51 protein-coding genes and 1 pseudogene (2 of these 52 cut by a window edge) are annotated in these 56,563 nt (G+C 61.9%); 27 read left to right on the forward strand and 25 right to left on the reverse strand.

The window, feature by feature from the left end:
* The 6 genes from ade to SJY08_RS04035 form a co-directional block, all read right to left on the reverse strand.
* Positions 1-941 carry the 5' portion of an adenine deaminase gene (ade, locus tag SJY08_RS04010; RefSeq protein WP_377274769.1) on the reverse strand. Its footprint begins 754 nt before the window's first position, so 941 of the gene's 1,695 nt are visible here — the first part of the coding sequence; its start codon is at positions 939-941; its stop codon lies off the left edge, out of view.
* Positions 942-1,031: 90 nt separating this feature from the next.
* Positions 1,032-1,448 carry a carboxymuconolactone decarboxylase family protein gene (locus SJY08_RS04015; protein WP_377274770.1) on the reverse strand — a complete coding sequence of 139 codons (417 nt, stop codon included), beginning with the start codon at positions 1,446-1,448 and terminating at the stop codon, positions 1,032-1,034.
* 10 nt (positions 1,449-1,458) lie between these two features.
* Positions 1,459-2,271, reverse strand: coding sequence for a cyclase family protein (locus tag SJY08_RS04020; RefSeq protein WP_377274771.1), 813 nt, complete (start codon positions 2,269-2,271; stop codon positions 1,459-1,461).
* Positions 2,272-2,445: 174 nt separating this feature from the next.
* Positions 2,446-3,312, reverse strand: a complete 867-nt coding sequence (locus tag SJY08_RS04025; protein ID WP_377274772.1) for an aldose 1-epimerase family protein — start codon at positions 3,310-3,312, stop codon at positions 2,446-2,448.
* A gap of 132 nt (positions 3,313-3,444) precedes the next feature.
* Positions 3,445-3,744, reverse strand: a complete 300-nt coding sequence (locus SJY08_RS04030) for a hypothetical protein (RefSeq protein ID WP_377274773.1) — start codon at positions 3,742-3,744, stop codon at positions 3,445-3,447.
* 199 nt (positions 3,745-3,943) lie between these two features.
* Entirely contained in the window at positions 3,944-4,345 is a 402-nt protein-coding gene (locus SJY08_RS04035) for a rhodanese-like domain-containing protein (RefSeq protein ID WP_300889308.1), read from the reverse strand.
* A 127-nt stretch (positions 4,346-4,472) separates the two neighbouring features.
* Between SJY08_RS04035 and SJY08_RS04040 the strand changes: the two genes are divergently transcribed.
* The gene (locus tag SJY08_RS04040; protein ID WP_377278473.1) at positions 4,473-4,892 is read left to right on the forward strand and encodes a thiol-disulfide oxidoreductase DCC family protein; all 420 of its coding nucleotides are present in this window, start codon (positions 4,473-4,475) and stop codon (positions 4,890-4,892) included.
* Between the two features lie 52 nt (positions 4,893-4,944).
* Positions 4,945-5,622 carry an SDR family NAD(P)-dependent oxidoreductase gene (locus tag SJY08_RS04045; RefSeq protein WP_377274774.1) on the forward strand — a complete coding sequence of 226 codons (678 nt, stop codon included), beginning with the start codon at positions 4,945-4,947 and terminating at the stop codon, positions 5,620-5,622.
* A gap of 201 nt (positions 5,623-5,823) precedes the next feature.
* Here the strand turns inward: SJY08_RS04045 and SJY08_RS04050 are convergent, their stop codons facing one another.
* From SJY08_RS04050 to SJY08_RS04085, 8 genes are all read right to left on the reverse strand, one after another.
* Positions 5,824-6,930, reverse strand: coding sequence for a branched-chain amino acid ABC transporter substrate-binding protein (locus tag SJY08_RS04050; RefSeq protein ID WP_069043616.1), 1,107 nt, complete (start codon positions 6,928-6,930; stop codon positions 5,824-5,826).
* Positions 6,931-7,111: 181 nt separating this feature from the next.
* The gene (locus tag SJY08_RS04055) at positions 7,112-7,381 is read right to left on the reverse strand and encodes a hypothetical protein (protein WP_377274775.1); all 270 of its coding nucleotides are present in this window, start codon (positions 7,379-7,381) and stop codon (positions 7,112-7,114) included.
* A 254-nt stretch (positions 7,382-7,635) separates the two neighbouring features.
* Positions 7,636-8,964 carry an aspartate aminotransferase family protein gene (locus SJY08_RS04060; protein WP_054148537.1) on the reverse strand — a complete coding sequence of 443 codons (1,329 nt, stop codon included), beginning with the start codon at positions 8,962-8,964 and terminating at the stop codon, positions 7,636-7,638.
* Between the two features lie 350 nt (positions 8,965-9,314).
* Positions 9,315-9,632, reverse strand: coding sequence for an ArsR/SmtB family transcription factor (locus SJY08_RS04065; RefSeq protein WP_377274776.1), 318 nt, complete (start codon positions 9,630-9,632; stop codon positions 9,315-9,317).
* Between the two features lie 116 nt (positions 9,633-9,748).
* Positions 9,749-10,495, reverse strand: coding sequence for a pyridoxamine 5'-phosphate oxidase family protein (locus SJY08_RS04070; protein ID WP_300889312.1), 747 nt, complete (start codon positions 10,493-10,495; stop codon positions 9,749-9,751).
* Positions 10,496-10,540: 45 nt separating this feature from the next.
* Positions 10,541-11,584 (reverse strand): choline ABC transporter ATP-binding protein, encoded by a 1,044-nt coding sequence (gene choV / locus SJY08_RS04075; protein ID WP_377274777.1) that lies wholly within the window; start codon positions 11,582-11,584, stop codon positions 10,541-10,543.
* The gene (gene choW / locus SJY08_RS04080; RefSeq protein ID WP_054148472.1) at positions 11,581-12,450 is read right to left on the reverse strand and encodes a choline ABC transporter permease subunit; all 870 of its coding nucleotides are present in this window, start codon (positions 12,448-12,450) and stop codon (positions 11,581-11,583) included. The genes choV and choW overlap by 4 nt, the downstream gene beginning before the upstream one ends.
* Positions 12,451-12,544: 94 nt before the next feature.
* Positions 12,545-13,435 carry a choline ABC transporter substrate-binding protein gene (locus tag SJY08_RS04085; protein ID WP_371418488.1) on the reverse strand — a complete coding sequence of 297 codons (891 nt, stop codon included), beginning with the start codon at positions 13,433-13,435 and terminating at the stop codon, positions 12,545-12,547.
* Between the two features lie 323 nt (positions 13,436-13,758).
* On the opposite strand from SJY08_RS04085, the gene SJY08_RS04090 reads away from it, so the two are divergent.
* The 7 genes from SJY08_RS04090 to SJY08_RS04120 all read left to right on the forward strand — a co-directional run bounded on the left by SJY08_RS04090 (position 13,759) and on the right by SJY08_RS04120 (position 21,549).
* Positions 13,759-14,145: a cytochrome c family protein gene (locus SJY08_RS04090; RefSeq protein WP_054148474.1), complete on the forward strand. Its 387-nt coding sequence runs from the start codon at positions 13,759-13,761 to the stop codon at positions 14,143-14,145.
* A gap of 204 nt (positions 14,146-14,349) precedes the next feature.
* Entirely contained in the window at positions 14,350-15,438 is a 1,089-nt protein-coding gene (locus tag SJY08_RS04095; RefSeq protein ID WP_069043620.1) for a hypothetical protein, read from the forward strand.
* Positions 15,439-15,517: 79 nt separating this feature from the next.
* A complete protein-coding gene (locus SJY08_RS04100) occupies positions 15,518-16,669 on the forward strand; it encodes a hypothetical protein (RefSeq protein WP_054148538.1) in 1,152 nt (383 codons plus the stop codon).
* A gap of 2 nt (positions 16,670-16,671) precedes the next feature.
* Positions 16,672-18,585: an AAA family ATPase gene (locus SJY08_RS04105; RefSeq protein ID WP_377274778.1), complete on the forward strand. Its 1,914-nt coding sequence runs from the start codon at positions 16,672-16,674 to the stop codon at positions 18,583-18,585.
* Between the two features lie 165 nt (positions 18,586-18,750).
* A complete protein-coding gene (locus SJY08_RS04110; RefSeq protein WP_377274779.1) occupies positions 18,751-19,155 on the forward strand; it encodes an endonuclease domain-containing protein in 405 nt (134 codons plus the stop codon).
* Entirely contained in the window at positions 19,152-20,447 is a 1,296-nt protein-coding gene (locus SJY08_RS04115; protein ID WP_377274780.1) for a DUF6638 family protein, read from the forward strand. The genes SJY08_RS04110 and SJY08_RS04115 overlap by 4 nt, the downstream gene beginning before the upstream one ends.
* Positions 20,440-21,549, forward strand: coding sequence for a DUF2333 family protein (locus SJY08_RS04120; RefSeq protein ID WP_377274781.1), 1,110 nt, complete (start codon positions 20,440-20,442; stop codon positions 21,547-21,549). Before SJY08_RS04115 ends, SJY08_RS04120 begins: the two co-directional genes overlap by 8 nt.
* 85 nt (positions 21,550-21,634) lie before the next feature.
* Here the strand turns inward: SJY08_RS04120 and SJY08_RS04125 are convergent, their stop codons facing one another.
* Positions 21,635-22,351 (reverse strand): LuxR C-terminal-related transcriptional regulator, encoded by a 717-nt coding sequence (locus SJY08_RS04125; protein WP_377274782.1) that lies wholly within the window; start codon positions 22,349-22,351, stop codon positions 21,635-21,637.
* Between the two features lie 155 nt (positions 22,352-22,506).
* Positions 22,507-22,971: an Lrp/AsnC ligand binding domain-containing protein gene (locus SJY08_RS04130; protein ID WP_054148481.1), complete on the reverse strand. Its 465-nt coding sequence runs from the start codon at positions 22,969-22,971 to the stop codon at positions 22,507-22,509.
* A gap of 107 nt (positions 22,972-23,078) precedes the next feature.
* Between SJY08_RS04130 and putA the strand changes: the two genes are divergently transcribed.
* The 3 genes from putA to SJY08_RS04145 all read left to right on the forward strand — a co-directional run bounded on the left by putA (position 23,079) and on the right by SJY08_RS04145 (position 30,702).
* Positions 23,079-26,198: a bifunctional proline dehydrogenase/L-glutamate gamma-semialdehyde dehydrogenase PutA gene (gene putA / locus SJY08_RS04135; protein WP_377274783.1), complete on the forward strand. Its 3,120-nt coding sequence runs from the start codon at positions 23,079-23,081 to the stop codon at positions 26,196-26,198.
* Positions 26,199-26,537: 339 nt separating this feature from the next.
* On the forward strand, positions 26,538-28,211 hold the full coding sequence (locus SJY08_RS04140; protein WP_377274784.1) for a formate--tetrahydrofolate ligase: 1,674 nt from the start codon (positions 26,538-26,540) through the stop codon (positions 28,209-28,211).
* A 238-nt stretch (positions 28,212-28,449) separates the two neighbouring features.
* Entirely contained in the window at positions 28,450-30,702 is a 2,253-nt protein-coding gene (locus tag SJY08_RS04145; RefSeq protein ID WP_377274785.1) for a TonB-dependent hemoglobin/transferrin/lactoferrin family receptor, read from the forward strand.
* Positions 30,703-30,758: 56 nt separating this feature from the next.
* On the opposite strand, the gene SJY08_RS04150 is transcribed toward SJY08_RS04145, so the two are convergent.
* Complete coding sequence (locus tag SJY08_RS04150) at positions 30,759-31,676, reverse strand: extensin family protein (protein WP_377274786.1); 918 nt, start codon at positions 31,674-31,676, stop codon at positions 30,759-30,761.
* Between the two features lie 286 nt (positions 31,677-31,962).
* On the opposite strand from SJY08_RS04150, the gene SJY08_RS04155 reads away from it, so the two are divergent.
* The 8 genes and pseudogenes from SJY08_RS04155 (at position 31,963) to SJY08_RS04190 (ending at position 39,803) form a co-directional block, all read left to right on the forward strand.
* Positions 31,963-34,152 (forward strand): anthranilate synthase, encoded by a 2,190-nt coding sequence (locus SJY08_RS04155; RefSeq protein ID WP_377274787.1) that lies wholly within the window; start codon positions 31,963-31,965, stop codon positions 34,150-34,152.
* Positions 34,153-34,323: 171 nt separating this feature from the next.
* Positions 34,324-34,584: a CopG family ribbon-helix-helix protein gene (locus tag SJY08_RS04160; protein WP_377274788.1), complete on the forward strand. Its 261-nt coding sequence runs from the start codon at positions 34,324-34,326 to the stop codon at positions 34,582-34,584.
* Between the two features lie 50 nt (positions 34,585-34,634).
* Positions 34,635-34,964, forward strand: a complete 330-nt coding sequence (locus SJY08_RS04165) for a hypothetical protein (protein WP_150127511.1) — start codon at positions 34,635-34,637, stop codon at positions 34,962-34,964.
* 275 nt (positions 34,965-35,239) lie between these two features.
* Positions 35,240-37,501: pseudogene (locus SJY08_RS04170) on the forward strand (TonB-dependent receptor).
* Between the two features lie 205 nt (positions 37,502-37,706).
* Positions 37,707-38,615, forward strand: a complete 909-nt coding sequence (locus SJY08_RS04175) for a cation diffusion facilitator family transporter (RefSeq protein ID WP_054148489.1) — start codon at positions 37,707-37,709, stop codon at positions 38,613-38,615.
* A gap of 18 nt (positions 38,616-38,633) precedes the next feature.
* Positions 38,634-39,098 (forward strand): preQ(1) synthase, encoded by a 465-nt coding sequence (queF, locus tag SJY08_RS04180; protein WP_377274789.1) that lies wholly within the window; start codon positions 38,634-38,636, stop codon positions 39,096-39,098.
* A gap of 76 nt (positions 39,099-39,174) precedes the next feature.
* The gene (locus SJY08_RS04185; RefSeq protein ID WP_377274790.1) at positions 39,175-39,525 is read left to right on the forward strand and encodes a hypothetical protein; all 351 of its coding nucleotides are present in this window, start codon (positions 39,175-39,177) and stop codon (positions 39,523-39,525) included.
* Complete coding sequence (locus SJY08_RS04190; RefSeq protein ID WP_377274791.1) at positions 39,522-39,803, forward strand: hypothetical protein; 282 nt, start codon at positions 39,522-39,524, stop codon at positions 39,801-39,803. Before SJY08_RS04185 ends, SJY08_RS04190 begins: the two co-directional genes overlap by 4 nt.
* Before the next feature lie 124 nt (positions 39,804-39,927).
* Here the strand turns inward: SJY08_RS04190 and SJY08_RS04195 are convergent, their stop codons facing one another.
* Entirely contained in the window at positions 39,928-40,431 is a 504-nt protein-coding gene (locus SJY08_RS04195) for a hypothetical protein (protein WP_377274792.1), read from the reverse strand.
* 482 nt (positions 40,432-40,913) lie between these two features.
* Here SJY08_RS04195 and SJY08_RS04200 point away from each other — a divergent pair, with 482 nt between their 5' ends.
* A complete protein-coding gene (locus tag SJY08_RS04200; protein WP_377274793.1) occupies positions 40,914-42,377 on the forward strand; it encodes a YdiU family protein in 1,464 nt (487 codons plus the stop codon).
* 91 nt (positions 42,378-42,468) lie between these two features.
* Here the strand turns inward: SJY08_RS04200 and SJY08_RS04205 are convergent, their stop codons facing one another.
* Entirely contained in the window at positions 42,469-43,002 is a 534-nt protein-coding gene (locus tag SJY08_RS04205) for a DUF992 domain-containing protein (protein WP_377274794.1), read from the reverse strand.
* A gap of 238 nt (positions 43,003-43,240) precedes the next feature.
* On the opposite strand from SJY08_RS04205, the gene SJY08_RS04210 reads away from it, so the two are divergent.
* From SJY08_RS04210 to SJY08_RS04220, 3 genes are all read left to right on the forward strand, one after another.
* Complete coding sequence (locus SJY08_RS04210; RefSeq protein WP_377274795.1) at positions 43,241-43,672, forward strand: pyridoxamine 5'-phosphate oxidase family protein; 432 nt, start codon at positions 43,241-43,243, stop codon at positions 43,670-43,672.
* Positions 43,673-43,900: 228 nt separating this feature from the next.
* A complete protein-coding gene (locus tag SJY08_RS04215; RefSeq protein WP_377274796.1) occupies positions 43,901-46,462 on the forward strand; it encodes an FAD-dependent oxidoreductase in 2,562 nt (853 codons plus the stop codon).
* A gap of 171 nt (positions 46,463-46,633) precedes the next feature.
* Entirely contained in the window at positions 46,634-48,073 is a 1,440-nt protein-coding gene (locus SJY08_RS04220) for a coniferyl aldehyde dehydrogenase (protein WP_377274797.1), read from the forward strand.
* A 17-nt stretch (positions 48,074-48,090) separates the two neighbouring features.
* On the opposite strand, the gene SJY08_RS04225 is transcribed toward SJY08_RS04220, so the two are convergent.
* Positions 48,091-49,467, reverse strand: coding sequence for a putative bifunctional diguanylate cyclase/phosphodiesterase (locus tag SJY08_RS04225; protein WP_377274798.1), 1,377 nt, complete (start codon positions 49,465-49,467; stop codon positions 48,091-48,093).
* 251 nt (positions 49,468-49,718) lie between these two features.
* The gene (locus SJY08_RS04230; protein WP_377274799.1) at positions 49,719-50,822 is read right to left on the reverse strand and encodes a saccharopine dehydrogenase C-terminal domain-containing protein; all 1,104 of its coding nucleotides are present in this window, start codon (positions 50,820-50,822) and stop codon (positions 49,719-49,721) included.
* 146 nt (positions 50,823-50,968) lie between these two features.
* Here SJY08_RS04230 and SJY08_RS04235 point away from each other — a divergent pair, with 146 nt between their 5' ends.
* Together SJY08_RS04235 and SJY08_RS04240 are read left to right on the forward strand one after the other, a co-directional pair.
* Positions 50,969-51,400 (forward strand): Lrp/AsnC family transcriptional regulator, encoded by a 432-nt coding sequence (locus SJY08_RS04235; protein WP_377274800.1) that lies wholly within the window; start codon positions 50,969-50,971, stop codon positions 51,398-51,400.
* 80 nt (positions 51,401-51,480) lie between these two features.
* Positions 51,481-51,978, forward strand: coding sequence for a hypothetical protein (locus SJY08_RS04240; protein WP_377274801.1), 498 nt, complete (start codon positions 51,481-51,483; stop codon positions 51,976-51,978).
* An 11-nt stretch (positions 51,979-51,989) separates the two neighbouring features.
* On the opposite strand, the gene SJY08_RS04245 is transcribed toward SJY08_RS04240, so the two are convergent.
* Entirely contained in the window at positions 51,990-53,333 is a 1,344-nt protein-coding gene (locus tag SJY08_RS04245; RefSeq protein ID WP_069043653.1) for an HD-GYP domain-containing protein, read from the reverse strand.
* A gap of 172 nt (positions 53,334-53,505) precedes the next feature.
* The gene (locus SJY08_RS04250) at positions 53,506-54,852 is read right to left on the reverse strand and encodes an HD-GYP domain-containing protein (RefSeq protein ID WP_377274802.1); all 1,347 of its coding nucleotides are present in this window, start codon (positions 54,850-54,852) and stop codon (positions 53,506-53,508) included.
* A gap of 196 nt (positions 54,853-55,048) precedes the next feature.
* Between SJY08_RS04250 and SJY08_RS04255 the strand changes: the two genes are divergently transcribed.
* Positions 55,049-55,633, forward strand: coding sequence for an ATP-dependent Clp protease proteolytic subunit (locus tag SJY08_RS04255; RefSeq protein ID WP_054151449.1), 585 nt, complete (start codon positions 55,049-55,051; stop codon positions 55,631-55,633).
* Positions 55,634-55,705: 72 nt separating this feature from the next.
* On the opposite strand, the gene SJY08_RS04260 is transcribed toward SJY08_RS04255, so the two are convergent.
* Positions 55,706-56,050, reverse strand: coding sequence for a hypothetical protein (locus SJY08_RS04260; RefSeq protein ID WP_377274803.1), 345 nt, complete (start codon positions 56,048-56,050; stop codon positions 55,706-55,708).
* Between the two features lie 82 nt (positions 56,051-56,132).
* Positions 56,133-56,563: the 3' portion of a hypothetical protein gene (locus tag SJY08_RS04265; protein ID WP_377274804.1), read on the reverse strand. The gene runs 73 nt beyond the window's last position; only the last 431 of its 504 coding nucleotides appear in the window; the start codon falls outside the window, past its right edge; the stop codon is at positions 56,133-56,135.

Genomic DNA, 56,563 nt, shown 5'->3' on the forward strand with positions numbered 1-56,563 from the left:
CTATCGCGAAGTCCGAAAGCGCGGGCGGCCGAAATCGAGGCGGCGCGGTAGACGGCGATGGGATCCACGCCGTGTCTGATTGCCTCGCGGATGAGATAGTCGAGATGGCCCTGCTCGGCGATATCGAGCGGGTTGCGGTCGTCGGTGCAGAGCGCCAGGAAGGGCGACAGCCGCTCGGTGAGGATCGGCATCAGCGCGTGCAGGTCTTTCGAGACCGAGCCCTCGCGCACAAGGATATGCATGCCCTTGCGGATCTTCTCCATGGCTTCCGCAGCACTCGTGCATTCGTGGTCGGTGCGGATGCGGGCAGAGAGATAGCCGTTCAGGTCGCGGCCCGACAAGAGCGGCGAATGACCGTCGATATGGCCGTCCTGGAAGGCTTCGAGCTTCGCCATGCAGATCGGATCCTTGTGGATCACGCCCGGAAAATTCATGAATTCCGCAAGCCCGATCACCTTCGGATGATCGCGGAAGGGCAGGAGCCTTTCGATCGGCAGGTCGGCACCCGACGTTTCCAGATGTGTCGCCGGTACGCAGGACGAAAGCTGGACGCGGATGTCCATGATCGTCTGCTCTGCGGAATCCAGGAAGAACTGGATGCCCTCGGTGCCCAGCACATTGGCGATTTCGTGCGGGTCGCAGATCACGGTCGTCACGCCATAGGGCAGTACGCAACGGTCGAATTCATGCGGTGTGACCAGCGAGCTTTCGATATGCAGATGGGTATCGATGAAACCGGGCACGACGATCTTGCCGGTGATGTCTATGACCTCGCGGCCTTCATAAACCTCGACGGTTCCGACAATTGTCTCGCCTGATATCGCGATGTCGGAGGCAACCAGTTCGCCGGTGACCAGATCGAAGAAGCGCCCACCCTTCAACACGAGATCCGCCGGCTGGCGGCCGGTCCCCTGATCGATGCGGCGTTCGAGGTCGGTCATGCAGCGTCTCCGATTCTGTTGTTCCCGGCACTGTAGCGACTGGGACGGGTAGAGGGAAAGGGCCGCGATCTCGATCTGCGACGCTGATCCTCAATCACCCTTGCTGGCGGGATGAGCCTCAAACCGCTCATCCACCGGCACGCCGAGCGCCACTGCCAGAGCATTGGTGCGGCTTGCCATGGCAACTACCTGCAGGAGTTCGGCATGCATCTCGGGCGTCATGCCCTTGGACTTGGCGGAGGCGGTGTGGCTATGAACGCAATAGGCGCAGCCATTGGTCGCCGACACCGCTATGTAGATCAGTTCCTTGACCAGCGGGTCGAGGGCGCCGGGTGCCATCACTGTCTGCAGCCGGTCCCAGACGGATTTGAGTTCGTCCGGATCATGGGCGAGCGCCCGCCAGAAGTTGTTGACGTAATCGGTGCCGCGTTTTGTTCTGATATCGTTGAAGACGGCGAGCGCTTCCGCGCTCGCCTGCTCGTCGCTGAGGAGAGGGAGGACAGCCATGTTGTCGTCCTCAAATCAGCGCGAGGACGCGGGCCGGCCCACCGGTGCCGCGCTTGTGCTTCGGCGCGCCGACCATGATCGTCGCTCCGGTGACCGGAAGCTCCTCCAGATTGTTCAGGCATTCAATGCCGTAGCGCCCGCCCGGCAGCCAGCTGTTATGCACGGCGAAGTCGGCCGAATTGCCCGGATCGAGCGAGAGCGTATCCACGCCGATTGCGGCCACGTCGAGGGTCGCCAACAGGTCGGTCGCCGACTTGCCGAAACCGGGGAAAGCGAACTTGCCTTCACCGTCATTGCGGAAGGCGGGTTCACTCACCTTCTTCGCCCAGCCGGAGCGAAGTGCCACGATCGCGCCCTGAGGGATCTCGCCATTGGCGCTGATCCAGGCCTCGACGTCTGCCGCCTCGACAGTCGCATTGGCGTCTTCTTTGGCGCGGTCTGTGATGTCGATGATCGCGAGTGGGGCCACAAGTTGTTGTGGTTCGATCTGGTCGACGCTCTTGCCGTCGGCGCTGAAATGGAAGGGGGCGTCGATATGGGTGCCCGTGTGCTCGAAGATCGTCAGCTTGTGAAGCTGGTAGCCGTTACCCTCAAATTCGACCGCCCATTCATATTCGATGCCCGGGTTGCCGTCGAAGGTCGGGAAGGTCTCGTCATAGGCGTGGGTCAGGTCCACCACCTTGCTCGGGCTCTGCTGCGCCAGAACCGGCCTGGAAACTCCGCCGGCGGCGACGGCCGCGCCCGCAAAGGCCATGCCCTTGAACAGCGAGCGCCGCGACAGCATGTTCTGCTTCACATTCTCGATCACGCAATGATTGCACATTGGGGTTGCCCTCTCCACGGTTGGTAACCCGTGGAGAGTAGCCGAAGGATGGCAGCGAGCAAGAGGTGTCTCGGGCGCTGGTCTCGAAGCGCAGTCAAGGGAATTTCCCGGAGAGGACCGCCGCGAGGGATGAAAAGGCGCGCTTTTGATCCGGGTCGCATGGGACCTTTTTCCTTACCCCCTGATCTCCACCGAAAAACCGAAGCGCATGACATCCCCTGCCGGCAGCGCCACCGTATAGGGCCGCTCGACCAGTTCTGCGGTCCCACCCGCATGGGCGGCCATGCCGTGCCAGGGTTCGACGCAGAGGAAGGGGGCGCCGGGCTTCTGCCAAAGGGCGATATTGGGCAGGTTCTCGAAGGTGAAATGCATCGAGGGCCCATTTTCTGCGGCATAGGTCAACCCGGTGCCCGCATCTTCGGGGAAGACCAGTGCATCATTGGCAAAGAGCGCATGGTTCAGATCGAGCCTCCCGGCCGTGAAGGGAGAGGGCAGGCGCTTGCCGATCAGGCCGGCTTCGAGCTGCACGACCGCAGGTTCGGCGCCATTGTCGAGCTGAACATGATGCGGCTTGTCCTCGGCTCCCGGCAAAGGCCAGAGAAAGGCCGGATGAAAACCGAGGCCGAAGGGCAATAGCCCGTCGCCGGTGTTCTCGACCGTCGCCGTCACCGATAGGCTGCGTCCGTCGAGGCGGTGCTCCAGCGTCAGGCGAAAATCGAAGGGATAGATCTTGCGCGTTTCTTCACTCGAGACGAGTTCATGGCGACAGGCTGTCGCCGTCTGCTCGACGATTGCAAATTCCCGCCGGCGGGCGATGCCGTGCTGCGCCATGCGATAGGTCTTGCCGTTGATCGCCAGCCGGTCGTCCGGCGCCTTGCCGACGATCGGGAAGAGGATCGGGGACCGCCCCGTCCACCAGGTGGCATCGCCGTCCCATAGGAAATCTCGGCCATCCGCTGTCTTCAGCGACTGCATTTCTGCGCCGAGCGTCGAGACCTCGACGGCAAGTTCCTGGTTGGCGATGCGAATTGTAAGGGGCATGAAGGGTCCTCGTCTGTTTGGCCGCACCCTAAAGGGATTGGCGGCAAAGTGCGACGCGGATGTGTCGAGCGTCCCTCCCGAGCTCTGCAGGGCTTCTCTTCGCTGGGGCTTCCTTTGAAGAGATGCTCCTGCTCAGACGATCGCGACACGCTCGCCGAACGGGGTGTTTTCATCGAAATTCTGGGTGCCGATGCGCTCGCTCTCGCCGGAGAAGCGCTTCTCCTCAACATCGCCGCCGTCTTCCACCGGTGAATCTTGACCGATCTTCTCTTCTGCATCTTGCTGATGCCGTTCTTCGAGGTCGTGATTGATCTTCGACTGGCGGGCCGCAACCCAGGCGTTTTGCGCGTCGGAACCGAGGCTCAGGGTTTGGCCGGATTCCGTCTGGCTGGAGGCTTCGCTGCTGGAGATGCGGCTGATGCGTTCGACCATGATCGTCTCCTCACGAGACTGGACCCTCACAACACCTGCCATGACCTCCTGTCACGGACAAGGCGAACGCGGGTCGTTGCGGAGCATCGACCCAGCCTCGTCGCCGTCATGCGCGAGGGTTGCGATCGTGCGGCTTTCACGCTTCAAGATAGAGCAATTGCCCTCGGTATTCAACGTACGGCCGGTCGCTGGTCGCCCGTCAGCCCTTCGTCTTCGCCATGACCGTCTCGACCGGCAGGCCCCGATCGCGCCAGGCGGAAAAGCCGCCTTCGAGATGGCAGACGTTTTCCAGTCCCATCTCAAGTGCCGTCCTCGTCGCCAGCGCCGAGCGCCAGCCGCTGGCGCAGAAGAAAAGGAAGAGTTTGCCCTCGGCAAAGACGGGTTTGTGGTAGGGGCTCTCCGGGTCGATCCAGAATTCCAGCATGCCGCGCGGGCAGGAGAAGGCCTCCGGGATCGTGCCTTCCCGTTCGCGCTCGCGCGGGTCGCGCAGATCGACGAAGACGACGTTGCTCGCCGAATGCAGACGCGCTGCCTCCGACGCATCCACCGCCTCCACCAGTGCCTCCGCCTCCGCCAGCAAGTCCTTGTAGCCCTTCTTCATGTCGATCCTCCCGACCTCTTCCCGCCTGTTGCCAGACGCCATCCTAACGCTGTCGCAGCGTCTGTCACGATCTGCGTTGCCGAGAATGACGGCTTGCCGCATTGTCGTTGCCCTGAGACGCGCCTAGATTGCCTCCCATGGACACCATACCCGCACCGGCCCAATCATCCTCTTCGATGCCGAATGCATCCTGTGTTCGGCGAATGCGCAATTCGTGCTTTCGCAAGATGGCAAGAAGCGGTTTCGTTTGGCCTCGATGCAGGGCGAGGTGGGCTCGGCGCTCTACCGCCGCTTCGGCATCGATCCTGGCAATCCGGACAGCATCATCGTGGTCGACGGCGAGCACATGCTGCGCGACAGCGATGCCGTGTTGTCGATTTATGCCGGCCTCGGCTGGCCCTGGAAGGTCCTGTCGGTCTTTCGGTTCGTCCCCCGGTTCATCCGCGACCCGCTCTACCTTCTGCTCGCGAGAAACCGCTACAGGCTCTTCGGCAAGCGCGAAAGCTGCTGGCTGCCGGCACCAGAGTATCGCGACCGGCTACTTTAACGCTGGCTGAACTCTAAGCGAAACTTTCCCCGTCAGTCGCCGTTGAGGCTTCATGAAACATGCAATCGTCACAGGCGGCGCCGGCCTTATCGGCGCAGAAGTTTGCACCGCTCTCCAGACCGCCGGTTATGAGGTGGCCTCCTTCGATCTGAAGGCGGGGCCGGCCGGCATCCGGTCGGTTCTCTGTGATGTCTCCGATGAGGCGGCAGTTTCGGCCGCTTTCGCCGAACTCGGTTGGACAAGCCTCGATCTGCTGGTCAACAATTCCGGGATTGCCAGTCCGGAACGGGGACCGATAGCCAGCCTCTCGCTCGACGATTGGCGCAAGGTCACGGACAGCCACCTGACGGCGGCCTTTCTGATGACACGTGCTGTCGTGCCCTTGATGGGTGAGGGGGCCTCCATCATCAACATGCTGTCGACGCGTGCCTTCATGTCGGAGAGGAATACGGAAGCCTATGCTGCCTCGAAAGGTGGTCTCTTCGGGTTGACCCACGCCCTTGCAGTCAGTCTCGGCCCGAAGATCAGGGTCAACGGCATTGCGCCCGGCTGGATCTCGGGAGACCACGACTTGCGGCCCGAAGACCATGCCCAACATCCCGCCGGCCGCGTCGGTCGACCGGAGGATGTCGCGAAAGCCGTGCTCTATTTCGCCGACGCCGGCTTCGTGACCGGATCGGTGCTGACGCTTGATGGTGGCATGACGCGGAAAATGATCTACGCCGAGTGAGGGGTACGCACTGTACCAACCTAAGGCGCTCGCTTCAAACAGGCTTCGAAGTTTACTGGTCCGGAGCTTACCAGCCGCCCTCGTCATTAGAGGGTTTCTTCGCGCCCGCCGCAGGATGCCGGCTGATCGTCTAATCCGGCTCTTCAATTAAAAAAGGCGACCCTCGTGGGCCGCCTTTTCAAGGTCAGATAGCGTGTCAGCTTACTCGGCAGCGACCGTCTTGCCAGCTTCCCACTTGTAGACCGCGAAGCTTTGAGAGGTCAGGTCGCCGGTCTCGCCGTAGGTCAGCTTGCCGATGGCGGTCGGGATTTCCGAGCCGTCCTTCAGTGCTGCGGCCACAGCTTCCGCGTCGTCGGTGCTTCCGGCCTTGGCGATGCCGGCGGCGATGACTTCGACGGCGGCATAGGTGTTCAGCGTGAAGGCTTCTGCGGGGATGTTCTTGGCGGCAAGCGCGTCGACGGCGGCCTTGCTGTCATCGTTCTTCAGCGCGTCGGCCGCATTGGTGAAGATCGTGCCTTCGGCAGCGTCGCCGCCGATGGTGACGAATTCGTTGTTCGACAGGCCATCACCGGCGATCAGCTGGGCAGAAAGACCGGCATCCTTCATCTGGCGGACCATCAGGCCGGCTTCCGGGTGGTAGCCGCCGAAGTAGATGACCTCGACGCCTTCGGCCTTCAGGCGGGTAATGAGCGCGCCGAAATCCTTTTCGCCTGCTGTCAGCGAATCCTTGAAGACTTCGGTGACGCCGCCGGCGTTCAGGGCTGCCTGGAAGGCATCGGCGAGACCTTTGCCGTACTGGCCCTTGTCATCGAGGATGGCAATCTTCTTGTCCTTGTAGGCGCCGAGAACGAGCTTGGCGGCGACGTCCGCCTGCTGGTCGTCACGGCCGCAGGTGCGAAGCACCGTGGTCAGGCCGCGGGCGGTCAGGTCAGGGGCGGTCGCGGTCGGGGTGACCATGAGCACACCGTTTTCGGCGAGAACGCTGGACGCGGGGACGGCGACACCCGAGGTGACCGGGCCGACGACGAAACGCACGCCTTCACCGACGAGCTGGTTTGCGGCGGAGACGCCCTGCTTCGGCTCACCTGCGTCGTCGGCGATTTTCAGGGTCACCTGTTCGCCGTTGATACCGCCCTTCTTGTTGATTTCCTCAACGGCGGTTTCGGCGCCATTCTTGATCTGCGCGCCGACGGCTGCCAGCGGGCCGGTCAGCGGCGCCATCAGGCCGAGCACGATTTCGGCACGGGCAGCGGGGGCGCTAGCGATCAGCGCGGCCAAGGCTGCGCCTGCGAAGAGTTGAAATTTCATGTCCTGCTCCTTGGGTCGGCGCGACCGATCTATGTCGGTTTCAGCGCCATTCGGGTTCTTTTGTTGCTCCCCGTGATCGCTTTAGACAAAAACGACGAGCAGCAAAAGACCCGATGCCGTGGTGTGCGATCACGCCACAGCTTTGTCGGGGCAGCCTATGGCCTGACGGTAAGGCCCGTCTTCAGACGGTCAGAATACGGCCGCCAACGCCGTCTTCGGCTTCGAAGCCGGCGTTGGCGGCGGCTGCGTCCTGTTCCTTGCGCAAGGCAAGTTCCGCCATGGCGATTTGCTGAAGTTCGAAGAGATCATTGCTGATCTGTGCTCGGCGAGCGGCAAGGCGGGCTTCGTCGGCGCGCGCTGCGGAGATCGCCTCGGGTTCCGGGGCTGCCCTTGCGGGTGAGTTTGCGAGGGAAACGTCTTTGCCGAACATACGCTTGAAGAGGTCAACCACGGATTTCCTCCAGGGACCAGATCCGCTTGCGCCCTTTGCGACGTGATGTCGGTGATGACGATTGCGGATGTGCTGAAGTCGTCGCCCGAGCCTTTCGCGATCATCTGCGCCAGGATCGAACGTGCGATTCTCGACAAGATACGGGATGGTGCGACAAGCGACAAGCGCGAGTGAAATCGATGGTCAGCTTCGCGCAAGCTACAAAAAAGCGGCCACGCGGGCCGCTTCCTTGCATCTGGTTCCGAGTGCAGGCCTCAGATGTTGTTCATCAGCACCTTGCGCAGCTTGTCGAACAGCTCGTCGATCTGCTCGTGGGTAATGATCAGCGGCGGCGACAGCGCGATGATGTCGCCGGTGGTGCGGATCAGGAGGCCGTCGTTATAGGCGTTGAGGAAGGCGTTGAAGGCGCGCTTCGTCGGCTCGCCATCGATCGGCTTCAGCTCGATCGCACCGATCAGGCCGAGATTGCGGATGTCGATGACGTTCGGGCAATCCCTCAGAGAGTGCAGCTTCTCTTCCCAATACGGGGCGATTTCCGAGGCGCGGGTCAGCAGACCCTCTTCCTTGTAGGTGTCGAGTGTGCCGAGCGCGGCTGCAGAGGCGATCGGGTTGCCGGAATAGGTATAGCCATGGAAGAACTCGATCATGTGCTCGGGTCCCTGCATGAAGGCGTCATGGATCTCGGCGGTGACGAAGACCGCGCCCATCGGGATGACGCCGTTGGTCAGGCCCTTGGCGGTGACCATGATATCGGGCTTCACGTCGAAATACTGGGCAGCAAACGGCGCGCCGAGGCGGCCGAAGCCGGTGATGACTTCATCGAAGATCAACAGGATGCCGTGCTTGGTGCAGATCTCGCGAAGGCGCTGCAGATAGCCCTTCGGCGGGATCAGAACGCCGGTCGAACCGGAGACCGGCTCGACGATGACGGCGGCGATGGTCGAGGCGTCATGCAGGGTGACGATGCGCTCCAGCTCGTCGGCGAGATCGCCGCCATGCTCCGGAATGCCCTTGGTGAAAGCGTTCTTGGCCGGCTGGTGGGTGTGCGGCAGGTGGTCAACGCCCGTCAGGAGCGTGCCAAACATCTTGCGGTTGGAGACTATGCCGCCGACCGAAATGCCACCGAAATTGACGCCGTGATAGCCGCGCTCGCGACCGATCAGACGGGTGCGCGATCCCTGTCCTTTCACGCGCTGGTAAGCGAGGGCCACCTTGAGTGCCGTCTCCACAGATTCCGAGCCGGAATTGGTGTAGAGCACATGCGCCATGTTGTCGGGGGCGAGATCGATCAGGCGGTTGGCCAGTTCGAAAGCCTTGGGATGGCCGAGCTGGAAGGCCGGCGCATAGTCGAGTTCGCCGGCCTGCTCGCGGATTGCTTCGGTAATCAGCGGGCGGCAGTGGCCGGCATTCACACACCAGAGGCCCGCGGTGCCGTCGAGCACCTGACGTCCGTCATGGGTGGTGTAGTGCATGTCCTTGGCGCCGACGAAGAGGCGCGGCTCCTTCTTGTACTGGCGGTTCGCGGTGAACGGCATCCAGAAGGCGCGCAGGTCGTTCGGCGTGGAATTGAGGCGGTTAGACATCGTGTTCTCCATGGCCCTTTGGTCGCGGGCGGCCATTCTCCCTGATGTCGGCTGCAAGGGCCGAACTCCGTTGATTGCGCCGTCACGTTATCAGGGCGCATGGCATGGTCAAGCCACCGGCAGGGGCGCATCAACAAAGGTCATGGATCGCTGAATTCGGGTGATGGAAGCGCGATGCATCGACGACCCGTTGCTGAAAAGGCGCGTGCCGTCGGCGCCAAGCAAAAAGCCCCGACGGCGATGCCGTCCGGGGCTTTGAAATATCGAATGCCAGAGGCTTCATCCGCGCGAGCGGATGTTCACCTGATCGCCTCCCACCCTCAATCAGTGCGCTTCTGGCAGCGCTGTCATCAAGCGGCGGTCTTGCTCGCTGCCGGGGCGCAATAGATGCTTTCCAGCGTTGCAAGGATCTTGATCACCGATTCCGAGGTCGAGGAGTAGTAGATCGTCTGTGCGTCGCGACGCGTCTTCACCAGCTTCTGTGCGCGAAGCTTGGAGAGGTGCTGGGACAGAGCCGACTGGCTCAGGCCGACCTGGGTCGCCAGAACACCGACGGGAACCTCACCTTCGACGAGGCTGCAGAGGATCATCAGTCGCTTCGGGTTTGCCATGGCGGACAGCAAGCCTGCAGCAACGGTCGATTGTTCGGACAAAGCTTTCGTTTTCATCTCAGTTCAACTTTCTTTGGTCGAGCGCCCTTGGGGGGAGTGGCAGTCGTTGAAAATCCATCACTTAATTGGAGGCTAAACTCTACCAGCATCATCCAATTTGTATATGCCTAAATTTAATGTACTGCGTATACTGATTTAGGTAACTCTAATAGCAGATATTGGGCATTTGTGATCGGCGTCACAAACTCGTGGCGGATCAGCAAGTCTTTGAAAACGATGTCTAATCCGTGCGAATCGATGGCGGCAATGCGCCAGTCGCCCTCAGGGGCGCCGTGAATTTTTGTCGCGATGCGCGTTGCGAGCTCCGGATGCCGCCCCCCTAATTCTCGCAGTAAGGCCGCCTCACACTCAAACAAATCATCATTGATTTGCGGGATCGAGAAATCCGCGCTGCTCAAATGATAGGCACGGCCGAATCCGCCATTCAGGCTCGCCCGTTCGGGCCTCAGCCGGAAGAATCGAAAGTCGGGGAAGTCGATGTAAAGCTGCGATTTCGCATGGCGGGCGAGGAAGCGGCTGCGCAGCCTCTGGTGCGTATCGCTGTCGCGCTCGACGGTTTCGGCCGTGCATTGCAGCGTCAGGCGCGGATGGGCAAGCGGGTCGCCCTTGCCTGGTTCGCCTGTCAGAAGAGAGGCACGCGGATCCGCGAGCAGGGCCGTCGTGTGGGCGGACAGGCCGGAGACGAGAATGACCGCGGCGCCGTCGCTGTCCATGCCGAGCAGCACGCGGCTGACGAAAGGAAAGCCGGTCTCCGGATCGATCACGCCGATCGCCGCGAATCGCGCGCCCCGCAGCAAAATGCGCGCCTGGCGGCGCGCATCGTCGTCGGTATCTCGGATTACCTGGGGCTTGTCGTTCATGTCCGTCTCCCGCATGCGCCTGTCATCGATGCGGGGCAGGGCACGTCACGCCTTGCGGCGATGTTTGGTCAACCCGCTCACCACATCCTGAGCGTCGATCGTGCCGATGACGACGCCGTTGTCAACGACCCCGATCGTGCCAGGTTGACGCGACAGCGCATCCAGGATGTCGACGAGCGGTGTTGCCGGCGCCGTGGTGCCGGTAACCTGGCGCTGTTCGCCGGTCACGCCGGAGCGCATCACGTCCAAGGCGACCAGCATGTTGATCGGGTTCATGTTCTGCACGAAATCAGCGACATACTGGTTGGTGGGGTTCTGGACGATTTCCTGTGGAGTGCCACACTGGATGATGTGGCCGCCTTCCATGATGGCGATGCGGTTGCCGATGCGGAAGGCCTCGTCGAGGTCGTGACTGACGAAGAGGATGGTCTTCTTCAGCCGCGCCTGGAATTCGAGAAGCTCGTCCTGGAGACGGGTGCGGATCAATGGGTCGAGCGCCGAGAAAGGCTCGTCCATGAGAAGGATCGGGGCACCTGTCGCGAAGGCGCGGGCAAGGCCGACGCGCTGCTGCATGCCGCCGGAGAGTTCGTTCACCTTACGGTCGGCCCAGGTCGAGAGGTTGACGAGCTCGAGCTGCGTCGCGACGCGTTCCTTGCGCTCCGCTTCGGCTACGCCGGCCAGTTCGAGACCGAAGCCGACATTCTCTGCCACTGTGCGCCAGGGCAGGAGTCCGAACTGCTGAAAGACCATGGAGACGGTGTGCATGCGCAGATCGCGCAGTACTTGGGCTGATGCCTTATAGGGGTCGACATAGCCGTTTTCCGTGCGCACGCTGACATTTCCGCGTACCACTGGGGCGAGTGCATTGACGGCGCGCAGCAGTGTCGACTTGCCCGAGCCGGAAAGGCCCATGAGCACGAGGATCTCGCCTTCCTTGACGGTGAGCGAGGCGCCGGCCACGCCGAGCACGAGGCCGGTCTCAGCGCCGATTTCGTCGCGGCTCTTGCCCTGATCGAGCATTTCGAGCGCACGCTGGGGATTATCGCCAAAGACGATGTCGACATTGTCGAAGATTACGGCGTCGGTCATGTCTCTTCTCCGGGAATGCGGAACATCCGGTCGAGGATGATGGCGAGGATCACGATGCAGAGACCGGCCTCGAAGCCACGCGCGATGTTGACGGTGTTGAGAGCCCGAACGACCGGCACGCCGAGGCCGCTTGCGCCGACGAGCGCGGCGATGACCACCATCGACAGCGACAGCATGATCGTCTGGGTCAGTCCCGCCATGATCTGCGGCATGGCGAAGGGCAGTTCGACCTTGCGGAGCACCTGGGTCGGGGTCGCGCCGAAGGCCACGGCCGCTTCCACCAGAGAGGGCGGGGTGGAGATGATGCCGAGGCGTGTCAGGCGGATCGGGGCGGCGATCGCGAAGATCACGGTCGCGATCAGGCCGGGCACCATGCCGAGGCCGAACAGGATCAGCGCCGGGATGAGATAGACAAAGGTGGGGATCGTCTGCATCAGGTCGAGAATGGGGCGGACCACTGCATAGAGCCAGGGGCGTCTGGCGCAGGCGATGCCGATCGGTACGCCGATGACCATGCACACGCCGGTTGCCGCCAGCACGAGTGCCAGTGTCTCCATGGTCTCCTTCCAGTAGCCCTGATTGAAGATTAGGAGCAGGCCGAAAAAGGTGAAGGCTGTGACACCGAGCGAGCGGCGCATGAACCAGGCGAGCAGCGAAAACAGCGCGATCATGAACAGCGGATAGAAGGCTTCCAGCGCTGTTCCCTTGAGAAAGGGTGCCTGAAGCACGAAGAGCATCGCGTTGATCGACGCGCTGAGAATTGTTGCGATAAAATCAAATACAAAATCGACGTTATCGGTCAGCCAGTCGACGAAGCTCTTCGACCAGGGCCCGATGGGCAGTTTGTTGTCTGTCAGAAAATCCATGTTCGTCCCCGATTGGCCACAGGTTCAATGCCTGGGAGGCCGCGCGGCCGGATCCCCCTTCCGGTCGCGCGGTTCCACGATCGATGGACAGGGCTTAGAGGCCCAGTGCCGTCTTCACGGCCGCGAGGCCATCGCCGCCATCCTTGGTAGTGACGCCAGCGAGCCAGGGCTCGACAGCCGCCGGATTGGCCTTCAGCCAATCGGACGCAGCGGCTTCTGCATCCTGGCCGTCATTCAGGATCTTGCCCATGATCTCGTTCTCCATCTGGAGCGAGAACTTGAGGTTGGTGACGAACTTGCCGACATTCGGGCATTCGGCCGTGTAGCCGGCGCGGGTGTTGGTGAAGATGGTCGCGCCGCCGAAGTCCGGCCCGAAGACGTCATCGCCGCCGGACAGATAGGTCAGCTTGAAGTTGGCGTTCATCGGGTGCGGTTCCCAGCCGAGGAAGACGACCGGCTGGCCATCCTTTTCGGCGCGGGCGACCTGGGCCAGCATGCCCTGTTCGGAGGATTCGACGACTTCGAAGTCACCGAGTTCGAACTTGTTGGCGTCGATCATGTCGAGGATCAGGCGGTTGCCGTCATTGCCCGGCTCGATGCCGTAGATCTTGCCTTCCAGCGCGTCGGCATGCTTGGCGATGTCGGCAAAATCCTTGATGCCGAGTTCGGCGCCCTTGGCATTGGTGGCGAGCGTGTATTTCGCGCCTTCGAGGTTCGGGCCGAAGACCTCGACCGACTTGTCTTCACGGTAGGGCGCAATGTCGGCTTCCATCGTCGGCATCCAGTTGCCGAGGAAGACGTCGATATCCTTGTTCTTCAGCGAGGAATAGGTGACCGGCACGGAGAGGACCGTTGTCGTCGGCTCATAGCCGAGCGCCTGCAGCAGAACGGAGGCGGTGGCTGTGGTGGCGGTGATGTCGGTCCAGCCGACATCCGAGAAGCGGACGGTCGAGCAGCTTTCGGCTTCCTGGGCGGAGACCGGCATGGCGCTGATGGCGATCAGCGATACAGCGGCCGCAAGGGTGCGGCGACAAATGAGAAGTGACGTCATTGAAAGGCTCCCGGTTTTCTTATTGATGTTCCCAAGTCAACATTCAATACCGGAGAATTGCAAGGATGCCCGCGCGTTTGCGTCGCACCACCGTCCCTGTTTGCGACCTCTAGCCCCTACAGGGCAGGGAACTCGGGCGGCGGAAAAAAGTTCGAGTGCTTGATGGGCGTCAAAGCAAGTGCTTGCCTGTTGTGCGATGAGGTGATGCCATGGCGGCGGCGCGCACTTGCGCCAATTGGATGCATACAGGAGTTTCGATGAAGACGTCTTCAATGATCATGCTGCTCGCGCTTGCGGCCTCTCCGTTTCCGGCTCTCGCCGATGGCGATCCGGTTGCCGGTGCCAAGGCGTTCAAGGCCTGCCAGGCCTGTCATGTCGCGACCGAGGCCAAGAACAAGGTCGGCCCGCATTTGCAGGGTATCGTCGGCCGCCCGGTCGCTTCGATCGCCGACTACAAGTATTCGCCCGCAATGACCGCATTCGGTGCGGGCAAGGTCTGGGACGAGGCTCTGCTTTCCGAATATCTGAAGGCGCCAAAGGCCGTCGTTAAAGGCACCAAGATGGCCTATGCAGGGGTGAAGAAGGACGATGACCTCGCCAACATCCTCGCCTATCTCAAGGATCCTGCCGCCGGCGGTCAGTAAGATCCTCGCAACTCCTTGATGCGGCGGCCGTTTCGCGGCTGTCGCATTTCTCTGATAGCGCCTCTTGTGTGGGCGTTCGGACCCTCCATATCGGGGGAGGGCGACCGGTGCTGTGCGCTGCGATACTTTCCCGCGTCGGGAAACGCGCTATGGTGGCAAGAGACGAGACCGGCGAGCCGCCGGCATGAGGGACAGGGAGACAACATGGCGACTTTGCAAGGCTTCGACACTGAGATCGAAAAGACGCGTAAGATCGTCTCGGAGATGCGTGGAAAGATCGACCAGTCGAGCGTGGTGCTGGATACGCTGGCCAAAAGCGATTCGAAGCTGGTTGGCCAGGATTTCGACATCGAGAACGCCCGGATCTCGGATGTCCTCAACCAGCAGAAAGTTATGGAGGCGAATATCGCCGACCTGATCATCGGGCTGGAGGACGCGACCAATGTCTTCGGCGCCGAGTTCGAGAGCATGAAGAGCTTTTCCGGCATGGAAAAGTTCATCGGCATCTTCTCCAAGCAGAGAGCGCAGCGCATGCGCACCGAGCGCGTCCGCAACATGTCGCTTGCCGGCAACCTGCAGGAACTGCTCGCCAAGTCCGACAGCATCGTCGGCATCCTGAAGGAGCAGAAGACGGTTCTCGAAGAGCGCTACAAGACCTCGGAGGCGAGCCTCGTTCAGGTGATCGAGCGGCGCAAGCAGACGATCGCCAATCTCGAAGAGACGCAGACGAAGATCGAAACGCTCAATCCGGCGCTGCTCGACATCGAAAACAAGATCGCCGCTTCCACAGACACCTCGGAGCGCACTGAACTCGAAGCCCAGCGCTCGAAGCTTGCGACAGATTACAATCAGGCGCAGGCCCGCGAGCAGGAGCTGCTTGCCGAAAGCCAGACACTCGAACGCTATACCTCGATGTTCCAGACCTTCGTCGACAGTCTGAACAACCAGATTGCGGCGCAGAATACGCTGATCAACAAGCTGAGCATCGATACCGAGCAGCGCATCGTGCTCTACAAGGCGCTCGAGGATTCGCTGAAGACCGCTGCCCAGCAGGAGGTCGCACACCGGATCAACACCTTGGGCTCTCAGGTCGATACGGCGGCCGAAGAAACGATGGCCGGCATCGGTGCAGCCGCCCAGCGGCATATCGGCGATCTCCTGGAGCTGCACGAGAAGAACATGCTCTCGACGCAGGACATCCAGCGCCGCAAGAAGCTCGCCGACGAGGCCTTCGCCCGGCGTTTCCAGGCGGTTCTCGACAAGCACAATTCGGCCGACTACGTGAAGCCTTGAGCATGTCGTTGATGTGGACGCGGCCATCTGGCCGCGTGCCGCCTTCGCGGTGCGCGGTCCTGTCGATGGGGGGAGGGGCATGAACGCCGTCGATCGCAACAGTGCCGTCACGCACTATTTCACCACCATGGCCTCCGCATTTGCGGGGCTCGAGCAGTTCTTCGGCCAGTCCGATCGCCGCTTCGGCGAGAAAGGGCCGCCGACGCTTCACCTGCTGCCCTATCTTGATCGCCTCCGGAACTCCTTCACTTCCTGGCAGAACCGAATCGGCTTTACCGGCCAATTCAAGATCGCCCAGGCCGAGAGCGGCTTTCCGATCTTCCAGAACGTGCTGGAGCTGGAAAACGATCGCGCGGGCGCCGCCACACGGCTTTCGACCATTCCCGCCGTATCCAAGCTGCGCGAGGAAATGGTCGACTTCATCCTGCGGCAGAAGGAGTTTCCGGCGGCATTGCAGCAGCAGATTGCCGAGCGGCTCTATCTGGAGCAGGTGAGTGCCGGCGAGATCTTCTCGCCCTTCGTCCTGCCGACCACCGTTGCCGTCAGCGTCAATCCGCAGTCGCGCCGGCCCTCCTATCTTGTCAGCTGGGCCGCCTTCGATGGCGTGAGCACGCTGCCGATGATCTATCTGGCGACGGTCGAGGATTCCTCCGAGAATGTCGCAAAGATCCTTGTGACGGCCGAGGGTAAGCTCAATGAAGAGGTCGAGATCCCGCTTCCGGTGGGCGGATTGCTCAATCCCGAGCTCGCCCGCACATTCGACGATTTCTGTGCCAGGAATTCCGCCTATTCCCTGACGCCCGCGACCATCGCCACCAACATGGACCGCGATTTCCCGACACTGCATCCGAAGTCGGTCCGCCGCATTGTGCTCGGCCCGCTCTATTCGACGGGGCTCACTCAGAATTCCGGGCGGGTCACCGAGATCCTCGATCGAGTGCGCAAGCCTGAGAACGCCTGGGTGATGACCTGGACGGTGCAGGAGGTGTTTTCCAAGCGCGAGCAGCCGGCGGTGAAAGGCTTCTTTTCGTCCACACCGGCTTCCCAGGAATTCCATATCGAGACCCATGATCTGGAAGCCGCGCGCATGGGTGTCTCCACCTATGAGAAACACGCGCTGGTGCCGCATGACGCCTATCAGGCGCTCTATGCCGCCGGCGAGATCAAACCGATCTTCGGCAATTTCAAGGTTCACGTGATTTCCGGCAACCAGGTCGTGAGCGAGGTCTGAGCATGAGTGAACTGACGGCAGGCCTTACGACGCTGCGGGAAGAAGATGTTGCCAAGCATCTGGCCGTCGCTCAGGGGCTGGTGACACGCATCGTGGTGCTCGATCAGGGCGAAGGTGTTTCGGGTGCCCCGATTGCCGGTACAGGGCGGCGTTTCGTCTCGACTGTTTCAACGGGCTCCGTGCGACGCACCCGCGAAATCGAACTTTCCAAGACCATTCAGGCGACCGGCGCTGCCGATCCGCTGTTGACGCCTGCCCAGCATACCGTGCTCTACCGCGTCAGGCGCGGCGCGCAGGTGGCGCTTGCGATATCGGGTGTCTTTGCCCGGCAGAGCGAGCTGGAGCCTTTGCAGGCGCGGAACATCAGCGCGCCGTTGCAAAGTGAGGAAGCCGCCCGCTTCAAGGCGTTGCTCGCGTCCCAGGCCTATGTCGCGGCCTTTGCCTTTGCCGCTTATCTGAAATCCACCGTCGCGCGCGAAGGCGAGCAGCTCGACGGCATCCGCGCGCCCGATTTCCTCTTCGATACAGCGCAGGATGCTTTGAAGAGCATGATTGCCGGCATCGACACAGCCGTGCAGGGCGCGGGCGACGATGCGACGTTGATCGGTCGGGTGCGCGGCGTCGCCGATCTCGCGCTCGACGGGCTTCTGACCCGCAAGGCACGCTTCGAACATCTCGGCGTCTTCGAAAACGCCCATATCCGCGTCGATCAGGACGATTTTACTCTTGACGGTTTCGATGCCGCGCCGGGCGCAAAGTCGAAGCCGCTATCGATGAGCTTCAAGAAGCCGGAAGAGATCATCGGCAACCACATCGCCAAGTATCAGGCGCTGAAGCTTGCAAAGATGCTGATGGCCTATGATTTCGACCGGCAGATGAACCCTTTCGTCGATCTCGGCGGTTTTCTCTTTACCTTCATCGGCGACGGCATGCCGGGCACCGGCAAGACGATCCTGATCCAGATGCTGGCGGGTCTCCTAAACGACTACTGCCGGATGGCGGGTTATGCCTTCCATTACGAGAATTTCGGCGTCGACCAGATTTCGTCCTATCAGGGCAAGTCAGGCCAGAATGCCAAGAGTTTCGTCAACAACGTGCTCAATCCGCGCGTCATCGGCTTCGGCACGATCGACGATGTCGACCAGGTGACGGCCAAGCGCTCCGACGACCGGGCTTCGGCCGGGCAGCACGAGGTGACGGCCGTTCTGATGGAAAGCTTCGCCGGCGCCTCGACCGTCGTGCGAGGCAACGCCACCTTCGGCATGTTCTCCAACTACCCTGAGAATGTCGACGATGCGCTTCGCCAGCGCGCCGGGGCCCGCTGGCTGGTCGACGGGCCGCAGAGCCGCGAGGACTATATCGACATCTTCTCGCTGCTCGTTGGCAAGAACCATCAGATCCCGCTTGGCGAACACCAGTTGTTCGCGGGTCAGCAGATCCAGCAGGCGGTCAGCCGCTCCTATGGCGAGCATGACCGCCCGAAGGAAGACGGGCTTGTTGCGGTCTGGGAACGCTACGAGAAGACCGAAGGCAGAATAGAGACGCTCGCCGATGTCGGCGGCTATCTGCATGCGATCAAGCTCGCCGAACCGCGCTTTACCGGTCGGGCGATCAAGAACATCACCGATGCGATCAAGATGCGGGCGATGGATGTCGAGCTGCCCGACGCCTGGTTCGAAAAGCCTGACGCCTTCGTCCACAAGAGCTTCGACGAGAAGAAGGCGATGATCTCCGAACTGCGCGGCCCGGTGACTATGGAGATGATCTGCCAAGAGATCAACCGCTACGCCAACTCGGAATTCCGCTACGCCGACAAGTCGGATGATGCTGCGGTTAAGGAGATCATCCGCCGCGAGCGCCAGCGGGAACGGGCGATCGGCGAGATAGAGAAGATGAAGGGCGAGGGGATGTGGTAATAGAGCGCTGCGCTTGCCCCTCATCCGCCCTTCGGGCACCTTCTCCCCGCAAGCGGGGAGAAGGCCTCGCCGCTTGCGTCGCGCTCCTCCCTCTCCCCGCTTGCGGGGAGAGGGTAGGGTGAGGGGCATTTGCAGAGCGCCTGAGGATTGGGCGAGGGGCGAGGCATGCGAGGGGCGAACAAACCAAAGACTGTGCGAGCCAGAAGCCTCCGGAAGGTCGAGAATGATGCCGAAGCCGCATTGTGGAGCGAATTGCGGGCACGGCGTCTGGCGGGGCACAAATTCGTGCGCCAGCTTCCGATCGGACCATACTTCGCTGACTTTGCCTGCCGCGAGGCTCTCTTGGTCGTGGAAGTCGATGGCAGTCAGCATGCTGACAGTGAATATGATGCGAAACGGAACGCCTTCATGAATGCGAATGGTTGGTCAGTTGTCAGGTTCTGGAACGCGGATGTGCTGCAGGAGCGCGACGCCGTGCTCGACACCCTGATTGCGATCCTTGATGGTCGCGTCACCGAAACCGTTCTCAGTCGCGACCTGACCTATCTCCCAGCGGAGCGGCCCGCATGAACCGCCTCCTCGAAGCCGAACTCATCTATGGCCGCCTGCTTGCGATCCGCGAGCCGCATCTGGTCGCGCGCTACAACAAGGCACTTGCCGCCTTCGACCTGCCCGAGACCACGCTCGCCGAATTCGACATCGACATCACCGGTTTCTCGCCACAGGTGGCGGCAGAACTGGGCGATCCCGATTATCTGGATCCGTTGAAGGTCAACCGGCGCTTCATCATCCTGACCCCGGAGCAGGACAGTCTGCCGGTGGTGCATACGAGCTTTTCCAACACCGCCGGCCTGATGCACGAGTTCTTTTCGGCCAATGCCCGCGCGATCCATGCGATCACGCTCAAGGATACGCTTTATGGCGAGATCGAGGACAGTGTTTCCGAGGTGAAGACGCTCGACGACCTGCTGTCGATCAACGAGGTAAAGTTCAAGGTACTGTCCGCCGAGGACCTGCTCGGCAAGGCGGGGCAACTGCGGCAACTCTGCGACGCGCTGGTAACGAGCCCGGATGGCTGGCGCGACGACGCGATGCTGGAGCGCATGGTGTCGCTGGCGAAAGAGACCGGCGATATCCGGCAGAACACGCTGGTGCCGGATAAACTCGTCTTCCGCCATGATGCCTTCTGGGCCGATCATTTCGGCGGTGTCTTCGTCTTTGTCGACGAGAAGATCACCACCGTCATCTGCGATCCCGAAGCCCCGGGTTTCCGGCGGTCGCGGCCCTGGCAGGTGAGCTACATCTCGATCGATGACACCGCTCAGGTCGCCGACTTCCTGGCGCGCACCGGCCGGCTCGAACTGCCGCGGGCCAGTTGGGTGGAAAGCTCGGGTCTCTTTGCCCATCGTCTGGAGATGGCGCTTCTGTCGGTTGCCGCCACCCTCGATCCGGTGCCGGATTTGACCCGCATCGATGCCGTCTGGATGCAGACCTTCCTGCATCGCCATGCCAAGGCGATCAATGAGCGCGGCATCTATCCGCTGCTGCAGGAGGCGCTTCGCACACTTTCGCGCACCGGAAACCTGCGCATGGCGGATATCGATCCTAAGCTGCGTCTGTGGCTCGTCCGTGCCGAGCCCGACCATCCCGATCAGTGGCTGACAAACCGGCTGATCGCGCATCTGACGGCAGACGATTTCGTCTCGCGCTTCGTCTTCGACAAGCAGGGCTTCTACCGCGCTTACGAGCGCTATCCGGAAGCCTATCGCGATTATGTTGTATCCCGCCTGTCCGACACTTATCTGAAGGACAAGGCCGCCTTCCGCAAACGCCTTTATGGACTAGGAGATGACCATGCTTGATCCCATCATCGCGTTTTTCCAGCGCGTCTTCGCCGCCATAGGGCGCGGCATCGGCATGGTGGTCGCTTGGCTGCTCTGGCCGTTCCTCGCCGCCCATGGCTGGTATCGCGACCGCAGCTGGATCATCAAGGGACCGATCCTTGCCGTCCTCGTGCTGCTGGTGATCGTCTATGGACAGTTCATCTATCGCACCCAGGTGTGGCACGCCTTCGACCCGGCCTTCGTCCAGGCCTACAAGTTTGAGGAGCGCACGGTTCCGGCCGGCTCGCCGCTGCCGGGGGAGGCTAATCGTTGCCAGGACTTGGCCGTGGTGATGATGAGTGCCGCGCTGACCGACCAGAACGTCAATCAGAACAGCTGGGTCTCCTCGACGCTTCTCTACAAGCTCGGCCTGTTCGGGCTCGACTGGGATACGACGCCGTTCATGGACAACAAGGCTTCGTTCCAGCGCGGCGTGAACCAGGTGGTGCGCCGGACCGCCATTCAGCTCGCCGACAATCTGGGCCGCGTGCGCGGCACCTCCGGCATCAACAACGATTTGCAGGATGCGCGCGGCAATATCCAGTTCGACGAGGGAACCTGGTATTTCGGTACCGATCCCTTCGGCTTCAAGACGCCGACCCCGAGCTACTACAGGGCTGCTGTCGAGAGCTGGAACCGCTTTAACACCTCGCTTGCCAATTGCGAATCCGTCTTCGATACCCGCTCCGACAACCTGCTGCAGCTGCTCGACGGCATGGCCAGCGACCTCGGCAATACCTCCGACATTCTTCGCCGCCGTTCGGAAGAGTTCAACGCCGGCTGGTTCGATACCCGTGCCGACGACCGCTTCTGGTTCGCCTATGGTCAGCTCTATGCCCAGTATGCAATCCTGCGGGCGACCCGCGCCGATTTCGGCGACGTTATCCGTGAGCGCAATCTGACTGCCATCTGGACCGAGCTCGAGCTTCAGCTGCAAGCCTCGCTGCGCATCCGGCCGGCAATCATCTCGAATGGCAGCGAAGACGGCTGGATCATGCCGACGCATCTCGCGACCATGGGCTTCTATATCCTGCGCGTCCGCTCCAACATGGTCGAGATTCGCGCCATCCTTGATCGTTGAGACGGCGGGGCCTTCTCTCCATGCCGCATGCAAAAAGGGCCCGGTCGCGAGACCGGGCCCTTTTGTTTTCAGTCGCTTGGCGCAATCAGTTGATGATCTTCATGCGTATCGCTTTGGCGACCAATTGCGTGCGGTTGACGCAATCGAGCTTGCGGATCGCATTGGTCATGTAGGCGTTCACGGTATGGTCGGAGAGCGAGAGGATCTGGCCGATTTCGAGCGAGGTCTTGCCCTGCGATGTCCAGCGAACGACCTCGAGTTCGCGTGCCGACAAGACGTTCGAATTGCCTGTGGTGCGGCGCAGACGGTCGAAGACATCGAAGGCCTGGATGCTCAACATCGACAGCTCGTTGATTTCGGGCATCGCAAGCGGACTGCGGTCGCCGTCATAGCGGACGACGAAGCGGCTGCCATCGACGGAATTCATCGAAAAGAGAATGCCGGTGATCAGCCGGTATTTCAGCATCAGGGCGGAGAATTCCGGCGGGCAATCAAATGTCGCCGCCTTCCCATCCGGTCCGATCGTCCAGTCATTGTGCATGATCGACCGGCTGATATGCGTGACCGTCGGGCAATGCTTCAGGAATTCGAGACGATCGAATTCCCGGCAATAATCGGCGGGAAGCGTCGTCTCCCGCACGAGCGGGCCGAACAGCTTGTCCTGAGCCGTGGGCGCTGCTGCCAAGCTTACATAGTCGAGGCCGTATTCACGCGCTGCCCGGGACCAACTGTCCATCAGCTCGGCGCGGCTCTGACAGCTCCCGATGTGCTCGCTCAAGAGTGCCTGTCTTTCTGGAAACATTTTATCAATTTCGAAAGTTGACATCAATTCGGAAGTTTAAGACCAATATATCAGTCCAAACGAAAAGCTAGCAGTTTTTCAGGGTCTGTCACGATTAATATGACTAATGTCTGACTGCTGCCGATCAAAATGGCAACTGCCTGTTATGCTGATATTTAAACGGGCAGAGCCGATCCTGCCTTGACCTCTTCCATCACTGCATAGGTGTGGGTTTCGCGCACCCCGGGAAGCGGCAAAATGACCTCGGAGAGGAACTGCCGGTAAGCCTCCATGCCGGCGACCCGTGCCTTGACAAGATAGTCGAAGCCACCTGCCACCATATGGCATTCCATCACGTCGTCCGATCGCTTCACGGCCGCCGCGAAGGTGTCGAAGACATCGGCGGTGGTGCGGTCGAGCTTCACCTCGATGAAGACCAACAGGTTGCGCCCAAGCTTCTGCGGCGAGAGCATCGCCATGTAACCGGTGATGTAGCCTTCCCGGGTCAGGCGGCGGACCCGCTCCGCGGTCGCGGTGGGCGACAGATTCACCCGTTCGGCAAGCTCGATATTGCTCAGGCGACCCTCGGCTTGAAGCGCGCGCAGGATCTTTCGGTCGAGGCGATCCAGTTCTTTGCTCATTCTCTGCCAAACTCCATTTTCCTAGTGAATATGCCAGAGAAGTGACCAAAGAATAGTGGGAAACTCGGTAAATGCGAAGATATGTTGCCGATACCACGGAGGTGACAATGATCAAGCCAGCCACGACCGATTTCCCGCGCTTCGAAGCCCCCTATGCCGGCGACGACGACCAGCTCATCCGCCATTTTGCTTCGCGCCTGTCGCTCTCCGAGAGCCAGAACGGCGCCATCGACCGGCGCGCCACGACCTATATCGATGCCATCAGAAACAATTCCGGCTCGGTCGGCGGCGTAGAGGACTTCTTGCGCGAATACGGTTTGTCGACCCGTGAAGGTCTGGCGCTCATGGTGCTTGCCGAAGCGCTCTTGCGCGTGCCTGACGCGCTCACCCAGGACCGTCTGATCGAGGACAAGCTGAAGGAGGGCGGCTGGAGCGAACACGAGGCACACGGCGACAGCTGGTTCGTCTCGGCCTCTGCCTGGGCGCTCGGCCTCTCCGCCCGCGTCATCCGTCCGGGCGAGACGCCTGAAGGCGTGATGCGCGGTCTCGTCAAGCGCCTGGGTCTTCCCACGGTCCGCTCGGCCACCAAGCAGGCCATGCGCTTCCTTGGCCATCACTTCGTTCTCGGCGAAACGATCAAGGACGCGCTGTCGCGTGCGGCCAAGAGCGAGGAGCGCGGTTATCGCCACTCCTTCGACATGCTGGGCGAGGGCGCGCGCACCGCCGAAGACGCCAAGCGCTACTTCCAGTCCTATGCCATGGCGATCGAGGCGATCGGCGCGCATATGGCGAAACACGGCAAGAGCCAGCTTCTGCCGAACCGGATGGGCATCTCTGTGAAGCTCTCGGCGCTGCATCCGCGCTATCTGGCCACCCATCGCGACCGTGTCATGCGCGAGCTGGTGCCTGATCTCCTGAAGCTTGCGCAGATGGCCAAGGCGCATCAGCTCAATTTCACCGTCGATGCCGAAGAGGCCGACCGTCTCGAACTCTCTCTCGACGTGGTCGCCGCCGTCTTTGCCGATCCGTCGCTGTCAGGCTGGGACGGTTTCGGTCTCGCCATCCAGGCCTATCAGAAGCGCGCGCCGCAGGTGATCGATTACATCGACGGCCTCTGCCAGCAGTATGGTCGCCGGATGATGGTGCGTCTGGTCAAGGGCGCCTATTGGGATACGGAAGTGAAGCGCGCCCAGGAGCGCGGCCTCGACGACTACCCTGTCTGGACCCGCAAGCAGGCGACGGATCTCTCCTATTTGCATTGTGCGGCCAAGCTGATGGAAAAGCGGGCGCGCATCTTCCCGCAGTTTGCCACCCACAATGCGCTTACCGTCTCGACGATCATCGAGCTTGCCGGTGCCGACCGCTCCGGCTTCGAATTCCAGCGCCTGCATGGCATGGGCGAGGCACTCTACGACACGCTGCTCTCGGGCAATGATCGCATTGCCTGCCGCATCTACGCGCCTGTCGGCGGCTACCGCGACCTACTCGCCTATCTCGTCCGCCGCCTGCTTGAAAACGGTGCGAATTCGTCCTTCGTCGCCGTTGCCGGTGACAAGAACATTCCGGTTTCGGCACTTCTGGAGCGGCCCACGGAAAAGCTGGGTCTCGGCAATGGCCAGAGCGCCCGCCACAGCCAGATCCCCATGCCGCTCGGTCTCTACGGTGACCGCAAGAACAGCGCCGGCTTCGAATTCGGCCATCGCGACAATCTGGAACGGCTAATGGCCCGCATCGGTCAGCCGCTCTCCGAGATCGCGGCCCGTCCGCTGGTTCCAGGGGCAACCGGCGCGACCAGTGACGAGGCCGTGCTGTCGCCGGCCGATCGCGCCCACAAGGTCGGCACGGTGCGCAATGCGACGCCGGCCGATGTCGACCGCGCCTTCGCTGCCGGACGCCAGGGCTTTGCCCTGTGGTCACGGACCCCGGTGGAAGAGCGCGCGGCAACGCTGGACAAGTTGGCCGACCTGCTTGAAGCCGATCGGGATCGCCTTCTGGCCCTCCTTGCACTCGAAGCCGGCAAGACGCTGGATGACGGTGTTGCCGAAATCCGCGAGGCTGTCGATTTTTGCCGCTACTATGCAGCCCAAGCCCGTAAGCAGTTCGGCGAGGTCGAAGTCATGCCGGGCCCGACCGGTGAACTCAACCGTCTCTCCTGGCGCGGTCGTGGCGTCTTCGCCTGCATTTCGCCGTGGAACTTCCCGCTGGCCATCTTCCTTGGCCAGGTTTCGGCCGCCCTGGTCGCCGGCAATGCCGTCATCGCCAAGCCCGCGCCGCAGACGCCGCTGATTGCCTTCGAAGCGGTCAAGCTCTTCCACAAGGCCGGCGTTCCGGAAGACGTGCTGATGCTGCTGCCCGGTGCTGGCGATGTCGGGGCCGCGATCGCTGCCCATCCAAAGCTCGCCGGCATCGCTTTTACCGGCTCGACGGGAACCGCCCAGGCGATCAACCGGACGCTTGCCGCCAAGGACGGCCCGATCGTGCCGCTGATTGCCGAAACCGGTGGTCTGAACGCGATGATCGTCGATGCGACCGCGCTTGCCGAACAGGTGGCCGACGATGTCGTGCTCTCGGCCTTCCGCTCGGCCGGCCAGCGCTGCTCGGCGCTGCGCATACTCTACCTGCAGGAGGATATCGCCGACGGCATGCTGGAGATGATCGAGGGTGCCGCCCGCGAGCTTAATCTCGGCAATCCGCTGGAGATCACCACGGATATCGGCCCTGTTATCGACGAGAAGCAGAAGGCGATGCTGGAGAGCCATATCGCCGAGATGAAGCGTAGCCAGAAGGTGCGTTACGCCGGGAAGGTGCCCGCGACCGGCAACTTCTTCGCGCCACATATTGTCGAGCTGGATCGGCCAGAGGCGCTGACCAGGGAAATCTTCGGCCCCGTGCTTCACGTCGTGCGCTGGAAGGCCAAGGCCCTCGACCAGGTCATCGCCTCGATCGACGCCACCGGCTACGGGCTGACGCTTGGTGTGCACAGCCGCATTGAGGCGACGATCCGCAAGGTCACCGAAGCGCTCGACACCGGCAACATCTATGTCAACCGCAACATGATCGGCGCTGTTGTCGGCACCCAGCCCTTCGGCGGCTCCGGCATGTCCGGCACCGGCTTCAAGGCGGGTGGACCGGCTTACTTGAGCCGCTTTGCGGTCGAGCAGGTTATCTCGGTGAATACGGCGGCTGCCGGCGGGAACGCGAGCCTGATCGCGATTGGCGAGGGGTGAGGTTTGCGACGGCTGTCGCAATCGCTGCGGTCTGAGGGCACCCCCCGCATTGTCACTGCGTGACATCTCCCACACACGGGGGGAGAGTGGGTGCCTGCCGCCGGCTCGGTGTAACGTCACAGCTCGATTTCGGAAAGCTGCGAGGTCAGCCGCATTCCGAAATCGCCCCATGTATGGGAGATGCCCGGCAGGGCAGAGGGGCCTTGCCGCTAAGCGGGAGCGCGAGGTCCCATGTCGCATTCAGCCCCATACTCTTCGCTGTGAAAAAAGTCCTCTGCCCTGCTTGCCAGCCGGGCTGCGCCGTCCGATCTTCTCGGCACACATAAGGGGCAGGGACACATGACCGTACCATCCGACATCGAGATTGCGCGCGCAGCCAAGAAAAAGCCGATCCAGGAGATTGGCTGCAAGCTAGGCATTCCCTCCGAAAACCTGATCCCTTACGGCCACGACAAGGCAAAGATCTCCGCCAGCTTCATCAAGGGGCTTTCCGACCGGCCGGACGGCAAGCTGATCCTGGTGACGGCCATCAACCCGACACCGGCAGGTGAGGGCAAGACAACCACGACCGTCGGCCTCGGTGATGGCCTCAACCGGATCGGCAAAAAGGCCGTGATCTGCATCCGCGAACCCTCGCTCGGTCCCTGTTTCGGGGTGAAGGGTGGGGCCGCCGGTGGCGGTTATGCGCAGGTCGTTCCAATGGAGGACATCAATCTCCATTTCACCGGCGATTTCCACGCGATCACCTCGGCCCATAATCTGCTCTCGGCGCTGATCGACAATCACATCTATTGGGGCAACGAGCTCAACATCGACACGCGTCGCATCACCTGGCGCAGGGTCATGGATATGAACGACCGGGCGCTGCGCCAGATCGTGACGTCGCTCGGTGGCGCCTCGAACGGTTTCCCGCGCGAGGCGGGCTTCGACATCACAGTTGCTTCGGAAGTCATGGCGATCCTCTGCCTTGCGACCGACCTAGAAGACCTGGAGCGGCGCCTCGGCGCCATCATCATCGGTTATCGGCGCGACAAGAGCCCTGTCTTTGCCCGCGATCTGAAGGCCGACGGCGCCATGGCCGTGTTGCTCAAGGAGGCCCTGCAGCCGAACCTCGTGCAGACGCTCGAAAACAATCCGGCGCTGGTGCATGGCGGCCCCTTCGCCAATATCGCCCATGGCTGCAATTCGGTGGTGGCGACGAAGACAGCGCTCAAGCTCGGCGACTATGTGGTGACAGAGGCCGGCTTCGGCGCCGATCTCGGCGCAGAGAAATTCTTCGACATCAAGTGCCGCAAGGCCGGGCTCACGCCCTCGGCCGTCGTCCTCGTGGCGACGGTCCGGGCGCTCAAGATGAATGGCGGCGTGGCGAAGGAGGATCTTGGCCGCGAGGATGTCGCGGCTGTCGAACGGGGCGCCGTCAATCTCGCGCGCCATCTGGAAAACCTCGCCAAGTTCGGCGTGCCGGCGGTGGTGGCGATCAACCATTTCACCAGTGATACCCATGCCGAGATTGCCGCGGTCAAGGCGGTCGCTGAAGGCCTCGGAGCAGAAGCCGTGCTCTGCCGGCACTGGGCTGACGGCTCGGCGGGGATCACCGAGCTTGCCGAAACGGTGGTCCGGATTGCCGAGACACCGTCCGCCTTTCATCCGCTCTATCCCGATGCCATGCCACTCTTTTCCAAGATCGAGCGCATTGCGGCCGAGATCTACCGGGCGGGTGAGGTGACGGCTGACAAGGCGGTGCGCGACCAGCTCGCCGACTGGGAGCAGCAGGGCTATGGCGAGCTGCCGGTCTGCATGGCGAAGACGCAGTATTCCTTCTCCACCGATCCGACGCTACGCGGCGCGCCGGAGGGGCATGAAGTGCATGTTCGCGAGGTGCGGCTCTCGGCCGGCGCCGGTTTCATCGTTGCGATCACAGGCGAGATCATGACCATGCCAGGCCTGCCGCGCGTGCCGTCTTCGGAAAAGATCCGGCTCAATTCGGACGGCGCTATCGAGGGGCTGTTTTAGCCGGCCCTGAAAATCACCACTGAAATCTTGTGGTATTTCTGTCACGTTCGAGCGCGTGATAATTCATGATAAAAAGAATCATGTTTTATATCTTGACGATTGTAATCATGTTTTATACGGCATGATTACGGCGGGAACAACGTCTCCGCCACGTTTTTGACGCAATCACATCCGGCCGACCCGCTTCTGCCATCGGAAGCGGGAACCCTTTCTTGCGGCCATCGAAAGGACGACACTCATGCGCTCCCGGTCCCTCCGCCCCATCCTGCTGGCCTGCACGGCGCTCGCAGCGATCACTTCGCTTGCGCCTGCCCAGGCGCAGACTGCTGCAACGACCACGACGAATGCTGACGAGACGCAGCTTCAGACGATCGTGGTCAAGGGGAAACGTGTGCCGGCCGGGTCGGTTGCGGATACGCCGCTGGCGACGGAGACGACGGCCGATGACATCCGGCAGAAGGAAATCAAGGATCTGAGCGACCTCGGCAATACGACCGAAGCCGGGATTGATTTCATCAAGTCGAAGCCCGGCAGGACCGGTGGCCTGTTCATCCGCGGCCTGACCGGTCCGCGCGTCGCCGTTCTGGTGGACGAGATTCCGGTTCCTTTCCTGCAGACCATTGCCCGTAACGGCGCGGGCTCACCGACAACAGGAATCAACGGTCAGCCAGACAGTTTCGACGTGGATTCGCTCGGCGGGCTCGACGTCCTGCGCGGTGCCGATTCCAGCAAGGTCGGCTCTGGTGCGCTTGGTGGCGCACTCGTTGCCCGCACGCTGGAGCCGGAAGATCTGATCGCCGAGGGTCGCGATTGGGGCGGCGTCGCAAAGACCGGCTATGACAGCGAAGACAAGAGCTTCAGCAACTCCCTGGCTGTGGCCAAGCAGGTGGAAAACACCTCGGTGCTCTTCCAGGGCTCCTACACGCGCGGTCAGGAGAGCGACAACCAGGGCACGGCGGATATCTATGGTAGCTCGCGCACCGAGCCCAACCCTATGGACTTCGTCCGCAACAACCTGCTCTTCAAGTTCCGCCACAAGCTGGAGGGCGGTCACACGGTCGGCCTGACTGCGGAGCGTTACGACTACACGAGCGACAGCAATCTCAAGACGCTGCAGTCCTCCACCTTCACCCCCACCACGGCCGCTTCCACTTTCCGCCCGGACGCCTATTTCGGCTGGGATGACGTCCGGCGCGAGCGTGTGTCCCTCGACTATTTCTACGAGGCACCTTCCACCGATGCGCTTGTCCAGGCCGCCAGCCTGCGTCTTTACTGGCAGCAGCTCAGCAAGGACGCCGGGTCCTTCGGCTTGCGCAACAGCGGCGCGCAATATCTTCGCGCCAACTCGGCAGAGGAACAGGATTTCGGGGTGATCGGCTCGCTGGTATCCGAATTCGACACCGGCGCGCTTAGCCATCAACTGCGGTTGCGCGGCAATGCCACGACCTTCGAAACGCACCAGTTCATCTCGGCCTTTCCGGCTTCGGCGACGGTCGTCTCGCAGTCCGATGCGCCCGATGTCGACGGCGTCACGCTCGGCTTCTCGATCGAGGATCAGATCACCTTCGGCGACAGCGGCTTCTCGCTCACGCCAGGCATCCGCTTCGACTTCCACGACTATGAGCCGCAGGACTCGGCTGCCTATCGTGGCAACACCGGCTACAACGCCTTCGGGCTTCCGAAATCCTTCAGCGACAGCAATTTTTCGCCCAAGCTTCTGGCCGAGTATCAGTTGAACGAAAGCGTGGGTGTCTTTGCCCAGTGGGCGATGGCCTATCGTGCGCCGACAGTGGACGAGCTCTATGGCAACTTCACGAACACGCTGGGCGGCTATGCCAGCATAGGCAATCCCAATCTCGAAGCAGAGACCGGGCATGGCTTCGAAGTGGGTGCCAAGTGGAACACGGGTGATTTCAACGGCAGCGTGACGCTGTTCCACAATATGTACGACAACTTCATCAACAACGTGACGCGCGTTGGCGTGTCGCCACAGCCGGCAAGTCTCTTCACCTACGAAAACGTCCGTGACGTCCGCATTTCCGGTGCCGAGATCAAGACGCGCAAGGACTTTGCCAACGGCTTCTTCGCGGAAGGCTCTCTGGCGGTTGCCTATGGCGAGTACGGTGACACCAATGCCCGCCTGCGTAGCGTGGCGCCGCTCAAGGCGATCCTTGGCCTCGGCTATCAGCAGGAAACCTGGGGAACGCAGCTGACCGGTATCTTCTCCGCTGCCATGCCCGATGACAACGTCGCCAACACATTCGATGCCCCCGGCTACGGCGTCTTCAACGTGTCCGGCTGGTGGGAACCCGAGGCCGTGAAGGGCCTGCGCATCCAGGCCGGCGTCTACAACATCTTCGACAAGACCTATTGGAACGCCGTCGGCGTGGAATTGGTCAACCCGAATGCGGCGAGCTCGGCCAACCAGCCGACGGCCTTCTACTCGGAAGCCGGAACGACCTTCAAAATCTCGCTCACCCAGAAGTTCTGAGCAGAGCAAGATCGACCTCCCGGGCGGCGCAGCGATGCGCCGCCTTTTGCCTTGCGTCACCGGCAATACCGGAAGCCGCTCTTCCGCTTGACGACATCCAGATGCATGTGATCCTGATGTGTCGCGTCGCTGCCGGGGGATAGCACTGTCGTGAAATAGAGGCAGGCGATGGCATTGAAGGCGCGCTGGAAGGCGGCTTCGGCCGTACCGTTATCTTGGCTTGCAATCATCACCGCCATGTCGTCGTTGCCGAAACGCAAGCCGGCAATGTCGATGGCGTTGCCATAGGCGTGCTCCGACACCTTGCCGGTCTCTACGCTGTTTCGGTTGCGGCAGACATAACCCGAGGCGTGGCGGATGGCGGCAAGCTTCGGCTTGTCGGGGAAGGCGGCTTCTGCTGCCGGCTTCAGCATGTCGCGTGTCATGCGCGCCAGTTGCAATGCCGTCTCGCAGCGAAGCGTCGCCTCCGGCTCCAAGGCGACGTCCGGGAGCGGCCTTGTCAGCGTGATCGGGGCCGCGATGCCGCAGCCATCGGCATCATCGATGGCTTTGTCGGTCTCGAAGCGCGCACCGATCGCCTTGAGATCGGCGAGGCAGGCGGCAAGAGCCTTCGGGTCTTCGACCGGCGGTGGCGGATCAAGGGAAGCGGCTTTCTGCTCATCCTCATCCTCATCCTCATCAGTCTCGGCCTCGTCACTCTTCGTGTCCTTTGCTGCCTCCGTTTCTGCAGGGCTCGACGGTTTCGCACCTTCCTCTGCATCGGCCGCCGTCTCGGGCTTGCTTTGCGGTGTGGGAGCCTCGAGGGGAGCGGATGTTTGGATGCCGTCGGGCGCTTTCGCCTCTGCGTCCGGTGCCGGCGTTGCCACCTGTGGTCTCATTTGCGGCAGGGGGCCGCGCGAGGGCAGGGTAAGGCCGGTCACGATCGGCAAGGCAAGCAGGAGACCGACCAGTGTCGGCGTTCTCGTCTTCGTCATCTCGTCTCCCTGTTCCCCAGTCCCCGGGTCAAAAGGCGCGAGCCGTCGAAAAGTTCATCAACTGAGCCCAGCAAAACGCCCTTGCTAAGGCAGCGGCTCCACGGTATTCGTTGGCCCATGAAGATCGTTTCGAAGACCTTTGCTTGGTGGTGGGCACGCTAACGCGGCCTTGACCAGTCATGTCTTCAGACGATTGACCCCAAAGCCGCCCGGAAACTTTCCTGAGGCGGCTTTTTCGTGTTCAAGGCCTCAGGAGACGGGCCTCGAAGAGTGGAGAAGGACGGATATGTCGACGATTTTGCAGGAAGACGGCTCGGAAGCCTATCAGACGCGCGGCGGCGTGACCGTCACGCGCAGGCGCCGGCCGACGCCCTATGGCGATGCCATCTCCACCTATGTCGACAAGCTCGACGAACGCCGTGGTGCCGTGTTCTCGTCCAACTACGAATATCCGGGTCGTTATACGCGCTGGGACACGGCCATCGTCGATCCGCCGCTGGGCATTTCCTCCTTCGGTCGCAAGGTCTGGATCGAAGCCTATAACGGTCGCGGCGAAGCGCTGCTGGCGATGATCGCCGCGGCTCTGGCCTCCGTTGACGATCTGGCGCTGGGTGCCCGCACCGCGACCCGCCTTGATCTCGACGTCAAGCTGCCGTCGCGCGTGTTCACGGAAGAAGAGCGCTCGAAGATGCCGACGGTCTTCACCGTGCTACGCGCCATCACGGCGCTGTTTTATTCGGAAGAAGACGCGGCCATCGGCCTGTTCGGCGCCTTCGGCTATGATCTCGCCTTCCAGTTCGACGCCATCGACCTGAAACTCACCCGTCCCGACGACCAGCGCGACATGGTGCTCTTCCTGCCGGACGAGATCCTCGTCGTCGACCATTATTCCGCCAAGGCCTGGATCGACCGCTACGACTTCACCAAGGGTAACGTCACCACCATCGGCCAGTCGGAGGATATCGCGCCGGAGCCCTTTGTGCACACCGACACGATCCCGCCGCGCGGCGATCATCGTCCCGGCGAATATGCCGAGCTGGTCACCAAGGCGAAGGAAAGCTTCCGCAAGGGCGACCTGTTCGAGGTCGTTCCCGGCCAGAAGTTCATGGAACGCTGCGACTCGAAGCCGTCGCAGATCTCCAAGCGGCTGAAGGAAATCAATCCGTCACCCTATTCCTTCTTCATCAATCTTGGCCATCAGGAATATCTGGTCGGCGCATCGCCGGAGATGTTCGTCCGCGTCAATGGCCGCCGCATCGAGACCTGCCCGATCTCAGGCACGATCCGCCGCGGTGCCGATCCGATCGAGGATTCGGCGCAGATCCTGAAGCTCCTCAACTCCAAGAAGGACGAGAGCGAGCTCACCATGTGCTCGGACGTCGACCGCAACGACAAGTCCCGCGTGTGTGAGCCGGGCTCGGTCAAGGTCATCGGTCGCCGCCAGATCGAGATGTATTCGCGCCTCATCCACACAGTAGACCACATTGAAGGGCGGCTTCGCGACGGCATGGACGCCTTTGACGGCTTCTTGTCGCACGCCTGGGCCGTTACCGTGACCGGTGCGCCGAAGCTCTGGGCCATGCGTTTCATCGAAAAGCACGAGAAGAGCCCGCGCGCCTGGTATGGTGGTGCGATCGGTATGGTCGGCTTCAATGGCGATATGAACACGGGGCTTACGCTGCGCACCGTGCGCATCAAGGACGGCATTGCCGAAGTGCGCGCCGGTGCGACGCTGTTGAACGACAGCGACCCGCAGGAAGAAGAAGCCGAAACCGAACTGAAGGCCTCCGCCATGATTGCAGCGATCCGTGACGCCAAGAGCGGCAATGATGCCTCCTCCAAGCGTGGCGTCGCCCGCGTGGGTGAGGGGGTCAACATCCTGCTCGTCGACCATGAGGATTCGTTCGTCCATACGCTGGCCAACTACTTCCGCCAGACGGGTGCCACCGTGAACACCGTGCGCACGCCGGTGCCGGAGGAGATCTTCGACAGCCTGAAGCCCGATCTCGTCGTGCTGTCGCCCGGTCCCGGCTCGCCTGCCGATTTCGATTGCAAGGCGACAATCAAGAAGGCGCGCGCTCGGCAATTGCCGATCTTTGGCGTCTGCCTTGGTCTGCAGGCGCTGGCCGAAGCCTATGGTGGGGAATTGCGCCAGCTCGCGGTTCCCATGCATGGCAAGCCGTCGCGCATCCGCGTGCTTGAGCCCGGCCTCGTCTTCTCAGGGCTCGGCAAGGAAGTGACCGTCGGTCGCTACCACTCCATCTTCGCCGATCCGGCAACGCTGCCGCGCGATTTCATGATCACGGCAGAAAGCGAAGACGGCACGATCATGGGTATAGAGCACACCAAGGAACCGGTCGCCGCCGTCCAGTTCCACCCGGAATCGATCATGACGCTCGGCGGCGATGCCGGCATGCGAATGATCGAGAATGTGGTGGCGCATCTGGCGAAACGGGCGAAGGTGCAAGCGGCTTGAGGGAATAAGCGGGGCGCTTCGGCGCCCCGAATTGTTTCGGCGATAGACGCAGATCCGTGTCCGGGGGGGCTAACGGCTCTTCCGACGGAGCTGCCGTTAGGTTGCTGTTTGACAGCATGTACACTCCGTAACACTATTCCTTGAAGCCAAGCCGCAAGGAGCAGTGATCTGATGACCAAGGTCGTTTTGACCACTGAAATCGACGCCGGTCTCAATCAGGCGCTTGAAGAGATCGCGCGTTTCGACAAACGCTCAGCTTCCGACCTAGCAGATCAGGCTATCCGCAATCTTGTGGAGGAGCGCGTCGCGACGCGTGAACTGGTACGTCATGGACTTCGTCTCGTTGACGCAGGTGACGTCAAGGCCGTGGACAGTGCAGAGGTGCACCGCTGGCTGATGTCTGACGAGGACGATTTTCCGGCGGCGCGCTGAAGTCCATGCATCTCCGCTACCTTCCGACTGCCGAGCCTGGCCTTCGATGGATGCGCGACTACTACAAGCGTCATCCGCAACTGGACATCGTGGCGGCGTCGGCAGCCTTGGCCACAGCGGAGCGGACGATCGTCAATCATCCCGAGAGCGCTCCACGCTTCGAGGATTTCGAGCGTGTTCGAGAATACCACATCCGCGGGACGCACTTTGCATTGCTGTATGTGGTGACTGCTGGCCAGATATTGATCATCTATGTTCGCGACACCGTGGACAGAGAAGCGTGGATAGGCTTCGCAAGTTCCTTGCTGATCAAGCCACGCTGTTTTCCGAGAAGTGACTGTCTGGTTTTCGTTATCTTCGCGAACGCGCGGGCAACCTGAGTACCGGCGTCTTCACCCGTCCTTCTCGAATAATGATAAAAACTCTCAAGATTTTTTCCTCCCCCTGAAAAATCCTGCTGACCCGATCGTTTTTCCGTTGGCAGCCTGCGTCTGAGCCGGTGGTCTCAACGCTCATGGTCCCGTCGTTTGACGGCTTCGGTGAGCGTTGAACCCGGTGAAGCGGCCGCATGCGCGCGCAGCCTCGGTTCGAGGGACTGCGCTTTGCGGCAAGGCTTAGACGCTGCTGATCGTGTATTGGTAACAGGGGACTTTTTATGCACATGTCGAGGGGAACTCATACGCGAAGCCTGAAGGCGAGCAGGCGGAGCATTGTTGCAGGCGTTTCGCTTCTGGCGATCTCGGTCGTTTCGGCGCATGGCCAGGATGCGACCAGCGAAGACGGCGCTAACGAGAACGGTGATACGAGGCTTGCGCCGATCGTGGTGACGACGACGGCCGAAGGCCAGCCGCCAGCCACGGGAACGGTCGGCCAGCCGCCGGAAGCCTATGCCGGTAACCACGTGGCCAAGGGGGCGCGCCTCGGTTCGCTCGGCAATCGTTCAATCATGGAAACGCCGTTCAGCATCACGGCCTATACGGCAAAGCTGATCCGCGACCAGCAGGCGCGCACGGTCGCCGACATCACGCTCAACGACCCCTCCGTGCGCTCGGATGCGCCTGCGTTCAGCGAACGCGATTCCTTCTTCATTCGCGGTTTCTCGGTGGTCAATCTGGACGTGCTCTATGACGGGCTGCCCTATATCGCCAATCCGCGTCGCAGCTACCTTGAAGGCATCGAGCGGGTCGAGGTTCTCAAGGGGCCGACTGCCTTCGTCAACGGCGGCATCGGCCGTGTCGGCGGTACCGTCAATCTCATCCCCAAGCGCGCCGGCGACGAGCCGCTGACCCGCCTGACAACCACCTATATCAGCGATGGTCAGTTCTGGAACCATCTCGACGTCGGTCGCCGCTACGGCGCGGCCGGCGAATGGGGTATTCGCGCCAATGGCTCTTATCGCTTCGGCGATACCGCCATGGACAGCAACGAGATCAAGGTCGGCGTTGCCTCGCTCGGTCTCGACTACGAGGGTGAAGACGTGCGCGCCTCGCTCGATCTCAGTCATTCCGACCAGCAGATCGATGCACCGACATCGCTTTTCAATGCGGCAGCCTCCGGCATTGCGATCCCGGATGCTCCCGATGGCCGCATCAACACGGCAAGCCCGTTTGAGTATCACGACAGCACCCACAGCATGGCGGCTGCCCGTGTCGAATATGATCTGCTCGACAACACGACGCTTTATGCTGCCGTGGGCGCCAGCCGCTATCGCGAGGACTTCCTGACGTCGTCCTATACGATCAACAATGCGAACGGCAATGCGACCTCTGAGCTTGCGATCCAGCCGCAGCAGATCGACGGCTATTCCGGGGAAATCGGCATCCGTTCAGAGTTCGAGACAGGCCCGGTCAACCACAAGGTCAATCTCTCGGTGCAGAAGAGCCTCAACGAGAACTACCGTGGCGGCTTTGCACCCGGTGCACTCGGGCTGCCCGGGTCCTATTCGATGAACATCTACAATCCGAGTTATCTGCCCGCTAGCGCCGTGAGCAATCTCAATCTGCCGACATCGGACAACCTGCCGCTGTTTGCCGACCTCTTGTCCACCAGTGTCGCGTTTTCGGACACCCTGGGCTTCTTCGACGAACGTCTCGAGGTCACGCTCGGCGGCCGCTACCAGGAAATGCGCCAGAGGGGCTTCAACACCCGGCCCGATCGCGGGACGGTTGGCGTGCAGAACTACTACTATGACGAAGCGCGGTTCAGCCCGGCCGTCGCCGCCAATCTGCGCCTGATGGACGGCCTCTCGCTCTATGCCAACTATGTCGAGGCGCTGACAGAAGGGGCGATTGCCCCGGCCGCCGCTGCCAATGCCAACGAGGTGTTCCAGCCCTTCGTCAACGAGCAGAAGGAAATCGGCTTCAAATACGATCTTGGCAGTGTTGCGTTTACCGCCGCCCTGTTTGAGATCCCTTAGGCCAGCGGCTATACCACGGCAGCCACGAACATCTATTCGGTTGACGGTCTGCAGGTAAACCGTGGTGTCGAACTGTCAGCCTTCGGCGAGCCGATCGACGGCTTGCGGCTTCTGGGTGGTGTCACCTTCCTCGATACTGAGCTGGCAAGAACCCGGAATGGCGCCTTCGACGGCAAGGATGCGCCGGGGGTACCGAAGACGATGGTCAGCCTTTACGGCGAGTATGACCTGCCATCGATCGAGAACCTGACGCTCACCGGTCGGCTCGTCTATAGTGGCAGTACCTTCTACGACCAGGCGAACACCCAGAAGGTCGATGGCTGGACCCGCGTTGATCTCGGTGCGCGCTACAAGTTCGAACGCGAGAACGGCAAGCCGATCGAAATCCGGGCGAATGTCGAGAACGTCTTCAACGAGAACTACTGGGCATCGTCCGCGCGTGGTTTCCTCGCGGCCGGCGCGCCCCGGACATTCATGCTCTCCGCCTCCTTTGATTTCTAAGCGTTGATAACATCCTGACGAAGGAATTGGCCGGGCCATTCACGGTGCGGCCTTCCGGTTCTGTGCAGAGAGCATCTCCTGCCTTGACCTTTCCTCAACCCTTCGGCATTACGCTCACACTTCAACGAACCGCCCGCTTTGCCGGGCGGTTTTGTCGTTTCTGGAATTGCGTCTGCAATTCACTCGCATCTGCAGGGAAAAGGCCATGGTGGCTGACAACAACGCTTTCGTTCGGCGGCTCGCGCTCTTCGGCATTCCGCTCGCCTTCGGGGTCATGGGGCTGAAGCTTTGCGCCTGGTGGGTGACGGGTTCGGTCGCGCTGCTGTCCGATGCGCTGGAATCGACCGTCAACGTGATTGCCGCCTTCCTTGCCTATTTCGTCATCCGCTATGCGCAGAAGCCGGCGGATGACGATCATCCCTATGGCCACCATAAGGCGGAATATCTCTCGGCCGTTCTCGAGGGTGTGCTGATCGTGGTGGCGGCACTGCTCATCATCCGCGAAGCGATCCCGGCCCTTCAGAACCCGACCTTGCCCGACGCACCCTTCCTCGGGCTCGCGATCAACGGCCTTGCCGCCGTCATCAATGCCGCATGGGCAACGCTCCTGATCCGCGTTGGCAGAAGCCACCGCTCGCCGGCGCTGTCGGCCGATGGCCAGCACATCATGTCGGACGTTGTCACCTCCGTCGGGGTGATCATCGGTCTCCTGCTGGTGCTGGCGACCGGCTATGCAATCCTTGATCCGGTGCTTGCGATCCTTGTTGCGCTCAACATCATCTGGCAGGGCTGGAAGGTGATCGCGCAATCCGTCGCCGGGCTGATGGATGTCGCCGTCTCTCCCGAGGAAGCCGAGGCGATCCGGCAGGCGATCAAGGAGAATTCGGAAGGGTCGCTGGGCGTCCATTACCTGCGCTCGCGCCGGGCAGGGGCTGCAACCTTCGTCGCCTTCGATCTGGTCGTGCCCTCGAAGATGAGCGTGCGCGACGCCCATGTGATCTGTGACCGGCTGGAAATGGCCGTGCATAAGGCCGTGCCCGGCACGCGCGTCACCATTCACGTTGAACCCGAAAACGAGATGGCGCATGGCGCCGGCATCGAACTCGGGCGCTAAAATTCAAAGGATCCTATCATGAGCAAGACCGATACTTCAGGGCTGACCCAGCTCGGCCAGAGCGTCGATGCACCAGCGAGCCCCGAGACGGCCGTTCTCGAGCGCGTGCCGAACGGCAATGCCGGCACTGACTATGTCGTGCGCTTCACTGCACCCGAATTCACCTCGCTCTGCCCGATGACCGGCCAGCCGGATTTTGCCCATATCGTCATCGACTACATTCCCGGCGACTGGCTGGTGGAATCGAAGTCGCTGAAGCTGTTCCTCTTCGCCTTCCGCAATCACGGTGCCTTCCACGAGGATTGCTCGGTTTATATCGCCAAGCGCATCGTCGAACTTCTGGATCCCAAGTGGCTCCGCATCGGTGCCTACTGGTATCCGCGCGGCGGCATCCCGATCGATGTCTTCTGGCAGACCGGCGAGCCGCCAAAAGGCGTCTGGCTCCCCGAACAGGGCGTCGCCACCTATCGCGGACGCGGTTGATCTCAAGCGCTTCGGATGACTTCCCGCGCCCGAAGCGCTAGCCTCCGGCCCGTTGCATCCGGATCGGAGGCCGTTAATGCCAAAGTTTCTTGCCGTCTATACGATGAAGCACGAGGACTTCGCGCGTTTTCGCAACCTGCCCAAGGCCGAGCAGGATGCGATCGATGCCGAGGGCATTCCGAAGTGGATGGCCTGGGAGGAGCGCAACGCTGCCGCCATCGTCAATCGAGGCGGCATGGTTGGCAAAACCATGCGCGTCACCAAAGAGGGCATTGCCCCGGCGACAAATGGGATCTGCGGCTATCTGATCGTCGAGGTGGAAACGGCAGAGGCGGCAGCCAGGCTTTTTGAAGATCATCCGCATCTCACCGTTTTTCCCGGTGATGGCGTCGATATCATGCCCTTCGTCACCGATCCGCCGGAATGAGGCCGCGCATCGTCAGGGCCAAGTCCTATTCGAAGCAGGCCGTCGGGCGCGAAGTCTTCGCCTCCGTCTTCCGCTTCTTCTCCGACGAATTGTTCGACATCAAGATCGGCACGAAGTCACAGGAAGGCCTGCAGGCCGCGGTTCGCTGGACACTCGCCGATGCAACCTATTATCTCGTCAAGGAATTGACCGGGCACAAGGGCGCCTGCGACGTCTATCTGCCCAAGGCGTCCCAGGACGATCGGGCCGAGACGACAGTGGTCGCCTCGGCCAATTGAGCCCTTTCCGACTGCATCAGGAGTGGCGCCGCTGCGGCGCCGTTCGCCATGACACGACAGTCAGGCCTTTCAGTTGTTTGTGTTCAATAATTCCACTCGATCCTTTGAAGACGCACGCGCGTCTTCACTTCTCCACGCCCAGCACTTCCGCGCAACGCGACAGGCTGAAGCCGTCGCCATCGGTGTCGTTGCTGGCACGGATACTGGTGATTGCGCCCGAGGCGTCACTGTTGATCTGCAACTCACAGAAGAGCTGCTGATACTGCGGCGGCGTGATCATCTCGGGTTCCCAGAAGGGATCACGGGTCATCACGCGTGTCTGGGTCACGACCGTCTGGCCGGATCCGTCGCTGCGGGTTTCCGTGCGCACGATGGTGCGGTCCGGTTCCGGGCTTGAATACGTCGGCGGGATGTAGCGTGTCTTGTCGCCGCCACGCCAAGTATAGATCTTGCCGGATGACAGCGGATATTCGCTCTCCGGCGGACCATAGGCTGCAAAGAAGCGCTCGACAGGCTGGCCGATCCAGCGCGACTGCAGGGCGCGATTGGCATCCTCCGTCGTCGTGCAGCCGGCAAGCAGCGTAAGCGGCAGAAGAAAAGCGGCGATCAGGTTTCGGGCGGGGCGCATTTGGTTCTCGCAAGACGGGTGCGTGGTGAGGTCTTCAGTCGTACTGCGTCGGGGGCATGGCCCGCAAGATGGAGTGGTGGCCTGTCGGGCAGAAGCTCTGGTCCAATCCTGGTCGTGTTGACTGATGGGGCTGGACCGCCTGCGTTTTCCCCGACAGCTGCCTCTTCTATGCCGATTTTCGCATGGCGAGTGTTCTGCCCTTCAATCACGTCGCGGGGACGTTGCGGGGCTGCAGTCCATCGACTATCCGGCCGTTTTCGCTTGGTCCCGGCGGTTGGCGGCTTGCCGGCCTGGGCCGAGCCCTTTCTCGGCCTGAACGCGCCGCTCCTTCCCACCGGCACCGCTCTCCGCGGAAAGACCGGCAGCGCCCCGGTCAGAACCCGCGGGCTGAGCCGCGGTTCGGCTTGTCTCGTGACAGGGTAGTCCCATATCAGAGGAAAGCCAACCACATGTCCGCTCCTTCGCGGACAAGGAGTGCCATCTTGTTTTCCTTCGACAACAGTTATGCCCGCCTGCCGCAGACCTTCCACCGGCCGGCCAGACCCGCTGCCGCGTCCGCTCCGAAGCTGATCCGCTTCAACAAGGACTTGGCCGATGAGCTCGGCCTCGATGTCGCTGACGCCGACGAGGGGCGGCTTGCGCAGGTCTTTGGCGGGCAGATCATTCCGGTTGGCGCCGAGCCGCTCGCCCAGGCCTATGCCGGTCATCAGTTCGGCCATTTCAATCCACAGCTCGGTGATGGCCGTGCCCTGCTGCTCGGCGAAGTGATCGACCGTGCGGGCAGGCGGCGAGACATCCAGCTCAAGGGTTCGGGGCCGACTGCCTTCTCGCGCAATGGCGATGGCATGGCGGCTCTTGGCCCGGTCTTACGCGAATACATCGTCTCGGAAGCTTTCGCCGCGCTCGGCGTGCCGGCCACCCGGGCACTCGCCGCGGTTTCGACGGGTGAACAGGTCGTCCGCGAGACCATGATGCCCGGTGCGGTTTTCACCCGCGTCGCGGCAAGCCATGTCCGGGTCGGAACCTTCCAGTTCTTTGCAGCGCAAGGCGACGAGGCGGCGGTCCAGACTCTCGCAGATCACGTGATCGACCGCCACTATCCCGAGGCGCGCGACGCTGAAAATCCCTACCTTGCCATGCTGACACTGGTCGCCGAACGGCAGGCGCGGTTGATCGCCCGTTGGCTGTCGATCGGCTTCATCCACGGAGTGATGAACACCGACAACATGGCGATCTCGGGCGAGACCATCGATTTCGGCCCTTGCGCCTTCCTCGATGAATACGATCCGCGCAAGGTGTTCTCCTCGATCGACCAGCGCGGCCGCTATGCCTATGCCAACCAGCCCGGGATCGGTCAGTGGAACATAGCCCGGCTTGCCGAATGCCTGTTGCCGCTGCTCGATGCGGATGAGGAGAAGGCGATCGAGGCGGCGAACGGTGTTCTCAAGGCCTTCGGCGACGTCTTCCAGGATGCGTGGCTCGCGCTCTTCAAGTCCAAGCTCGGTCTGGCGGGCGAGGGGCCGGACGATCGGCTGCTGATCACCGACTTCCTCGAACTGATGCATCAGGGCGAGGCCGATTTCACGCTGACCTTCCGCACCCTTTCGAAGGTCGCTGGCGGGGCGGCCGTCGAGACGTTCACCGATGTCTTCATCGTGCCACAGTCGGGCCTGTCCGACTGGCTCACCCGCTGGCGGGCCCGCATCGATGATGATCGCACCGCCGCCGAGCGGCAGGCTGCGATGGAAGCGGTCAATCCGGCGCTGATCGCCCGCAACCACCGGATCGAAGAGGCCATCGCCGCTGCCGTCTACGGCGACTTCTCCTTCTTCCACCGGCTGGTCGAGGCGCTTGCCACGCCTTATGTCGAGGATCCCGATGCGGCAGATCTGCGTGTCCCGCCGACGCCAGAGGAGCGGGTCACGCGAACCTTCTGCGGGACCTGAGTTGGTCCTCACGGCGGCGACTGACGCGCAGCACGAAAAAAAAGGCGCCCCATGCGAGGCGCCTTTTCAATTCTGTGACGGATGCGGCCGATCAGATTGCCGACGGCTGCAGCGTCATCGAGGTGCCGGTTGCTGCGATGTTCAGGCCGATCTGGCCGGAAATGCTGACGGGCTGCAGGTGGATCGAGCCGGAGGTGCCGCCGAACAGCACATTGGCACCGATGCCGGCGCCGACGGTCGCTTCTGCGGTCGCGCCGCCATAAAGGCCGCCGAGCGAGCCCTTGTGGTAACCGGCGGTCGGGGCGAAGACGGCCCAGATCACGCGGCTCTGGGTGGTGAAGCCGAGGTCGACGCCGAACTTCTTGATCGAGCCGGAATAGGTGTCGAGCGGCTCGCCGTCGATCACGGAGGTAAAGGCACAATCGGCTGTTTTGGCAGAGCCGAGGACATAGCCGAAGCCGCCGCCGATCTGGCAATCCAGGTAGCCGATACGGACACCGCCGACACGGTCGCTTTCGATGGCGATGGGGGCAGGGGCCGCGCCGGTCATGTCTGCGGCGGCGGTAATGCCGGCCGAGGTGAATACGGGGAGGGCGGCGAGGGTGAGCGTAACGAATTTCTTCATGGGATTTCTCCTTCCATGTTCTGCTGCCGGCGGGGAGGTTGGCCGTTTTCGGCTTCTCGGGCAGCGTGGAACAACGCCTATCGGCAAAGATTGATCCAACTGAGGCTGAAGATAGGCGGCAAGGTGGCGATCCACCGGCTTATCGGCCCAAGGGGAAACGACGTCGCGCCGGGCTTCCCTTGCCGGAACATTCGCCCCGTTCGGCGCTTGTCCCGGACACCCAAGCCGGAGGCCTCCCATGACACTCACCCTTCCCGACCTCGCCAAGAAGATGCAGAAGATCGACTTCTGCATGATGATCACCAAGTCCGAATTCGGCGCCATCGCCAGTCGGCCGATGAGCAATAACGGCGATGTCGACTATGACGGCGACAGCTACTTCTTCTCCTATACCGACACCCGCAAGATCCGTGAACTGACCGCCGATCCGACCGTGTCGCTCACCTTCACTGCGCCGCCCAGCCTGCTCGGCAAGCCTGGCATCTTCGTCGCCGTCTCCGGGCGCGGCAGCCTGATTGCCGACAAGGCCGTCTTCGAGGCCCACTGGACCAAGGATCTCGATCGCTGGTTCCCTGAAGGTATCGACACGCCCGGCCTGGTGATGATCAAGGTGCATGCAGAGACCATCCAGTATTGGGATGGCGAGGACGATGGCGTCATCCGCGTCTGATCTCCAGGTCCGTCAGCTGCGAGATGGGGCGTCGACTGTAGTCGGCACTCCTTCTCGTTCCCGACGCGACATCCTCTCTGCCCATCCCGCCGCGATCAGACGGATTTTGCAGTGCAAACGGGTCGTGCGTCTCTTGCAGAATGTCGCAGACAGGCTGCAATTGTCTTTGCCCGCCTCTTAAGATCGGCACTACATCATCCACTCCCAGACATCAGGGTTCACAAGGCTATGGCAGAGTTTCCGACCAAGGCGAAAGTCGTCATCATCGGTCTAGGCGGCATCGTCGGCGCGTCGATCGCGCATCATCTCATCGAGCGCGGCTGGGACGATATCGTCGGCATCGACAAGTCGGGCATTCCGACCGATATCGGCTCGACCGCGCATGCCTCGGACTTCTGCTACACCACCTCCCACGACTATCTCTCGGTCTGGACCACCCAGTATTCGATCGATTTCTTCGAGAAGATGGGCCACTACGCCCGCATCGGCGGTCTGGAAGTCGCCCGCACCGGCGATGACATCTGGATGGAAGAGATCAAGCGCAAGCTCTCCTCCGCCAAGGCCTTCGGCACCCGCGCCCATTACGTGTCGCCCGCGGAAATCAAGAAGCTCTTCCCGCTGATCGAGGAAGACCAGGTGATGGGCGGCATGTTCGATCCCGATGCCGGCCTCGTCATTCCGCGCAGCCAGACGGTTGCCGGCAAGCTCGTCGATGCGGCTGAAAAGTCCGGCAAGCTTCAGATGTTCGGCAATACGCCGGCCCAGTCGCTGATCGTCGAGGGCGGCCGCATCAAGGGCGTCGTCACCCATCGCGGTACGATCATGGCCGATCACGTCGTGGTCTGCGCCGGCCTCTGGGGCCGCCTGATTGCCGAAATGGTCGGCGAAGACCTGCCCGTCATGCCGGTCGACCATCCGCTCACCTTCTTCGGTCCCTATAACGAGTTCGAAGGCACCGGCAAGGATATCGGCTATCCGCTGCTGCGCGACCAGGGCAATTCCGCCTATATGCGCGACACCGGCGACCCGAAGACGTCTGAAGGCGGCCAAATCGAATGGGGTTATTACGAGCAGCACAATCCGCGCATGTGCCATCCGCGCGAGCTCCTCGAAAAGCACGAGGCGCGCCTCTCGCCCTCGCAGCGCGACCTCGACATGGAGCAGATCATCGAGCCGCTCGAGCGCGCCATGGAGCTCACCCCGATCCTCGGCGAACTCGGCTATAACGAGAGCCATTCGTTCAACGGCCTCCTGCAGGTCTCCGCTGCCGGCGGCCCGTCCTGCGGCGAAAGCCAGAAGGTGCGCGGCCTCTGGTACTGCGTCGCCATCTGGGTCAAGGACGGCCCGGGTTACGGCAAGTTGATCGCCGACTGGATGACGGATGGTCGTACGGAAATCGACCACAACTCGATCGATTACGCCCGTTTCTATCCGCACCAGCTGACTGAAGACTTCATCGCCGGCCGCTGCTACGAGGCCGCCCAGAAGATCTATTTCCCCGCGGTTCACACCCGCGAACCCTATGCATCCGGTCGCGGCGCCAAGCGCTCGCCGATGTATGAGCGCGAAGTCGAGCTCGGCGGCTATTTCATGGAGCTTGGCGGCTGGGAGCGTGCACACGGCTATGCCGCCAACGAGCACCTGCTGGAGAAATATGGCGACCGCGTGCCGGTTCGTGAAAACGAATGGGATAACAGACACTTCTGGCGCGTTTCGAATGCCGAACATCTGGCGATGAGCGAGGATTGCGGCATCGTCAACCTCTCCCACTTCCACATGGTCGACATCGAAGGCCCTGACCATGTCGAGCTCTTGGAATGGCTCTGCGCCGCCAAGATCGGCGGCGACGCCAATATCGGCAAGGGCATCTACACCCACTTCCTCGACGACGAGGGCATGGTGCGCGCCGACTTCACCGTCTTCCGTCTCGCCGACCGCTGCCGCCTGGTCAACGGGGCCGATGCCGGCCCGCGCGACTTCCACTACATGAAGCGCGTGGCGCAAGATCGCGGCCTCGATGTTACCATCACCGACACCTCGGAAAAATACATCACCATCGGCATCTGGGGTCCGAATGCCCGCGTGACGCTGAAAAAGGCCGTCGCCGATCCTGCCGGTCTCGACCCCGAAAACTTCCCCTTCGCCGCGATCAAGCAGATCGAGATTGCCGGCAAGCCGGTCACCGCCTTCCGCATCTCCTATGTCGGCGAGCAGGGCTGGGAACTGCACATGAAATACGAAGACGGCCTTGCCGTCTGGGATGCGCTGCGCGCAACCGGCGTCATGGCCTTCGGCGTGGAGACCTATGCAAACTCCCGCCGCATGGAAAAGAGCCTGCGCCTGCAGAACGCCGACCTGCTGACTCAATACAACCTGATCGAAGCGGATCTTGCCCGCCCGAAGGTCAAGGAAGCCGATTTCCGCGGCAAGGCCAAACATCTCGAATACAAGGCCCGCGACAAGCAGCCCGCCATGCTCTGCACGCTCGTGATGACCGACAATGTCGACAAGTCAGGCACCGCCCGCTACCCCGTCGGCTCCATGCCGGTGATGGACCCCGCGACCGGCGAAGTGCTGATCGACGCGCTTGGCCGCCGCTCCTACACGACGTCGGTGGCCTTTGGCCCGACCATCGGCAAGAACATCGCACTCGCCTATCTGCCGGCGGAGTATTGCGAAGTCGGGCGCAAGCTGAACGTGGAGTATTTCGCCGAGAGCTTCCCGGTCGAGGTTGCGGCAGTGGGGTATAAGCCGCTGTATGATCCGGAGAACTTGAAGCCGCGGAGTTGATACGGCGGTCCGCTCAGTGGGGAATGGACCCGTCGGTTGGGAGACCGGCGGGTTTTTTCGTCCCTCTCCCCCCATGTGGGAGAGCAGGACTCAAAAATCATTTGTTCTCCCTTGAACAAATGGGCGTAGGCTGCCCATCTTGAGAGAGAAGAAGAACGAGAGGAAACCGCCATGGACGGACAGGTATCGCCGAAAGCAGAGATCGCGGATCCCGCCGCGCGTATCGCGTCCCTGCTTGCCGTCCAGAAGGCGGCCTGGGCGACGGATGTTACGCCCAGCCTTGCCACCCGCGACGATCGGCTAGTGCGGCTCGACCGGATGATCGAGGCCTGGCAGGAGCGTTTTGCCGCGGCGATTTCTGAGGATTTCGGCAATCGGCCCGCCGTCGTTACCACGCTCACCGACATCGTGCCGGTGCGGGCCGCGATCCGCCATGGGCGCAAACATCTGAAACGCTGGATGCGGCCGCGTCGCGTTTCGCTTGCCTGGACCGGTAAGCCGGCATCGGCGGTGATCCTGCGCCAGCCGCTTGGCGTGGTCGGGATCGTCGCCCCCTGGAACTATCCGCTCAATCTGATGCTGTCGCCCTTGGTCGGCGCCCTTGCGGCCGGCAATCGGGCGATCCTGAAGCCGTCCGAGTTGACGCCTGCCTTTTCCGAGGTGCTGGCAAAAGCCATCTCCGAGACGTTCTCCGAGGACGAGGTGGCTGTCGTGACAGGCGGGCCGGATGTAGCGACCGCCTTTACCGCTGCACCCTTCGACCATCTGATCTTTACCGGCTCGACCGCCGTCGGTCGCAAGGTGGCGGAAGCAGCGGCGAAGAACCTGACGCCTGTTACCCTCGAGCTCGGCGGCAAGTCGCCCGCCATCCTCGATCTCTCCGTGCAGTTCGACAAGGCCGTGCCGCGTCTCGTCTGGGGCAAGCTTCTGAATTCCGGCCAGACCTGTGTGGCGCCCGATTATGCGCTGGTGCCGCGCGAGCGGGTCCAGGATTTCCTCACCGCCGTGAAGGCGGAGGTTAACAGGCAATATCCCGGCCTGCCCGGCAATGCCGATTACACCTCGATCATCAGCCCAAGGCATTTTGCGCGGCTCTCCCGGCTCGTCGAGGAAGCGCGGGAGAAGGGCGCCGAGGTGGTCGAGCTTGCCGGTCCGCATGATCCTGACGCCCGCGTGTTTTCGCCGGTCGCGGTAATCGGTGCGCCGGACGAGACCGCCGTGATGCAGGAAGAGATCTTCGGGCCGATCCTGCCGATCGTTGCCTATGACACGCTGGACGAGGCGATCGCCTATATCAACCACCGCGACCGGCCGCTGGCACTCTACTGGTTCGGCGAGGACAAGGCGGCGCAGGAGCGGGTCTTGGCCGGCACGATTGCCGGTGGCGTCACTGTCAACGACACGATCCTGCATCTCGCCCAGGACGATTTGCCCTTCGGCGGCGTGGGCGCTTCCGGCTACGGCGCCTATCACGGCGAAGCGGGGTTCCTGGCGCTCAGCAAGGAGAAGCCGGTGCTGAAGCAGTCGGCGATCTCTGGCGTGAAGTTCCTCTATCCGCCTTATGGGCGGATGGCGCAATGGATGCTGAAACTGCTCGGGCGCTTCGGCTGACTGATCAGGCTTGTCGGTCAGCCGGCAGCAAGGCGGGGGGACGACCGTTCGGGGGCAAGCGCCGGCTTCGGCTTCGGCTTCGGGGCCCGCACCGCGAGCTCGAAATCGGCGAGCGGCATAGGCCGCCCGAAGAGATAGCCCTGGAAGAACCGGCAGCCGGTCGTCTCGAGAAAGGCGAGCTGGGCCGGGGTTTCCACCCCTTCGGCCACGGTTTCGAGGCCGAGATCGGTGGCGATCGCCCTGATCGAGCGGACGAGGGCGGCATCGCGGTCGTTTTCGGCGACGGCTGCGACAAAGCTGCGGTCGATCTTGAGCTCGCTCACTGGCAGGCGGCGCAGATAGGCCAGCGAGGAAAAGCCGGTGCCGAAATCGTCGAGCGAGAAAGTGAGCCCGAGACTCTTCAGGGACACCATTTTCTCCGCGACGGGTTCGAGCCCGGCGATCAAGACGCTTTCGGTGAGTTCAAGCCTCAGACGTGTGGGATCGATGCGGTGGCGGGCGAGCAAGTCCCGCAGCGTGGTTTCGAAATCGCCCTCGTTGAACTGGCTGGCGCTGACATTGACCGAAAGGGTGAGGCGCCCGAGCCTCGGATCGGCCTGCCAGCGACCAAGTGTCGCCAAGGCCTCTTCGAGCACGAAATTGCCGACGAGCGGCATCAGTCCGACTTCTTCGGCGGCTGGGATGAAGGTGGACGGCGGTATCGGGCCCTTGGCTGGGTGGTGCCAGCGCAGCAGGGCTTCAGCACCCATGATCTCGCCCTTCGCATCGACCTGCGGTTGGTAGGCGAGGCTGAGCTCGCCATGCCGGAGGGCTGCCACCAGATCTCGGGCGATGCCGCCTGGCGCCGAGAGCCGTTGCTGCACGGCGTAAATGGCAGTGCAGAAGATGAGGGCGGCCATGGTCGGATTGAGCCAGACGCCGATGCGGTGCAGATCCGGGGGAACCGGCTGGGCAAAGGGGAGCCTCAGATCGGCCGCATGCAGGACGACGAAGGAGACGAGGCTTGCGGCGATCACCGAAAGCTGGAGACGGGATGGTCGGCGCAGATAATTGATGTAGGCGAGCATGCCGAGCACAGGCAGGAAAAGATGCGTCACGCGCGGCGCGCCATTCTGCGGTACGTCGAACATCAGGCAAAAGCCGATGACAAAAATGAGAAAGCTGATCTGCGCGACAAGGAGGAAGAGATCGAGCCGGCGGCGGGTGACGAGCGCGAAGCAGACAAGGGCGGCGATCACCGGAAAGAACTCGGCCAGCGCCAGCAAGGTGTAGCCCTTGACCAGAAATATCAGCGACCAGAACAGCGCGACGCCACCCACGGCAAGCGTCACGGTCTGATAGACCCGGATGACACGATCCGCCTTGTCCTCCTGATTGGCCTTGCCGAACATCATTCGCCAAATCGTCCCTTCGGGGCCCCGGTTAGGCCTCTCTGGCACGGTGATCCAAGTGCGTCCGGAGGCTGAAATTCAGAATACCCTAACTTAGCCCACTAAAGAAACCATGTATCTCGATCATCAAGTCTTTCTGTTCGTTGCGAAGCCTGTCGGGCCGTAGAAGGTGCGGGGCGGCCCATCTGCCGATGAACCGCCCCTTTGGACCTTAACGGTCCAACCTCCCCCCGGAGACTATTCAGCAGGATTGTTCAGCCCGCCTTGGCGACCTTCATGACCTCTGGATCGTAGACGCGGCCAAAACGGTTGGCGAGGAAGGCGGGAAGGTCGATCTCTTCCTGGCGGACGAAGCCTGCCTGGGGCAGGGTGCCGTCGGCGAGCAGGTCAAGCACGGTGCAGATGCCCGCAGCCGTGGTGATCTGGATGGCGCTCATCTTCTTGGCAGCCACCACGCCGGCATAGACCTTGTTGGCATAGGTTTCCTGCAGGTAACGGCCATCCTTCCAGCCGCAGACCGTGACGAAGACGACAACCACGTCCTGCATGGTGGCCGGCAGGGCGTTTTCGAAGAGGTCCTTCAGCACGTCGCGGCGGTTCTTCAGGTTGAAGTCGTTGAGCAGTGCCTTGATGATCGCCTGGTGGCCGGGATACCGGATCGTGCGGTAGTTCATCGTGCGCACCCGGCCTTCGAGCGTCTTGGCCAGCGTGCCGAGACCGCCGGAGGTGTTGAAGGCCTCGTAGGTGACGCCGTCGAGCGAGAATTCCTCGCGCTCTTCCATGGCCGGCACGACAGTCAGCTTGCCTTCGACGATCGCCTCGCAGGGCTCGATGTATTCGTTGATCAGCCCGTCGGTCGACCAGGTGAGATTGTAGTTCAGCGCGTTGGACGGATATTGCGGCAGGGCGCCGACGCGCATGCGGACCGTATCCAGCGTGTCGAAATGCTTGGTCAGGTCGTTGGCGACGATCGAGATGAAACCGGGGGCAAGGCCGCATTGCGGAATGAAGGCGGAGCGTGCGCCGCGGGCGAGCTCTTCCACCTTGCGGGTCGTCGCCACGTCTTCCGTTAGGTCGAGGTAATGCGTCGCGGTGCGTGCGGCACTTTCGGCGATTGCGCCGGTCAGGTGGAAGGGAGCGGCGGAGAGGACGGCGAACTGGCCGGAAAGGGCCGCGTCGAGTGCGTTCGCGTCTGATATGTCGAGTTCGAGCGTCTTCACGGTCGTATGTGCATCGAGCTTTGTCAGCTGTTCGGCGCTGCGGTCCGCGACTGTGACCGCGTAGTCGCCGGTTTCAGCGAGCATCCGGGCAATTGCGCCGCCGATCTTGCCCGCGCCGATGATGGTAATGTTCTTCATGGTTGCCCCTCGCATGCCTGATGTCCGCAATTCGGACGAGATGTCATTTGTCAAAGCAGTGTGCGGGCGGAGGCTGTCGATTCCAAGTGACGATCTGATCAGATTGCGGTATCAATACGAACGTATCGACGAGCAAAGTGGACGAAATGCAGATCACGGACAAGGATCGGGAGTTGCTCTCGCTGCTCTCGGAGAATGCGCGGATGCCGGTGGCGGAACTCGCGCGGCGGCTCAATCTGTCACGCACCACGGTTCAGGCCCGGCTGGAGCGGCTGGAAGCGCAAGGGGTGATTGCCGGCTACCAGGTGCGGCTCGCCGATGCCTATCAAAGCGGGCTGATCCGGGCGCATGTGATGATCACCATCGCGCCGAAGGCGCTGACCGCGGTGACCGGAGAGTTGAACGCGATCCGCGAGGTGACCGCACTCTATTCGGTGAACGGTCCCTACGACCTGATCGCCATTGTCGCCGCCCCGTCGATTTCCGAGCTCGACCGATTGATCGACCGGATCGGCGAATTGTCCGGCGTCGAGCGGACACTGTCGTCGATCATTCTGTCGACGCGGATTTCGCGATGAAGACCGCAACCACTCTTTCATCTGTAAACCCTTAATAAACCATATTTCGTTATCTTGTCTTAATCGTTCTGGGGGTTGGGATGAGTATTGTTACACTTCTGCTTGCATCGGTTCTCTGGCAGACCGGCCTGCCTGCAGCGCGAGCCGCCGAGGAGGGCGCGCCCCTCGAGATTGCAGGGGGCACCTCGACATGGATCAGCCGACACGGTTCAGTATTGGTCCTCGATCGCGAGCGTGACGGGGTGTTGCAAGGCTATCTCATCAACAATTCACCGGGTAAGGGTTGTCGCGGCCTTCCTTACGCGCTTCACGGGCGCATCATCGAGCGGACGATCACCTTTCAAGTTACCTGGCGAAACGGCGTTGAGGATTGTCCGAGACAGACGGAATGGCGTGCCGAGATCCGGTCGCTGGAGAATGGTAGCTTTGAGCTCCGTGCGGAGTGGGAGCAGTTTTCGACAGTCATCGCGATCGGGCTTAATCATGATGAGGCACGAAGAGGTAAAGACCTCTTCACCTTGCAGGTGAGCAACGAGCCGCCGCAGAGCAATGGGCCAGAGGTTTCGGTAATTCCCTAACTGGGTTTTGGCTACGCCGCCTTCAGCTCCGCCCTTGCCAGTGCCCGTTCGAGTGCTGCGATGCAGGTTTCGTCGTGGTGGCGGCCGGCCCCTTCCCAGAGGATGGCGAGTGCCTTTTCGACCGGCATGGCGGCGCGATAGGGCCGGTCGGCGGTCAGTGCATCGAAGACGTCGGCGGTGGCGACGATGCGTGTCTCGAAAGATATCTCGTCGCCCTTCAGGCCGCGCGGATAGCCGGAGCCATCGAGTTTTTCGTGATGGGTGCCGCCAATCAAGGCGAGATCGGCGAAAGCGGCGATGCGCGAGAGGATGGTCTCTGAGAATTCCGCGTGGCGCTTCATTTGCTCCCATTCCTCGCCTTCAAGGCGGCCGGGTTTGTCGAGCACGCTGTTGGAGACGCCCAGCTTGCCGATGTCATGCAGCAGGGCTGCACGCTTTAGGCGGCGTCGTTCCGGCAATGCCATGCCCATTTCCTCGGCGATCAGGTCGGTGAAGAGGGCGACGCGATCGCTGTGGCCTGACGTGTAGGGGCTCTTCGCATCGATGACGCGGGCAAAGCCTGCGGCGATATCATCGAGATAGCACTCGTCGGCCATCACCGCCTGGCGGCCCGGTTCGAGCGCCAACACATAGGCTTCGAGATTCTCGGAGCCGAGTTCGGCAAAGAACACCGGGGTGGCCAATGCTTCGAAGATGGTCACGAGTTCCGGATCGAACCAGCCACCGGCGCGCTTCTTTACCTCGATAAGAGCTGCTTCCGGGCCCTGATGGACGAAGAAGACGTCGATCACCTGCGCCATGAGAGCGATGCGAGCAAAAAGGTGGATTTCTTCGCCCTTCAAACCTTGAGGCAGGCCGCCGCCATCGACATGTTCGTCGAGATCCAGAATGCCGCGTGCTACCTCTTCGGAAAAGCGCATCTGGCGGGCGATTTCCGCGCCGCGCTGGCAGCGGGTCTGGATGAGGCTGGTCGAGATCTCGCCGCCATTCTTGAAGATGTTGAGAATGCCGCGGAAGCGTTCGGCAAGCCCCGCTTCCATGCCGGTGTGGGAGAGCACGAATTTCAGAATCTGCGGGAAGGAGCCGTCGACCAGTTTGAAGTCGTGTTTGAACTTCAGGTCATCGGCCAGATAGAGCTCGCAGATGCGGGCGGCATTGGACGAGCAGCCGAGATCCTTCAGGAGCAGGGTGTAATAGAGATCGCGCAGCGCCTCTTCGCCAAGACCGAGCGCCTGGCCGATGCGCGTGCCGATGAAGCAGCAGCGCACGCAATGGCCGGCGGGCTGACCTTCCGTCATGTCGAGCGCGTGACTGAGTGCCTCGATCAGTTCCGCAAGCCTGATGGTCTGGGTCATGGCGCCTTCTCCTCCCGTTAGACCAATTCCGGCGAAAACGGAGTAGCATCCATGCCCTATCCTCTTGTTTTCTTGCAATTCCGGAGGCAAAGCGCGCTTCGCGCTTTTGCTTTGACTGCTCCAGTCTGAAGGAATGGGATTAAGAACGGGTATCGCTGCGGCGGTCGCGCGATCACGCAGCCGCGAGGGCGTTGTCCCGGGCGACTGCGCGTTCGAGGGCGTCGACGCAGAGCGGGTCGTGATGCACCCCTGCGGTCTTGCGGATGACGGCGAGTGCTTCTGCCGGGGTGATCGGAGCCCGGTAGGGTCTTTCGGCCGTCAGGGCATCGAAGACATCGGCGGTGGCAACGATGCGGGTTGCGAGCGAGAGCTGGTCGCCAGTGAGCCCACGCGGATACCCCCTGCCGTCGAGCCGCTCGTGATGGGCGCCGCCGACCTCCGCCAGTTCCGCGAAGGCGGGTATTTGCGAGAGGATGCGCTCGGAATGCGCTGCATGGGCCTGCATTTCCGTCCATTCCTCGGGATCGAGACCGGAGGGCTTGTTCAACACCCGGGCCGAGACGCCGAGCTTGCCGATGTCGTGCAGCAGTGCTGCCCGACGCAGGCTCCGGCATTCGGACGCAGAATGGCCGAGTTCTTCGGCGATCTTCACGGTGATTTCCGCCACCCGGTCGCTATGGCCGGCGGTGTATGGGCTTTTTGCGTCGATGACGCGGGCGAAGCCCTCCACGATATCGTCGAGATAGTCGTCGTCTGCCAGGATGACTGTCTGACCCGGCTCTGCTGCCAGCACCTTCAGCTGGAGATCCGGCGCCTTCAAATCGTCCCAGACGCCAGGTTGTGCCAGCACGGCGAGGCAGGCATCGACGACTGCGGGATCGAGCCAGGTGCCCCGGCGGGCGCTGAGCTGACGCAATGCCTGTTCCGGGCTGCCATGGCTGGAATGAACATCGACCACCTGGGCGGCCAGTGCGATGCGGGCGAAGATATGGATCTCTTCGCCCTTCAGGCCGTCTGGTCGGCCGGTGCCGTCATAATGCTCGTCGAGCTCGCGGATGCCGGCTGCGACATCCTCGGAGAATCGCATCTGCCGGGCGATTTCAGCGCCCCTGCGACAGCGGATATCCACCAGTTGCGCGGCATGTTTGCCGGCACGCAGCGCCTTGAGGATGGCCTTCAGCTTACCTGCCACGCCGCGACGGGCGCCGGCATGGCGGAAGACCTGTCGCAGCAAGCTGGGCAGCGTGCCATCGACGCGGCGGAAGTCGCCCTTGAAGCTGGTATCGTCCGTATCGAAGATCTCACACATGCGCACCGCATTGGCCGAGCAGCCGAGATCCTTCAGCATCAGGGTGTAATAGAGATCGTGCAACTGCTCTTCCGGCAGGCCCAGGCGGCGGCCTATGGCCGTACCGATATGGGCGGTGCGAATGCAGTGTCCGGCAATCTGTCCGCCGGTCAGGTCGAGTGCGTGGCTGAGGGCACCAATCAGTTCAGCGAGGCGTATCTGTGCGAGCATGTGTATCTCCGTCGCTGCCAGATTTAACCCTTAAGAGTTAAGGGGTCGTAGATAATTCGGATATCCTCACATACGAAACGCCTGTGATGGCAACCTCCTGTTCACTCCTTCCATGCTTGTCTTTTTCCCGCATTGTCTTAAGCCATGAGACGCACTATGTGCGGATAAGCCAAACCAACGAGGACTGTCCCCTGTGATGAACGAAGACGAAGACGACAAGAGCAAGGAACTGCCGATCGGCAAGGAAACGGAAGCGAACCTCTTCAAGTCGCGTTCGATCTTCATCTATGGCGGCATCACCATGGAGCTGGCGCAGAAGGTCTGCACGCAGCTCGTCGCGCTTGCTGCCGCCTCGGATGAAGACATCCGTGTGTTCGTCTGCTCGCCGGGCGGCCATGTCGAAGCCGGTGATGCGATCCACGACATGATTCGCTTCATCAAGCCGAAGGTCTTCATAATCGCGACCGGCTGGGCCGCCTCTGCCGGCTCGCTGATTTTCGTCGCGGTTCCGAAGGAGCGCCGTCTGGCCCTGCCGAACACCCGCTTCCTGATGCACCAGCCGTCTGGCGGCACCCGTGGCATGGCCTCCGACATCGAGATCCAGGCCCGCGAAATCATCAAGATGAATGAACGCCTGATCAAGATCTATGCGAAGGCCACCGGCCAGAGCCAGGAGAAGATCGCCAAGGATATCGACCGCGACTACTGGCTCTCGGCCGAAGACGCTGTCACCTATGGCCTGGTCGGCCGGATCATCGAGAGCCACGCCGACATCGGCTGAGGCGCTTGCCTGAGATTGACGTGAAAAAGCCGCCGGAGCGATCCGGCGGCTTTTTCGTTTTAGGCTTTTCGATCAGATCAGCGGGCAACCGCGGCGATTGGCAAAACGCAGCTGTTCAGGCCCGCGACGGGTAAAGCCACGCACCGTGATGCTGCGATCGGTGACGCGGACCACTTCGGCGCGGCGCAGACCCTCTTCGGCCGCCGCACGCTGGGCTTCACGCGGGCTGCAGCCGCGATTGCGGTCGCGGCGGTCACGCTCGGGTTCGCGCTCGCGAATGATCGGGCGCACACCATCCGGGCCGATGCGCAGTTCAATCCCTTGCGCGGAAGCCGGGGCGGCAAAGGGGGCGGCGAGCGGAAGGCCGGCGAGGGCGAGCGTGGTGACGAGCGCTGCGCGCAGGAACTTGGCGGACATGATGGGGGCTCCTTTGATGTCGTGGCGGAGAAAGTCGCACGGAGCCCGAAAGTTCCTTCGTCTCAGGCGGATGAGCCGGCTTTCAGCGCCACTCGTGCAGCCTGTCAGCCATCAGCGGCCTGGATGTCACCAGCGGCAGGGTGCCCTCTGCGCGCTCGGCATAGCTAAGCGCATCCGCCTCGTCGTTGAAGCCGATGAAGATCATCGACAGCGATTTCGCCTTCGGCGCGCCCTTCTTGCGATAGGAGAATTTCACCGCGCAATGCGGAAAAGCTTCGTCCAGCACCGCACCCTCGGGCAGCGCATCCGACAGCGCCAGATGGGCGCCGAGGCCGAGGAAACGATCGATGGCGGCAAAGGCGGTCGCGTCCGGCAGCTGCTTGTTCTCGGTCGAGCCAGGCGCCCGGCCCCAGAACAGGCTGTCGACCAGCCCCTTCGCCCGCTTCGACTTCACCACCACCAGACCACCGGCCGCGACAAGCTCCAGATGGGCGTCCCAGGTCTGGAAGAGGT

This window comes from Rhizobium sp. R86522 (assembly GCF_042466255.1).
Classification (GTDB): Bacteria; Pseudomonadota; Alphaproteobacteria; order Rhizobiales; family Rhizobiaceae; genus Allorhizobium.

Excerpts from the sequence above, each read along its gene's own strand:
- choW (WP_054148472.1), bottom strand. The coding sequence starts at position 12,450 with ATGGATTTTCTGACAGACAACAAACTGCCCATCGGGCCCTGGTCGAAG.
- SJY08_RS04240 (WP_377274801.1), top strand. The coding sequence starts at position 51,481 with ATGAGTATTGTTACACTTCTGCTTGCATCGGTTCTCTGGCAGACCGGC.
- SJY08_RS04250 (WP_377274802.1), bottom strand. The coding sequence starts at position 54,852 with ATGCTCGCACAGATACGCCTCGCTGAACTGATTGGTGCCCTCAGCCAC.
- SJY08_RS04025 (WP_377274772.1), bottom strand. The coding sequence starts at position 3,312 with ATGCCCCTTACAATTCGCATCGCCAACCAGGAACTTGCCGTCGAGGTC.
- SJY08_RS04210 (WP_377274795.1), top strand. The coding sequence starts at position 43,241 with ATGACACTCACCCTTCCCGACCTCGCCAAGAAGATGCAGAAGATCGAC.
- SJY08_RS04015 (WP_377274770.1), bottom strand. The coding sequence starts at position 1,448 with ATGGCTGTCCTCCCTCTCCTCAGCGACGAGCAGGCGAGCGCGGAAGCG.
- SJY08_RS04175 (WP_054148489.1), top strand. The coding sequence starts at position 37,707 with ATGGTGGCTGACAACAACGCTTTCGTTCGGCGGCTCGCGCTCTTCGGC.
- SJY08_RS04230 (WP_377274799.1), bottom strand. The coding sequence starts at position 50,822 with ATGAAGAACATTACCATCATCGGCGCGGGCAAGATCGGCGGCGCAATT.
- SJY08_RS04160 (WP_377274788.1), top strand. The coding sequence starts at position 34,324 with ATGACCAAGGTCGTTTTGACCACTGAAATCGACGCCGGTCTCAATCAG.
- SJY08_RS04115 (WP_377274780.1), top strand. The coding sequence starts at position 19,152 with ATGAACCGCCTCCTCGAAGCCGAACTCATCTATGGCCGCCTGCTTGCG.
- SJY08_RS04235 (WP_377274800.1), top strand. The coding sequence starts at position 50,969 with ATGCAGATCACGGACAAGGATCGGGAGTTGCTCTCGCTGCTCTCGGAG.
- SJY08_RS04165 (WP_150127511.1), top strand. The coding sequence starts at position 34,635 with ATGCGCGACTACTACAAGCGTCATCCGCAACTGGACATCGTGGCGGCG.
- SJY08_RS04260 (WP_377274803.1), bottom strand. The coding sequence starts at position 56,050 with ATGTCCGCCAAGTTCCTGCGCGCAGCGCTCGTCACCACGCTCGCCCTC.
- queF (WP_377274789.1), top strand. The coding sequence starts at position 38,634 with ATGAGCAAGACCGATACTTCAGGGCTGACCCAGCTCGGCCAGAGCGTC.
- SJY08_RS04100 (WP_054148538.1), top strand. The coding sequence starts at position 15,518 with ATGAACGCCGTCGATCGCAACAGTGCCGTCACGCACTATTTCACCACC.
- SJY08_RS04215 (WP_377274796.1), top strand. The coding sequence starts at position 43,901 with ATGGCAGAGTTTCCGACCAAGGCGAAAGTCGTCATCATCGGTCTAGGC.
- SJY08_RS04085 (WP_371418488.1), bottom strand. The coding sequence starts at position 13,435 with ATGCCGGTCTCCGCCCAGGAAGCCGAAAGCTGCTCGACCGTCCGCTTC.
- SJY08_RS04120 (WP_377274781.1), top strand. The coding sequence starts at position 20,440 with ATGCTTGATCCCATCATCGCGTTTTTCCAGCGCGTCTTCGCCGCCATA.
- SJY08_RS04020 (WP_377274771.1), bottom strand. The coding sequence starts at position 2,271 with ATGTGCAATCATTGCGTGATCGAGAATGTGAAGCAGAACATGCTGTCG.
- SJY08_RS04125 (WP_377274782.1), bottom strand. The coding sequence starts at position 22,351 with ATGTTTCCAGAAAGACAGGCACTCTTGAGCGAGCACATCGGGAGCTGT.
- SJY08_RS04030 (WP_377274773.1), bottom strand. The coding sequence starts at position 3,744 with ATGGTCGAACGCATCAGCCGCATCTCCAGCAGCGAAGCCTCCAGCCAG.
- SJY08_RS04145 (WP_377274785.1), top strand. The coding sequence starts at position 28,450 with ATGCGCTCCCGGTCCCTCCGCCCCATCCTGCTGGCCTGCACGGCGCTC.
- SJY08_RS04150 (WP_377274786.1), bottom strand. The coding sequence starts at position 31,676 with ATGACGAAGACGAGAACGCCGACACTGGTCGGTCTCCTGCTTGCCTTG.
- SJY08_RS04195 (WP_377274792.1), bottom strand. The coding sequence starts at position 40,431 with ATGCGCCCCGCCCGAAACCTGATCGCCGCTTTTCTTCTGCCGCTTACG.
- SJY08_RS04155 (WP_377274787.1), top strand. The coding sequence starts at position 31,963 with ATGTCGACGATTTTGCAGGAAGACGGCTCGGAAGCCTATCAGACGCGC.
- SJY08_RS04070 (WP_300889312.1), bottom strand. The coding sequence starts at position 10,495 with ATGAACGACAAGCCCCAGGTAATCCGAGATACCGACGACGATGCGCGC.
- SJY08_RS04220 (WP_377274797.1), top strand. The coding sequence starts at position 46,634 with ATGGACGGACAGGTATCGCCGAAAGCAGAGATCGCGGATCCCGCCGCG.
- SJY08_RS04190 (WP_377274791.1), top strand. The coding sequence starts at position 39,522 with ATGAGGCCGCGCATCGTCAGGGCCAAGTCCTATTCGAAGCAGGCCGTC.
- SJY08_RS04245 (WP_069043653.1), bottom strand. The coding sequence starts at position 53,333 with ATGACCCAGACCATCAGGCTTGCGGAACTGATCGAGGCACTCAGTCAC.
- SJY08_RS04035 (WP_300889308.1), bottom strand. The coding sequence starts at position 4,345 with ATGAAGAAGGGCTACAAGGACTTGCTGGCGGAGGCGGAGGCACTGGTG.
- putA (WP_377274783.1), top strand. The coding sequence starts at position 23,079 with ATGATCAAGCCAGCCACGACCGATTTCCCGCGCTTCGAAGCCCCCTAT.
- SJY08_RS04110 (WP_377274779.1), top strand. The coding sequence starts at position 18,751 with ATGCGAGGGGCGAACAAACCAAAGACTGTGCGAGCCAGAAGCCTCCGG.
- SJY08_RS04065 (WP_377274776.1), bottom strand. The coding sequence starts at position 9,632 with ATGAAAACGAAAGCTTTGTCCGAACAATCGACCGTTGCTGCAGGCTTG.
- choV (WP_377274777.1), bottom strand. The coding sequence starts at position 11,584 with ATGACCGACGCCGTAATCTTCGACAATGTCGACATCGTCTTTGGCGAT.
- SJY08_RS04090 (WP_054148474.1), top strand. The coding sequence starts at position 13,759 with ATGAAGACGTCTTCAATGATCATGCTGCTCGCGCTTGCGGCCTCTCCG.
- SJY08_RS04095 (WP_069043620.1), top strand. The coding sequence starts at position 14,350 with ATGGCGACTTTGCAAGGCTTCGACACTGAGATCGAAAAGACGCGTAAG.
- SJY08_RS04185 (WP_377274790.1), top strand. The coding sequence starts at position 39,175 with ATGCCAAAGTTTCTTGCCGTCTATACGATGAAGCACGAGGACTTCGCG.
- SJY08_RS04105 (WP_377274778.1), top strand. The coding sequence starts at position 16,672 with ATGAGTGAACTGACGGCAGGCCTTACGACGCTGCGGGAAGAAGATGTT.
- SJY08_RS04205 (WP_377274794.1), bottom strand. The coding sequence starts at position 43,002 with ATGAAGAAATTCGTTACGCTCACCCTCGCCGCCCTCCCCGTATTCACC.
- SJY08_RS04060 (WP_054148537.1), bottom strand. The coding sequence starts at position 8,964 with ATGTCTAACCGCCTCAATTCCACGCCGAACGACCTGCGCGCCTTCTGG.
- SJY08_RS04255 (WP_054151449.1), top strand. The coding sequence starts at position 55,049 with ATGAACGAAGACGAAGACGACAAGAGCAAGGAACTGCCGATCGGCAAG.
- SJY08_RS04050 (WP_069043616.1), bottom strand. The coding sequence starts at position 6,930 with ATGAAATTTCAACTCTTCGCAGGCGCAGCCTTGGCCGCGCTGATCGCT.
- SJY08_RS04045 (WP_377274774.1), top strand. The coding sequence starts at position 4,945 with ATGAAACATGCAATCGTCACAGGCGGCGCCGGCCTTATCGGCGCAGAA.
- SJY08_RS04225 (WP_377274798.1), bottom strand. The coding sequence starts at position 49,467 with ATGATGTTCGGCAAGGCCAATCAGGAGGACAAGGCGGATCGTGTCATC.
- SJY08_RS04130 (WP_054148481.1), bottom strand. The coding sequence starts at position 22,971 with ATGAGCAAAGAACTGGATCGCCTCGACCGAAAGATCCTGCGCGCGCTT.
- SJY08_RS04140 (WP_377274784.1), top strand. The coding sequence starts at position 26,538 with ATGACCGTACCATCCGACATCGAGATTGCGCGCGCAGCCAAGAAAAAG.